Origin of the sequence: Roseburia sp. 499 (genome assembly GCF_001940225.2) — a bacterium.
Lineage (GTDB): Bacteria > Bacillota > Clostridia > Lachnospirales > Lachnospiraceae > Petralouisia.
On record NZ_CP135164.1, the window covers coordinates 1,787,816 to 1,845,486 of the forward strand.

Sequence of the window (57,671 nt, forward strand, 5' to 3'; positions counted from 1 at the left end):
AGGATGCAAAGAATTCTATCCTTTCTATGGAACAGACTGTAAATTCCGCAAGAGAGTCTACGGATTCTCTCTTAACTGAAATGGACAAAATCACCTCCATTCTTGGTGAAATCAATTCTATCGCTTCTCAAACCAACCTGCTTTCCTTAAATGCTTCTATCGAAGCAGCCAGAGCTGGGGAACACGGACGCGGATTTGCGGTAGTTGCTGACGAAATTCGTGGATTATCAGAAGAAAGTTCCAAAGCAGCCAATAATATTCAAAGAATTTTAACCTGGCTGGTAGATACCACCAATCAAGTTTCAAAAGAAATCACCGCTGGAGCAACAGAAGCCGCTGCCAGCGTTCAGATGGTTGATGGACTACTAAATGTATTCGCCAACATCAACACCACTACAGAAGAAGCAAATAAGATTGTAGAGGAAGAATATGAAATCATTGATCATGTAAAGGAGCATTTCACACATATTCAAAATGAAATTGAAACATTAGTTGCTACTTCAGAAGAAAATTCTGCTACGATACAGAATATTACAGAAACCATTTCTTCCCAAAATGATTCTATCAAAAATATTTCTTCTGAAATCGAACTTCTTTCCAATCTTTCTACTGATTTGGAATCTCATTTCACTCAAAACTAATACATATCATACTCATACCAAAAGGCTGTTGCATGAAAAATCATACAACAGCCTTTTGTATTTGTCTTATAGCTCAAATGCCTTTTTTAAATTGTCATATTCTCGGTTGATTTCCAGAAGCGTATCATTATCTCCATCAACATTATCCGGATGAAAAATCTTAATCAATTCTTTATAACGCTTTTTTAATGCACGCTCATTACCAACACCTGAAAAGAACAGTTCTCCTTTTATAATTCTCTGCCCATTTCCTTCCACATAACAGTTCTCATTCATATTACTATAATACTGCTCTTTCTCCAGTTCTATATCCTGTCTGTCTCTGGCAAGCTTCTGCAGTTCATCTTCCAGTATCTTCCACTTCATCTCAAATAATTTCTTTTCCTGTGCAAGACGCTTTTCCTCCAACTGCTTCTTACAGTGAAATTCTCTTTTTTCCTTTTCTAATAGTCTTTTCTCTTCTGCAAGTTTCTGCCTCTCTCTTCTTAAGTTCTGCCTCTGATATTCCCCTTCTGCAGTATCCTGGAACAGCCACTGGGCTGTTGCACCAGACTGGCTCATTACCCTGCCTCCTTTACCATATTACGGACAAAAAATCTTCTGTCCAAGCCTAACTATAAACTCCCGTATATAGTGTCTTTTCAACACCATTCGACGTCATTATACAATATATGGTAATAAATAGCAACAAAAAAAACTTAAATCATAAATTGAGAAATTGCAAATACTACACCACAAACAACTGCTAGTACTGCTAACATAATGCCTTTTTTTCTCATACTTGCTAAACTCTTTTCATTTTCCTTTTCTTCCGCTTTTACCGCTTTTTGAGGACAAACCGCCATAAAAAGCCCCATTACTGCAACTGCCCCTACCAAAATAAATTTTACCATTTCGTACATTTTTCTTTTCCTTTCTACTCTCTCATTTTTGTTATTAGTCTGAGATAAGGAATGGTTAACTCCTACGTCTTACAGAATAAATTCATTCTATTTCATTTTCTGTGTTTCGGATATTTTACTGAATTAGCAACTCATCGAATGACAAGTTATGATTATGAACTTCCCTAATTCCCCTTATCCTTACTCATCCCTCTAAACTCAAAATTAATTTTAATGTTTCTTACAAATATTGTCAACCCAAAATTTTCTTAACCAAATGATTAGAGGTCCAAGATAACGTCTCAGACCTCCATCATTTCTCTACTATATTTCTGCTAATTCTAGCATTCTCTCTAACGGTACATTGGCTTTTTCTATGGTCTCTTTCTCTAATACAATTTCATTTGTCGGATTCCTTAATACCTCTACCACCTTTTCCAAAGATATTTTCTTCATATTCGGGCAAAACTGACGATGTCCTACAGAATAAAATTTCTTGTCTGGATTTTTCTGTGATAATTCATAGAACACACCCATTTCCGTACAAATAATAAATTTCTCATTTGTACTTTCCGTTGCATAATCAATAATCTGTGATGTACTTCCTACGAAATCTGCCAACTCTAATACATCTCCGGTACATTCAGGATGTGCAAGAACTAACGCATCCGGATGAATTTTCTTCGCATTCTGCACCAGATTCGCTTCTATGCTTTTATGTACATGACAAAAACCATCATGAAAAATAAATTCTTTTTCCGGAATCTGCTGTGCTACATAATGTCCCAAATTATTATCCGGAATAAAGAAAATATATTTATTTTTCAGATTCCTAACCACCTTTACTGCATTGGAAGAAGTAACACAGACATCCGAATGGGTTTTTATCTCTGCAGTGGAATTCACATAACAGACCACTGCTACATCCTCATATTCTTTCCGCACCTGTTCTATTTTGTCTATGTCAATCATATGTGCCATAGGACAATCTGCTGTGGAATCTGCCATATATACGTTTTTCTCCGGATTCAATATCTTGGCACTTTCTCCCATAAAAGAAACCCCGGCAAATAAAATATTTTTATTTGGAATCTCAGTTGCGACTTTACTTAAATAATAGGAATCTCCTACATAATCTGCAATTTCCTGCACTTTTCCATCTACATAATAATGAGCCAGAATTACAAAATCCTTCTGCTGTTTTAACTGTGCTATTTCTTCTTTTATGTCCATTTTTCTACCCTTTCTCGCTATGTTTTCATATAAATTTTATTATATTTTTAATAACCTAGTTTGTCAATAGGATATTTTCTCGCATTTCGTCAAAAAAAACAGATAGCTACGAATCTGACCATAATTCACAGCTATCTGTCTCTGTTTATTAACTACAATTCTAATTATCCTCAAAAGACTCCTTTAATTTATCCATGAAACCTTTCTTTTTATGCTTCTCTGTGCCTGCCGCACCATCCTGCTTCTTTAATGACTGCCCGCTGACTTCATCAAACTTCCGAAGTGCTTCCTTTGCTTCTTCATTTAGGCTGGTTGGAACCTGAACCACCAAAGTAACATAATGGTCTCCTCTGACATTTGAATTGCGTAAGGATGGAATACCCTTTCCTTTTAAGCGAATCTTAGTATCTGTCTGAGTTCCCGGCTTTACATCATATAAGATGTCTCCATCAATGGTGCTAATACGTACCTCACCGCCCAAAGCTGCCTGTGCAAAGGAGATTGGTGCTGTAGAGTATATATTCATATCCTGACGCTGGAAAATCGGATGTCTGGATACATTTACTTCTACCAGTAAATCTCCTCTTGGTCCGCCGTTTGTTCCCGGCTCACCTTTATCACGGATTCTTACACTCTGACCATTGTCAATTCCTGCCGGAATCTTAACCTTGATTTTCTTACGGCTTGCAATATATCCTGTTCCATGACAATCCGGACATTTTTCCTTGATGATTTTTCCGCTTCCGCCACAATCCGGACAAGTCTGAACATTCTGTACCATTCCAAGGAAAGATTGCTGGGTATAAACCACTTTTCCTTTTCCACCACATTTTGTACAGGTCTCCGGCGAAGTTCCCGGTTTTGCTCCTGTGGTATGACAGGTAGTACAATCATCCTTTAATGTAATTTCGATTTCTTTTTCGCATCCAAAAGCTGCCTCTTCAAAGGAAATACGAACTACTGCACGTAAATTTGCTCCCTTTCTTGGACCATTGTCTGCAGAACGACGTCTGCCACCTCCGAAGAAATCTCCGAAAATATCTCCAAAAATGTCTCCCATATCCATACCGGAAAAATCGAAACCGCCGGCTCCACCGCCCATTCCGCCATCAAAGGCAGCATGACCGAACTGGTCATACTGACGTTTTTTCTCCGGGTCACTTAATACGGCATACGCTTCGGATGCTTCTTTAAACTTCTTCTCTGCTTCTGCATCGCCCGGGTTCATATCCGGATGGTATTTCTTTGCTAACTGACGATATGCTTTTTTGATTGCAGCATCATCTGCATTCTTATCCACACCCAGGACTTCATAATAATCTCTTTTTTGTTCTGCCATGATTAATTCCCTCTTACACTGTAAGGAGTCATATTAGAATTGAATTCTAATATGGCTCCTAAAGTTCTTAGTATCTCATTAAGTGCTCACAGTCAATGCCTATACTTCTTTATAATCTGCATCTACTACATCATCATCTGCACTGTTGTAAGAAGCATCTCCCATATCAGGACCTGCTCCTGCTGCTCCCTGAGCTGCCTGTGCATTTTCGTACATCTTTGCAAATACTTTCTGTGCACTTTCCATTAATTTTTCTTTTGCAGCTTTCATTTCGCCAACCTGATCATCTGTCATCTCTTCTGCATTTGGATGTGCTTCTACCATATCTTTTAATGCCTTTAAGTCTGCTTCTACTGCTGCCTTATCGTTTGCATCAATGTTAGCGCCTACTTCTTCTAATGCCTTTTCTGTCTGGAATACGAAGGAATCTGCATCATTTCTTGTATCAATTGCTTCTTTTCTCTTCTTATCCTGTGCTTCGTACTCAGCAGCTTCTTTTACTGCCTTATCGATATCTTCGTCAGACATATTAGAACCAGCTGTAATAGTAATGTGCTGTTCTTTTCCAGTTCCAAGGTCTTTTGCAGATACATTAACGATACCGTTTGCATCAATATCGAAGGTTACTTCAATCTGAGGTACACCACGTCTTGCTGGTGGAATTCCGTCTAATCTGAACTGTCCTAAGGACTTGTTATCTCTTGCAAACTGTCTTTCACCCTGTACTACGTTGATATCAACAGCTGTCTGATTATCTGCTGCAGTAGAGAAAATCTGACTCTTCTTTGTAGGAATTGTTGTATTTCTCTCAATCAATCTGGTTGCTACACCACCCATTGTTTCGATGGACAGAGACAATGGTGTTACGTCTAACAATAAGATTTCGCCTGCACCGGCATCTCCTGCTAATTTACCACCCTGGATAGATGCTCCTAAAGCAACACATTCGTCTGGGTTCAAAGATTTGCTTGGCTCTTTTCCTGTCAACTGTTTTACCTTATCCTGAACAGCTGGAATACGTGTAGAACCACCTACTAACAATACCTGACCTAAATCAGAAGCTGTAAGTCCTGCATCTTTCAATGCGTTCTGTACCGGTACAGCAGTTCTTTCTACTAAATCATGTGTTAATTCATCAAATTTTGCTCTTGTCAGGTTCATGTCAAAGTGCTTTGGACCTTCTGCTGTTGCTGTGATGAATGGTAAGTTGATGTTAGTTGTAGTTGCAGAAGACAATTCCTTCTTTGCTTTTTCTGCTGCTTCTTTTAATCTCTGAAGAGCCATCTTATCGTTAGAAAGGTCGATTCCTTCTGTTTTCTTGAATTCAGCTAACATGTAGTCTGTAATCTTCTGGTCGAAGTCATCTCCACCTAATCTGTTATCTCCGGAAGTAGATAATACTTCGATAACACCTTCACCGATTTCAATGATGGAAACGTCGAATGTACCACCACCTAAGTCGTAAACCATGATTTTCTGTTCTTTTTCATTATCAAGACCATATGCTAAAGCTGCTGCTGTAGGCTCGTTGATGATACGTTTTACATCAAGTCCTGCAATTTTACCTGCATCCTTGGTTGCCTGACGCTGAGCATCGTTGAAGTATGCCGGTACAGTAATAACTGCTTCGCTTACTTTTTCTCCTAAGTAGTTCTCTGCATCTGCTTTTAATTTCTGAAGAATCATAGCAGAAATTTCCTGTGGAGAATAACTCTTGTCATCAATCTTTCTCTTATGGTCTGTTCCCATTTCTCTCTTAATAGAAGAGATTGTCTTCTCTGCGTTTGTAACAGCCTGACGTTTTGCAGGTTCACCAACTAATCTTTCGCCTGTTTTTGTAAATGCTACAACAGATGGTGTTGTTCTTGCTCCTTCTGTATTGGCGATAACTACTGGTTTACCACCTTCCATAACTGCTACACAGCTGTTTGTTGTTCCTAAGTCAATACCAATAATCTTGCTCATAATAGAGACCTCCTATAAATATGATTATCTAAAATTAAATGTTTGCTATTTTATCAGTATGATTACTGTACTACGGCTACCATACTGTGTCTTACTACTGTGTCACGGTACATATAGCCCTTCTGTAACTCCTGAGCTACCATACCGGATTCTAATTCTTCATTTTCCAACTGCATTACTGCATTGTGGAATTCCGGATTAAATTCTGTTCCAACTGCTTCGATTGGCTTTACTTCCAAGCTTTCCAGTTCTGTCATCAACTGCTTATATACCTTTTCCATTCCCTGTACAAAAGCATCTTCCTTCTGTTCTTCCGGAACTGCTGACAGACCTCTTTCAAAATTGTCTACCACTGGCAAAATCTTTTCAATAACGCTTTTCGCGCCTACTTCAAACATCTGAGCCTTTTCTTTTTCCGTACGTTTACGGAAATTATCGAACTCTGCCATCTGGCGTTTCACGCGGTCTGTAAGCTCTTCAATCTTTTCATCCTGCTTACTTTTCTTTTCCTTTTTCTTGAAAAAACCTTTTTTCTCGTCACCTTCTTCTGGTGTTTCCTCTTCGGAAGCTTCTGTTTCTTCGGTTACTTCTTCGATTTCTTCGGATGTTTCTTCTACAGTTTCTTCCATTTCTTCTACAGTTTCATTTTCCATATCTATGTCCTTGTTTTGTTCTTCTGCCATTCCTTAACCACCTTTCTATTCTTTCTTCGGCTTTGTAAATACATTATCCAATTGAACCTTTAATGTCTTAAGATTGTCCACCACATTTTCATAATCCATACGCTTTGGACCGATAATTCCAATGGTTCCCTGCAATCCCTCGCCCAATTGGTATGTGGCTGTTACCACACTACAATCCTTCATATTCTTGACCGGTGATTCATCACCAATGTACACCTGAATACCTGTTTCTTCGGACGTTAATGTATCATTAACTAAATCAGCCAACTGTTTTTTCTCTTCAAACGCAGATAATAACTCGCTTGCCTTCTGGGAATCTCGTAATTCCGGATACTTTAAAATATTTGTAGTACCACTGGTGTAAATCTCCAAATCTTCATCTTCCTGTAGCGCACCTGCCAATGCATCCAATACATCGCTTACGATGTTGCTATGAATTCCTGCCTGTTCCTTTAATTTAGATATGGTTCCCAGATTAATCTGCTCTACTGACAATCCATTCAGACTTGTATTCAGTAGAATATTTAATTTCAGCATAGTCTCATTGTCCAAGGCTTCCCTTGTAGGAATCATTTTATTCCTTACGATGTTACCTTCCATAACAATAACCGCTAATATCTGATCATTATCCACCTGAGATAGTTGAAGGAACTTTACCTTGTTTCTCTGATAAGACGGAGCAGTTATCATCGCCGCATAGTTGGTATTTACTGCCAGCATCTTGGCCATCTGCTGTAACACTTGTTCCATCTTCTCAGTATGTTCAATCATGAACTCCTTCATTTCAGTAACTTCCTGTTCCTTTTCCTTCATCAGATTATCTACATAAAAGCGATAACCCTTATCTGAAGGAATTCTACCTGCAGAAGTATGAGGCTGGAGAATATATCCCATTTCCTCTAAATCAGACATCTCATTTCGGATGGTCGCAGAACTCAAATTCAAATCAGAATATTTTGAAATTGTTCGGGAACCTACCGGCTCACCTGTATCCAGATAATTACGAATAATCGCATCCAGAATCTTTACTTTTCTTTCATCTAACTCTGCCATCTGCACCCTCCTTCTTTTCCTTGTTAGCACTCATCTTATTGGAGTGCTAACATCTATGTACTTAACATATCACTATCATTTTGAGTTGTCAATAGTATTTCTTAGAATTTATATTTTTTTAAGATTTAGATAGCAACGAGCCGAGTAAATTAAAAAAGACAGATGTTTGGAAGCTTGCTTACAAAAACATCTGTCTTTTTTAATTTATGGGGCGACTGCCCCTAGCCTGGAAAGGCTTTAGACTTTTCAGGCGTTCTCGGCTCGTTTGTTCTTTTAGATTTATGGGGCGACTGCCCCTAACGAGAAAAGTGCCAACTTTTCGAGTGTACTCGGCTCGTTTCTCAACTTATATCATTTCATCGGGCGACTGCCCCTAACAAGAAATTTCTTTTTTAGACCACTATTTTTCTATTAGCCAAAATCAATATTTTTTCATTTTTGGCTAATAGAATCATCTCTAGCATCCATCCAGTCATCCTCTTTCACTTTGTATTTTGTTATTTGTTAATCACATGGCACTAAATATCCGCATAGCATTTCGAAACATCAAATCCTCATATGCATCACTACTGATTTTTTCGGGCAATACCTGGAAATAATCCTGATACACGGAACGTTCTCCCTTAGGATTACAAAGATAAGTGTCCACTCCATCGATTGGTGCATCACTTCCAAATAGCATTTTCTTACTTCCATATCGTCGTATTGCCTCAATCGTAGTGCTGATAGGAACCCATGTGGTATCTCCATATAGATTTTCTTGTTTTCCAAGCAAATCCAACGCCTCTTTATTATCTGTTCCAAGCCCCATATGTACCATTATAAATGGAATGGTTGGAAACATTTGCGCAGCTTCATATAAATATACCGGTTCTGCCGCCTCACATCCACCCGTGTGTGACACTACAGGCAATTGATACTTTTCCGCTAAACGAATATATGGTAACACCTTTTCATCAGTTGGTGACAGGTTCATATGATAGGGATGAAGTTTTATCGCCTGAATCACATCTCGATTTTCCCGAATAATCTCTTCTAACTCTTCCGTTACTCCTTGTAAAATTGGTTTTGCCCATACTGCAACACCAATCTTTCCCGGATTTTTTCTTGCAAAATCAATGTTTCTTCTTACGGCATCCTCTTGACTTATCTGGTGTTCCTTCGGAATCAACTTCTGTGAATGATCCAATTCTCCTGCATCAACATTCGAAACAATGGCATAATCAATCTGATATTTTTTCATCATTTCCAATACCATTTCCTCATTCATATGAAATCCCAAATATTCTCCGCCTATATGCACATGTGAATCAATCTTCATTTTCTCTCCTCCTAATTTATCACAATAAAAACTCACTCATTACATAATTACTTACAGATATTCCTTCTTCCGTAAGAAAAATCTGTCCTTCCTGCTGTTTCAACAATCCCTGTGCTGTCATCCTCTTTATGACTTCCCCATAAACCGCTTCTATCTCTACGTTAAAATTCTCTAGAAAGTCCTTTCTGCTAATTCCCTTTCTCATTCGAAGCCCCAGAAACATGAATTCCTCCATCTGTTCTTTTCGTTCCAACACATCTTTTCCCTGTGGTTCAAAATTTCCATTCAAATATTCTTGTAAATCTGAGGTATTGGAAAAACGCACATTTTCAATTAAGGAAGCACTTCCAAGTCCGAGACCCAGATAATTTTTTCTGGTCCAATAGCCAATATTGTGTCTGCACTCTTTTCCCTTTTTCGCATAATTGGAAATCTCATACTGCTCGTATCCCTTTTGTCCCAGTAATTCTCCTGTCATTTGATACATAGCACGTTCTGTCTCTTCACTTGGAAGAATCAGCGGTTCCTCGCCATCTTCCCTACGTTTCTCATCCTCTTCATATTCCTGATAGAATGGTGTTCCCTCTTCAATAATCAGACTATATGCTGAAATATGCTCCGGTCTTAATTTTAAAACTTCCCTTAACGTATACTCCCAATCAGCAGCTGTCTGTCCCGGCAATGCTGACATGATATCTACATTCACATTGTCAAATCCACATTTCCGTACCAAATCATAGTTATGCAAAAACTCTTCAAAACTGTGAATTCTCCCCAACTTTTTCAACTCATGATTACTTGCAGATTGCAAGCCCATACTCAACCGATTAATTCCTGCCTTCTTGTATGCGATAAGTTTCTGCTGTGTTAACGTTCCCGGATTACACTCTATGGTAATTTCTGCATCCGTTTCTATGCAAAAATTCTTCTGCAATCCTTCCATAATCTCTACTATCTGCGTACCGGAAAGTATGGATGGCGTACCACCTCCCAAAAAAATAGAAGTTACTCCATACACACTATAATTTCCTGCTTTTTGCTCTATTTCTTCTATTACTTTATTCACATAATGCCTGCGAACACTCTCATCCACAGGCATTGATAAGAAATCACAGTAACGACATTTCTGTACACAAAACGGAATATGAACATATAGTTCTAATTCTTTTTCTCTCACTGTCATATCCCTGCTCCCCTATTTATCATCCAGTTTCAACACGCTCATAAACGCCTTCTGTGGAATCTCTACATTTCCCACCTGACGCATTCGCTTCTTTCCTTCCTTCTGTTTCTCTAACAGTTTCTTCTTACGGCTGATATCACCACCGTAACACTTCGCCAATACATCTTTTCGCATTGCCTTTACGGTCTCTCTGGCAATTACTTTTCCACCAACTGCTGCCTGAATAGGAATTTCAAACAAATGTCTTGGAATCTCTTCCTTTAACTTCTCGCACATCTTTCTTCCACGCTCATAGGCACTATCACTGTGTACAATAAAGGAAAGTGCATCCACTTCTTCCTTGTTAATCAAAATATCAAGCTTCACTAATTCAGAACGTACATACCCCTTCATCTCATAATCAAAGGACGCATATCCTCTGGAACGGGATTTTAACGCATCAAAAAAGTCGTAGATAATCTCATTTAACGGCAAATCATACTTAATCAAAGCACGGGTTTCTTCCATATATTCCATACCAATATAAACACCACGTCGTTCCTGACACAAATCCATAATAGCTCCGATAAACTCACTGGTTACCATGATTTCTGCACTTACCATTGGTTCTTCCATGTATTCGATTTCTGATGGGTCCGGTAAGTTAGATGGATTCGTCAGTTCAATTACCTCACCATTTGTCTTATGAACTTTATAAATAACTCCAGGTGCTGTAGTAACAAGATCCAGATTATATTCACGTTCCAAACGTTCCTGAATAATTTCAAGATGCAAAAGACCTAAGAATCCACAACGGAAACCAAATCCCAGTGCAATGGATGTTTCCGGCTCAAATTGGAGAGCTGCATCATTTAACTGCAGTTTTTCCAATGCATCTCGTAAGTCTGGATATTTGGCTCCATCTGCAGGATACATTCCGCAATATACCATTGGATTTACTTTCTTATAACCCGGAAGTGGTTCACTGCAAGGGCGATTAGCATCTGTAATAGTATCACCCACACGAGTGTCCCTTACATTCTTAATGCTAGCTGTAATATAGCCAACCATTCCGGCACTTAACTCCTCACATGGAATAAACTGTCCGGCACCAAAATATCCTACTTCAACTACTTCCGCTGATGCTCCGGTTGCCATCATCTTAATAGTAGTTCCCGGCTTCACTCTTCCTTCTTTGATACGACAGAACACGATAACTCCCTTATATGAATCATATAAAGAATCAAAAATCAATGCCTGTAATGGATTATCAGGGTTTCCGCCAGGTGCAGGTATCTTGGACACAATCTGTTCTAAAACCTCTTCTACATTCAATCCCGTTTTAGCAGAAATTCTTGGTGCATCCTGAGCTTCAATTCCAATGACATCCTCAATTTCTTCTACCACACGTTCCGGGTCTGCACTTGGTAAGTCAATCTTATTGATTACCGGAACTACATCTAAGTCATGATCTAATGCAAGATATACATTTGCCAAGGTCTGTGCCTCAATCCCCTGTGCTGCATCTACCACAAGAATCGCTCCATCACAGGCAGCAAGACTTCTGGAAACCTCATAATTAAAGTCCACATGTCCCGGTGTATCAATCAAGTTAAAAATATACTCTTCGCCATCTTTCGCTTTATAAACAATACGTACCGTCTGAGCCTTAATAGTGATTCCACGTTCCCGCTCCAGTTCCATATTGTCCAAAATCTGCGCCTGCATTTCGCGGCTGGTAAGCAGACCTGTCATCTCTATGATACGATCTGCCAAAGTTGATTTTCCATGATCTATATGTGCAATAATGCAAAAATTTCTGATTTTATTCTGGTCAATTGTCATTTCCGTTCCTCCATCATCTTATCGTGCAACTAGTATAACACAATTCTTTGGAGCTTGACAATCTTTACAACAGTTTCTTTTTCTTAAAAAAAATGATACACACTACTACTACTGCAACACTCAAAACCGCAACAAACAAATATCCATACTTCCATTTTAGTTCCGGCATATTAGAAAAATTCATCCCGTACCAACCTGCCACCAATGTCAACGGCATAAACACGGTCGTTACTGTAGTAAACACTTTCATAATTCGGTTCTGCTCGTAGGCAATAGCTGCATCTAATGCCTCTCTTACATGAACTAATTCCTCATATAAAAATTGAATCTGCTCTGTCATTCTTCTGACCTTGTTTTCATAAATACCAAAATAGCAGGCGCATTCTTCTGCTATAACCTGTTCCATCCCATTGATTCCCTCTATCATATTTAAGAGCTGTACATAGTCATTTTTCCACAGAGTCAATATTCTCTTACATTCGAAAATTGCTTGATTGCGATTTCGTTCAATTTTCCCTGCTACAATTTCCCGTTCCATGTTAATCAAATAAGTTTCCATTTCTTCTGTTATCTGCTGTCCATTCTTCAAAATTGTATCAAAGATAATAGAAACTCCCTCTTGTAAATCCACCTCCGAAACCTTTTCCTTCACCTTGTTCAGCAAATCGGTTTCATCTTTTAAAATGGTCAGAACAAATTGTTCCTTATCCAGAAAAAAGGCAATCCACAATGGCTTTACCCTTTTCCCATTATGCATTTGAAAACTGCCGTAAATCCCATTTTCTACCGCTTTTACTCCATTCCAGTAATCTGCTTTTATTTTTTTCAAATTTTCTGCCAACACATCTTCCTGTATTTCTTTTAATGTTGCAATTCGAACCGCACACTTCTCTTCCATTTTTCTCTCCATTATTCTGTCAAAACTTTATGTAATAAATCAGCCAATGGTTCCATGGCATTCATAGCCTCCTGCAATGTATTCGTCTGAGCCCCCACCTCAACTAACAGGCTCTTAGGACAATAATGCATATTATAACGATATCCCTTCAAATAAATGGAACGAGTAAACCCCGGGTAATATTCCTCCGCTGCCAGCTTCATTTGAAAAGAAAACGCCAAATTATCTGCCTGATACTGATTCGGCAAATTCGTTAAATCTCCATTTTTTGTTGTCCGGCTAAGTCCATTAAAAAACATGACCTGAGCGGTCTGCTTTCCATTTACCTCCGACACCAGACGTGTAGTATCTGCCACTCCATCCCGGTGCAAATCAATTACAACCTCAATAGAAGGATTTTCTGCCAAAATCTGTTCTAATGCCGGACCTGCATAGGAATAAGCATTATCGCGGTCTTCTACATCATACTCTCCAGTATGATGCAGAACATTAAGCCCATATTTTTCCCGCAAAAGGGTAGCTAAATACTCTCCCACTCCAACTACTGTAGTATTGGTATCTCCCGGAGTGGAATCACTGTACCCTTCCTGAGAATGGGTATGGTAAATCAAAATCTGTGGTGCTTCATTTCCACCTTGAAGTTTCATACTTTTCCCTAATAATAAATCCGGATTTAGCTGTGTTCCATCTATCGTTGTGGTACGGTCTACCTGATAAAAATTGTGAATCAGATAATCAAAATCATAGAGTTTTTCTCTTGGAATCTCTACCACCTTTGCTATCACTCCTGCTGCTGAATCCATTTGCTGAACCAAAATATTTTCCTGTACCGGAATCACAGCAATTTCATTTTCTGTTGTCTGTGTTTTCCCTGCCCTTTGATTTTCTTCCAGCAATTTGCTTTCTTCTGCACCTTCTGCCGCAATCGCTGCCTCATAGCTCAGTTCACTTTCTATTTGAGTATCATATTCCTCTAAATTTTGTGTATATTCATAAACAGGAAATAAATGTTCTACTTTTTCCACCAAAATATTTCCCATACTTTTTTTATCCTCATTTACCTCTATCTGCTGCACCATAGAGGGGATACAATTTTTCCATGCACTGACTGCCACTTTTTTCTGCAAATAATCTCCGATTTGACCTAGGGCTGGTCCCTTGCCGATAGCCGCCATATTTTGATAACACACAAACACAAGCAGGACACTGATTGCACCGGCCACATATTGCAATCGTTTTCCTGTTCTTTTCTTTCCTCTTACCAAATTATTCCTCATTTCCTACAAATTCCACCTATATCACCAATAATTAAGTATATGCCTGTACCATTTCTTTTATGCAAGTGCAATGTTAAGACCTTCTGAAATGGTATTACTTAACTGCCTTACAGACTCATCTATGTCCTTTGGTGTCACAAACATTGTATTCAATTGAGGCGATAATAATTCCCGTATCAGTTCATATTTTTCCATGGCATTCAATGCATTTAATCCTATACTCAAGGATTGCAGGTGCGTATTTTGCTCCATTGCCTGTATCAAATTCTGCATAGTATCCCCTACAATAGTTGCAGCATCTACCACTGTTGGAACTCCTATGGCAATTACCGGAACTCCTAGCGTCTCTTTCGACAAACCATGACGATGATTCCCAACTCCTGACCCTGGATTAATTCCGGTATCTGTAATCTGTATGGTTCTGCTTAAACGTTTGGTACTGCGGGCAGCTAAAGCATCAATTGCAATCATCACATCCGGTTTTGTCTCTTCAATAATTCCTCGAATAATTTCCTGGCTTTCCATTCCGGTCTGCGCCATGACTCCCGGAACAATCCCACTAACCGAAGTCACTTCCTCTTCCCCAAAGGCATACTTGCCAAATTCTTTTAACACATGACGCGTAATCATCATATGATCCACCACCCTCGGTCCCAATGCATCCGGTGTCACTTCACGATTTCCAAGTCCTGCCACCAATACAGACAACTTTCCTTCGGTTTCCGGTAGCAGTTTTTGTATAATCTTCGCTAATTCTACCGAAATTCTTTCATGATATTCTTCATCCTGACCATCCATATTGGGCGCTTCTACCGTAATATAATTTCCCTTTGGTCTCCCCATTGCTTTGGCACCATTTTCTGTCTCAATTACCATAGTCGTAACTTTAATTTCCGTTCCTTCCAGATATTCTTCCTCTACCTTTACCCCTTTGATTTCTACATTATCCTCTTCAAATTTCTCCCGCGTTTCCAATGCCAAATCCGTCCGTACCTGAAACTGTTCCATTTCTTTCCCTCCATTTTCTATTTCTGTCCAAAAATATTTCTCCATTTGCTCCTTATTTTTTGCAAAAAATCCCAAAATATGTATTGACAGATAGAAATTTTCGGGCTAAACTATATGAGTATGTTTACATTAGAACGTCCGTGTCCGGCTTTAATGAAACAATATAATTAACAAAATCAATTTTTTAATATTGGAGGTGTACGGATTGGCTAACATTAAATCAGCAAAAAAGAGAATCTTAGTAACTGAGACTAGAGCAGCTCGCAATAAGTCTATCAGATCTGCTGTTAAGACTTCTATCAAGAAGGTAGAAGCTGCTGTTGCAGCAAATGATAAGGCAGCTGCACAGGCAGCATTAGTAGCTGCTACTTCTGAGATCAGCAAGGCTGCTTCTAAAGGTGTATATCACAAGAACAATGCAGCTAGAAAGGTTTCCCGTTTAACCAAAGCTGTTAACAAAATCGCTTAGTTATTAGTACAAATATACTATAAAAAAGAACGTCGATACCGTCATGTTGGCGTTCTTTTTTAGTCCCTTTTATTCTCGTTCTAATGCATGAATAAATAATCCACTCCTAAGCTTGGGTTCGAACCAGGTAGATTTCGGCGGCATCAAAAGTCCTGCATCCGCCACTGCAAACAACTCCTCTATGGATGTTGGATACATAGCAAATGCTACTTTACAATCCGTCTTACACCGCCTCTCTAACTCCTCCATTCCACGAATTCCCCCTACAAAATCGATTCGCTTATCCGTTTTGGGATCTGCAATATTTAACACAGGGGCAAGCAATTTTTCCTGCAAAACTGACACATCTAATGCATATACCGGGTTATCCGGTATATCCTCCGACTTCATGCGGCAGGCATACCACTTTTCTCCCAGATACATAGAAAAGCATCCTTTCTCCTCTGGCTTCTTTCTTTCCTTTCCCAATGGTAAAACCTCGAAAATTTCTGATACTTTTCTTAAGAATGCTTCTTCTGTCATTCCATTTAAATCCTTCACCACCCGGTTGTATGCCATAATACTCAACTGTTTATCTGGAAAAAGCACTGACAGAAAATAATTGAATTCCTCCGTTCCGTTATAAGACGAATGCTCTTGTCTGCGCTTACATCCTACCTTTACCGCAGAAGCTGCCCGGTGATGCCCGTCTGCTATATAAATTTCTCTAATTCCAGCAAATGCATTCTCTAACGTAGTAATCTGATGCTCTTCTGAAATCACCCATACTCTATGCCGCACATCATCTTCTGTCACAAAATCATACACAGATTTTTCCTGTTTTACTTCTTCGATTATCTGATTAATGACTAGGTTTGCACGATACGCTAAAAAAATCGGTCCTGTCTGGGCATTACAAATATCTACATGATTGATTCTATCTACTTCTTTCTCCGCTAAAGTGTTTTCATGTTTTTTTATAATTCCACTTTCGTAATCATCTATAGAGGCACAGGCTACAACCCCTGTCTGTACTTTTCCGTTCATACTAAGCTCGTATAAATAGTAGCAAGGCTTTTCTTCTCTTATAAAAGTCCCCTTCTCCACCATTTCCCACAAGGTATCATGAGCCTTCTGATATACTCTTTTATCATACATGTCTACGGAATCTTCTAACTGTATCTCTGCCCGGTCAATTTTCAGAAAAGATTCCGGATGCTTCGCCACAATCTCCTTCGCCTCAGTGCGACTATATACATCATATGGAAGTGCCGCTATCTTTGCTGCTTTTTCCTCGCCAGGTCTAATTGCTGCAAACGGTTTTATCACTGCCATTTTTCTGCCCCCTATTTTGCACTATATTTTACAATTAATAATTCTACTGACATTCTGTCATTCATATTCCCAGTCTTCACATCCTCTTCCGCCTGTACACAATCTGCCACGGCTTGCCTCAACTGCTCCTTAGAGAAACTTCTTGCCTGTGCCTGATTTCTTCGTACTGTGAATTCCGGTATTCCCGCCTTGGATGCGATAAACTTATTGTCATACCCATGACCGCTTAATTCCTTTACTTGAAGCAATATCTGAAACTGTCTGGCAATAAGAAACAAAATCCTCATAGGAGGCTCTTTTAATGCCAGTAAGTCGTAGTATAATTCCAGTGCCTGTTTCTGTTTCTTTTCCGCTATGGCATTTACCATATCAAATATCTTTCCCGTCGTTTGAGTAACACAAACTGCCTCCACGTCTTCTGCAGTAATAACTTCCCGCTCCATAGCGTAACAAAAGAGTTTTTCTAACTCTTTATCAATATTTTCCATATCATTTCCGGTCTTTGTCAAAAACAATTGCAATACCGACTGGGTAATCTTTTTATTTTCCCGTTTCAGTCGAGCTAATATCCACTGCGTCAATATAGCATCTGTCTGCCGTGGAAATTCCACAATTCTTCCTGCATCCTTTACTGCCTTGTACATCTTATTTCTCTTGTCTACCTCTTCCTCCACAAAAACAAAACAGGTAGTCTCTGCGATTTCCTTCATATAGGCAGCAAGTTCGTCACTGGCACTCTTAAAAGCTCCACTGTTTTCTAACATAATCAATCTGCGGTCAGCAAAAAACGGCATTGTCTCTGCCAAATCGATAATCTCTCCCGGATTGATATCCTTTCCTTCAAAAAAGGCTGCATTCATAGTATCATCCGGCTTAGACAATGCCTGCTTTAATTTATTCTTATATTGCTTTTTCAGATAGGTTTCTTCCCCATATAACAAATACACCTTCTGAAATGTTCCATTTTTGATATCTTCATCTATACTTTTCATGAAAGTTCCTCCATGTCTTGTAACCAATCTTTAGTATAATATTATTCTGCCTCTACTGTCAATTTTAAACATTTCAGAACCAGCATTGAAAGGTAAATTTGTTTTATAGCCTACCATTTCCGTAAAATGCTTATCTTCGACATTTCGTGTGAAAATGTCTTAAGTTATCCACATTGCATACTTACACAAATTCCTGTCAAAAAAAATTGTGAATAAATTTTGCATTTTCCTCTTGGCAGGCATCACCTTCTTTGCTACAATTAATTCAGTTTTGAACTGAGTTATTCAGTTGAACTGGTATATCTTCTGTTTCTGTTAGTTGCCGTCCAAAGCTGGCTAACAATTCAGGAGATATATTTTTTTGCAGCTTTTTTATTCCATTTTTTTCAAGATAGAAATACTCATATAGCTGCTTCACAAAATCCGCTATCTGTTCCATCAGATAGTGATTCTTCTGTGCCCGCTCATTCCAACTACATGCGTGCTCTATATCTCCCTGCCAATGCTTCTGGCGGTTAAATCCCTGATTTTCTATTTTCCATCTGTTACGTCCGGCACGTACGATTTTTTTTGCATTACTTTTCGTAATCTCGATGCTTGTAATCCAGGCAAACTCTCTTTCTTTCTCTTCACCTTTTACAATCCACCTTTCCCGATAATAGATTAGATTCACGTCAAAGTCATTGAACATGATTTTATTCTGATACTCTATATCAGTTCCAATTGTTTCTTTTTCCGGAAGTGCACGGTATTCTTTAGCTATTGATGAAGCGCAGCCTTCTTTATATCGGATAATGTAATCCCAATGATAATCTTTACATATCTGTAAAACTGTTTTTGTAACATACAGTCCATCTGCCGTAATGATAATTGGCAGCCTCGGGAATTTCTGTTTGATTTTGGCAGCAAGTCTTACAAAAGCTTTACTTTCGCAATCCTGTTTTACTGCTTCATCACTTTGATTTATATATTTCTCCGAATTTTCTATTGTTTCTGATGCAATACTGCATACAAGATTTTCTCCAAAGTATATTTTTGCCTCAAGTATGCTTCTGTGATACTTAATGTACTCTTTATCTGAGCCTCTGTTGTAACACCGGCTCAGATAATGCTCATTCTTCTTTTGGTATCCTTCGTCCAATTCGGTTGCATCTACAATAATCTGCCATTTCTTTAACACCTTGGCATTATCAAAGGTCTTTCGACGAATCATGGAATATACGATATTCTGCTGAACATTCTCTAACTCCCTTGGATCTAATCTTTCCAGAAATTCATTTTCTGTCACACCATGGGGCATATAATCTTTTACTTCTTCTCCCATGAATCTGTATAAATTTCTGCAGATTTTCTCATCATTAAAGGTTCTTGTCATTTCCTGCATGCTCGAAATCCCTGCAATACTTTTATAGTACATAGTTCCAAGCATGACTCTTGAAGAATAATCAATGTAACTCTGATTACGGGGATCTTTTACTCTGCCGAACATCGAAAATAGTTCCGGACAAAATCTGTTCTGAATCTTATTACATTCAGCAATGGGATTGTTTTCAAGTTTCTTTCTGATTCTTTCCTGCTCTCGGCTCATTTTGCACCTCTGCGATAAAGTTTTTCTTCTATTTTACCTTATTACAGAGAAAACCACAGTAATTTCATATGATTTAGTGCGAATTATTTTTACCTTTCAATGCTGTTTCAGAACCTATATTTAAAAATTATACTATCCTTTGATTGCGAATAAAAATCTCGTCACTTTAAATCTTCTGCATATCTGATACAAAAGATAAGTAACAATAAATGATAAAACAACAATCAAAAAATATTGCATATAAACAGATGCCACTCTTGGTATCAACCAATATCCCATCAAAACTACCACTGTCTGATGAAAAAGATAAATGGAAAACTCCGCCTTTACAAAATGCCTTGTAAACTTCCAGTCATGGTTAAGAAATCGTTTTCCCACTCCCAGCATAGCCAGAATTCCTATCCAGGTTAAACACCGATATAATAGTTCATCCACCCACTCCGGTGAACCTCCAATTGCATGATTGGCGCAACGCACAATAATCAAGACAAGCCATGCAATTCCCAATGGTGTACTCCGTTTTTCCAGTCGTTCCAACACTTCCTCGTTGCTTAAGAAAAAATATCCAATCAGAAAACATGCTCCAAACTGTGCAAAACTCTTACCGCCAACATTTAATATATCATCCGATAACACAACCGGAAGACCGAGCAACAATAAAATTGGCATCGTTAAGCGACTCCCATCAATTTTCTTCTCTCTCTTTTTATACCAGATTAAAATTGGCAGTGTAACCATCGATATGATGAATAGATACAGTATAAACCAGGCATGTCCCGGTGTAAAATGACCATCATACCCACCAAAATCCGTAACCGTCAAATAGATTTTAAGATGTTCAAAATAATTTCCCTGGTATCCATTATGAAAACGATCTGCTATGTAAGTTTGCATCGGTACCACAAACACAAGGCAGGAAATGAGTGGTATGAATAGTTTGAAAACCCGTTCTTTGACATATTGCCTGCCTGTTCGATAAGAAAACGCATACATCGTTGACATTCCTGCTAATACGAAAAGTCCGGTCATCCACCATGCATAAACTCCGATATTCACAAATGTCAGGCTTTCCGTCGGGGTTCCATTCACATAAAACACCTCGCCAAATGTATTGTACATCATCGTTGTATGAAATGGTATCAGTAAAAAAATACATAAAATTCTCAAGTTATCAATATAATGTTTCCTCATAATTCCTCCTACGACAGTTCATCAATAAGTTGTCTCACGTACATCTCCATAAAAGAATCCACATCACCAACCAATGGCATCGCTACTTCATTCCAATATGCCGGCAAGCACAAAGCGGAAAGTAACGCAATCTCTTTTGCCAGAATGGCGGATTCATCCTCTAATTTATGACAGAATGTAATTACAATTTTATGAAATGCTTCAAACTGAACCTTCAGACGATTTCCTGTATCGACATCAATTTCGTAGTTCTGATACATAATCTGTTCGGAGCGTATGATGCCTGTTGAGTTCATCTGCTTTTTCATAAATCGCAGGCAGAATTGATAACTGTCTTCTTTCGTAATTTCCTGTTTCGCTAATAATTCGTTACAAAGCTCAATTAAATCTGCCCAATGCAATTCCATAAGGTATGAAAATAATTGCACCTTTCCACCAAAGTAATAACTGATGGTAGCTACATTTACATCTGCTTTCGCTGCAATCTCACGAATGGAAATCGAATTCATATCTTTGTGTTTTAATAATTCAAATGTTGCTTTTATAATTGCCTCTTTTGTCTTTTCCTCCATAATTGTTCTATTCCCTCTTTTCACATATGTGTTTTAAACGCTTGTTTTAAACGTCTGTTTAAAACATTATCACATATTATCAACTTTTTCAAGTAACAAGTAGAAAAATAGCAATTCCTTTTCAATACCCCCTTTTTCCTCTTCTAACCTCACAGTAATCTGTCCGTTCTCCATCGTACATAGGACCCTGCTTCCCACTTCCTCCAGCCGTTCCAAAGTCTCCTTATGCGGATGTCCGTAAGAATTATTTTCTCCACAAGAAACCACTGCAAGTTCCGGTGAAATAGTTTCTAAAAATTCCAGACTGTTAGATTCCTTAGAACCATGGTGCGCTACTTTATAAAAATCAATTGGCTTTTTCATCCATTTTTGAAATTCCTTGTTATTTACCAATTCCAATTCCTGGTCTTCTCCTATATCACCAGAAAACAGTCCCGTCATTCCTTCCAGTTCTGCTAGTAATACCATTGAACATTCATTTCGGTCTATCCCTTCTTTCCATGGATACAAAACAGTAAAGTGCATTTCATCCAGTGTAATACTCTCAGCTGCCTTTAAATAGTAAATCTTACTGCCGTTTTTTTCTGCCAGTTCCACTAAATTACTCCATGCCTCATCTTTTACGATTCCCTCCGCAAGCACAATATTTCTTACCGGATATCCTTCCTCCAGTATTTCTTTTAATCCACTAATGTGATCCTCGTCTGTATGAGACACAAACCACAATGAAATTTCTTTCATTCCACGACATTTTAAAAAAGGTAAAATCCGATAAGTACCTACCTTTCCCACATCTGTACTTCCTCCATCAATAAATACTCCATTTCCCTGTTCTGACTGCAAGAAGATACCATCTCCCTGTCCCACATCCAGAAAATCCACTTCTGTTCCCTTCGTGCCATTCCCACAGCACAATATCGCCATTAAAACAATACTTCCCAGAAAACATCTTCTCTTTTCAGTACTACGAATAATATTTAATATGATGAGCAACAAAATGTAATACAGTATGATTTTTTCCATAGATGGCTTCCCTGTAATAATACTGTTTCCGGGTAATCCGGAAAAAAACGCACAAATCCATTGACCCCCTACTAATATCCATTCCGGCACCTTTAGTACAACTGCTGCCATTCCGCCATGAAATAAACCGATGACGCCTCCAGCCGCTCCGAAAAATAATAAGATTCCCATAAAAGGAAGTACACAGGCATTCACCAGAATACTATACCCTGACACTTCATAATAAAAAAATAATAAAACCGGGAGTGTTGCCATCTGAATACATAGACTGCTTTCTATTGTTTCCAGAAGTCTTCCTGCTCTTTTCTTCCAAACGTTCTTCACAACTCCCGTAATCACTACAGCTCCTAACACAGCCGTATAAGAAAGTAAAAATCCTGCATACCACAGGACAAACGGATTCTCCCATAATTGCAGCATACCACTAACACTTAATGCTGTCACTGTATCATAGGTATATCCCAGACTCCCTGCCAACATCATCATAAAAAACATAATAACTGCACGTGTGGTTGATAATTCCATTCCCGTCAACACACCGAAGCTATAGACCACTCCTGCTGTCAATGCAGATGCCACCGGAATCGGACAATAGATACGCCGCAATAGTCGATATAAGCCCATGCCAAAAATTGAGATATGAAGCCCTGAAACCGCTAACACATGAGAGATTCCTGCTTTCTGGTACAAAGCTTTTACTTCCTTATCTGCTAGATTCTTACTACCTAGTGTCATATTCGCCATAATTCCAGCCGCCTGCTCTGACATATATTTCAAAAAGACTTGTTCCATGTCCTGCCGCAGTTCCAGTAGCCACACTTTGTACTTCTCTATATCATTCTCCAGAAGTTTTTCCTGATAGGCTGTCATGCGCAATCCGATGTTTTTACTATAATAATATTGTTCTTCATTGAAATTTCCCTCGTTCCGAGGAAGTTGAAATGCTTCATATCTTCCAACTACCTGAATGTAGTTTCCTATCTGATATGAATCTGTTGAACTGTATACTTGAATCTTTTCCGAAGGTTCATATTTTCCTTCTACCAAAATCCAAGCATCTTTCAGATAATAAATGAATTGATCCTGTTTCTGTTCCTTCCAGTATATTCTACCCTGAACCTGTATATTTCCCTGTTGCTCTGCATACTGCCGCGTTCTTTGAAACTTCTCCTGCTGTTCCTCATAATGAAACATCCCTATAAAAAAGAGCACCATGCATAGTAACATATGAAATACTGTTATCGGAACCGTCTGCCTTCCCTGCTGTTTCCACAAATAAAAAACTCGAAACAACAAAAAACCGGTCAGCCCCAGACAAATGCAGATACTACGCTCTCTGCCATACAAAAGCCCGGCAGCAAAAGAAACTGCCAGGCAGCATACCATTCTGTTAGTCACCCGTATCCTCCTTATTTTCTTCCTTCTGCTCCGCCTCTGTTTTTGCGTTACTATCCAAATAATCTAAATTTCGGTCATACATGACACTTAAATCATATTTATCACGATATACCATGTCACTATCTCCATTCACCGAAATCTGCACCTTATTGATACTTGGAAGTTCCACCAGTGAATCCACAATAGAATAAATTACAATTGATTCTGCCACTTCATAATTCTGATTTAAGAATCCTTCATCCAGATTAACAAAACATACACCATCCAATACAGAAACACTTACCAGCTTTGTTCCCTGTGGAACAGCCGAGCGAAGTCCTTTCCCCTCTGGTCCTTTTAGCAATTGTTCCACAATCAATTTTTCCATAGAAACATTGCTACTATAGTGTACTTCCTGTACTTCCGGTACCAGTTTCGTTCCATCTTTATTCGAAAAGTACAACGTAATCTCTGAACTTAAAATAGCATTAATCTGCTCTCCCGGATTCTCCACAAAGCTCTCTGACGTCATAAGCCCTACCGGAGTACCATTTAAATCCGTCAATGGTGAATCTCCTACATAAAAGGAAATACAATCCACGCCATCTATTTGCGTCAAAGTCCTTACTATAGCTGCCCGACACAATATTTCTGTAATATTATCCATTTCACTATAATCGTTGTTAAAATACAGATAAAGCTGTGCATTTTCCAGTTTCCAATTACTGATACGCACTTTATCCGGCGTTACCTTCTGATAGTCCGGACTATCCGTATCCTTAGAAAGGACCTTTAACATCTCTTTTATCATACCCTCTGTATCAGACGCTTCCGGTTCATACCCTATTGCAACTGTTTTCGTCTTATCTTTATTTAAATAGTAAATATAGTAATCCGATACTTCTTCCTTCTTCTTTCCGCACCCTGCCAATGTTCCAAGCAGGAGCAAAAAAATCAAAAACATCAGACCAATTGCTCTTTTCTTCATGCTATCCTCCTATGCAATATAAGTCAGTGGAATACGAACGGTAAAAATCGTTCCTTCCCCCTCCTTACTATGTGCCTTAATTGCTCCCCGGTGCATCAGCACTGCGTTTCTTGTAATAGCAAGCCCTAATCCGGTTCCTCCGATTTCTCTGGAATGAGACTTATCTACACGGTAAAAACGTTCATAAATATGCTCTAAAGCTTCCTCCGGTATTCCAATACCGGAATCCTCCACACGAATAAAGAAATACTTATGATCTGCATTCAACGATACATGTACCCATCCTTCCGGCTTGTTGTACTTAATCGCATTTTCCACCAGATTCGTCAACGCTAATGAAATCTTCACTTCATCAATTTCTGCACTTACCGGACGAAAGCTCTCCAATACCAGTTCAATATTCTGTTTTTCCGCAATGGGACGTAAACGTTTCATAATGGTTTCCAACAACTCATTTACATTTACCACAGAAATATTTAGGTTTCCGGCAGACTTGTCCATCTTAACCAATGACAATAGGTCATTAATAATCTTATTTTCTCTTTCAATTTCCTCTGCAATATCGCCCATGAATTCCTTATAAAGTTCTGCCGGTACATCCTCCTGATCCAGTAAAGAATCCGCCAATACTTTCATCGAAGTCAATGGTGTCTTTAATTCATGAGACACATTGGACACAAATTCCTGTCTGGATTCATCAATCACACGCATTCTTCCCAACATCTGATTAAATGCATCGGAAATTGCCTCTGTCTCTGCATAATCCGAAATCATAAGCTGTTCTTCCCCATATCCGGTCTGAATCTCTTCCAACGAATGAGTCATTCTTCCAAATGGCTTCAATAGATGATTTGCACAGAACAAAGCCGCTGCAAGAATAACAATTGCATTGGCAATCTCAATCACCAGCGCATTGTTCTTCAAATAATCATAATTAGAAAGAATGCTGTCCGTAGATACACTTACCAGCATAATTCCCTGTACTTCCTTCGTATTGGAATCCTTAAGAGGAATCGTCATTTCAATATAACGATACTCTGCATCATACTTAGAGATTTCCTCTCCACGAAAACTCTTTACTACTTCCTCTGAAATAATGGTTTTTCCCGTATCCAATCCATAGGTATCCTTTACCACTTGAAATCCACTATTAATAATCAGTACTCTTCCATCATAAATATTCGAAAGCAATTCCAACTGTGTATTGATTACCTCAGATGATGTATCTTGGATATAATTGTATGTAATAATCTGGTTACCAATCATTTTCGCCTGACTTAAAATATCAATGCTTCGATTAGATACCGCACGGCTTTCATACGTCTTTAATATTCCCGCACGCAAAATAATATTAGGTAGTATTCCTACTACTACAAGAATTAGAAACAGCCTGAACTTCAGGCTGTGTAAAAATTTCATTTTTTTCATTTAATTACCCCTTATCTACTACCCTTGATAATAGTATCCTACACCCCATTTAGTATGGACATATCGCGGTTCACTTGGGTTCTTTTCGATTTTTTCACGCAAACGTCTTACATGTACATCTACCGTTCTTACATCTCCCGGATATTCATATCCCCAGACCATATTTAACAAATTTTCTCTACTGTATACCTTGTTCGGGTTCAATACCAGAAGTTCCAATAAATCAAATTCCTTGGCTGTCAGATTGATTTCCTTTCCCAGAATAAACAATCGGCGGCTCTCGCAGTCCAGCTTCAAATCTCCGTTTTCAATCACTTTCTGCTCTTCTTCCTTCGGATGATTCTGTGATGTTCTTCGCATAATTGCTTTAATTCTTGCCTTTACTTCAAGAATGTTAAAAGGTTTCGTTATGTAATCATCTGCACCATATTCCAACCCTAGAATCTTATCCATATCATCTCCCTTTGCTGTCAGCATAACAATGGGAACCTGAGAAAACTCACGAATCTGCTGGCACACTTGAAAACCATCCATCTTCGGCAACATGATATCCAGTAAAATCATATCATACTTATTATCTGTAGCCATCTTCAATGCTTCTTCTCCATCATAAGCACAATCTACTTCCATTCCGTCTTGTTCCAGACTAAAACGAATTCCCTTTACAATCAATTTTTCATCATCTACTACAAGAACCTTCTTCGCCATTTCTTCACCTCAATTAACTTTAATGTTATCCTTTATCTTGGAAAACACACCCTCCTTGATTCCTTCTATCTTCATCAAATCTTCAACTTGGGTAAAATTACCGTTTTCCTCTCGCCAGGCAATAATACTCTTCGCCTTTGCCTGACCAATTCCCGGCAATGTCATTAGTTGTTCTTCTGTGGCAGTATTCAGATTCACTTTTCCATCCTCCTGCTGCTCTTTGGACACTTCTTCAGCTTCTATCTCACCCTGATACCTTATGTAAATCATGTCACCATCTGCAACCTTCTGTGCTTGATTTACCTGGCTGGCATCTGCTTCCTCCGTTACTCCGCCTGCTAGTTCAATTGCCTCAAAAATGCGGCTTCCCTCAGCCAACTCATACACCCCTGGAGAAGCCACTGCTCCAGATACCTGAACATAAATCTTCTCTCCGGATGCAACGGTCTTTGCTTCTTCCGCTTCCTGTGTCTCTTCCGATACCTCTGCCTGCTGTGTCTCTATCTTTGGCTCTTGTCTACAGCCTACCAAAACACTCATGCAGAAAGATAACATTATAATATATATTCTATTCCTTTTCATGCCTTTCCCACCTTTCTGTCATGGGAAAAGTCTTATTCACGAATCTTCTCTATTGTAACGAAATTTTTCATTTATTACAAGGGGATTTCAAAAATATTTTATTCCCATTTAAACAGGATAATTCCCCCTATACAAACCGCCATTCCCAAAAGTCTTCTCCATTCAAAAGGCTGTTTGTCCACTCCAAAAATTCCAAATACTTCTATAATATATGCTACAATCAACTGCGATACCACAATCAGCATTACAGCCTGTGCCGGCCCAAGAGCAGCCATACTCTTTACCACAGTATAAGTAATAAACGCTCCAATGACACCTCCAAAAAGCATGTACTTTGGCTCCATCTCCAATATTCCGGCAAAACTCTTACGATCTGTAAATAACCATGTCACCAGACAAACCACTAACGCTGAAAACTGCACCCAACTGTTACTTACCCATATACTTGTGCTTTTACTTACCTCTGTATTAAATACTCCTTGTACACTCATCAGTGCCCCAGATAAAAGAGCAATAAAAATTCCAATCATACCTGTACCCCGCTTTCTTTTTTAGTAGGATAACCCATGATTGGAATTTTTATACATCTTACTTGAATTCGCAAAATACTTTTTTCAATTTTTCTATCATCTCATCTACATGTTCTTTTTCAATGACAAGTGGTGGAACAAAACGAAGTACATTGCTTCCGGCCGTAATGACAATCAGACCATATTCTAAAGCCTTAGCACTAACCTCTCCCACCGGAATAGTAAGCTCCAATCCCTGCATCAGCCCCATACCTCTACGGGCAGTTACAAAGTTGTATTCTTCTACTAATTTATCCAGTTGTTCTTCCAGATAAACAGAGATTTCTTTTACATGTTCTACCAGATTCTTTTCTTCAAAAATATCAAATACCTTGCTGACCGCTGCCCCTACAAAAGGATTACCACCATAAGTAGTTCCATGATCTCCCGGCTTTAACGAACCATCTGCCACCTTCTGTGTCATAACAAAGGCTCCAACAGGAACTCCACAGCCCAATGCTTTCGCACAGGTCATAATATCCGGCTGAATACCATAATTTTGCCATGCAAACATTGCTCCCGTTCTTCCCATACCACACTGAATTTCATCCAGAATCAGTAAAATATCGTTTTCCTCACAGATTTTCTTCACTCCTGCCAAAAACTCTTTTTCTGCCGGATAAATACCGCCTTCTCCCTGTACGGTTTCCATAATAATTGCACAGGTCTTTTTATTAACCAAGGCTTTTACACTCTCTAAATTATTAAATTCAGCGAATTTTACAATTCCAGGTAATGGTTCAAAAGGTTCTCTATAATGAGCATTTCCTGTAACAGAAAGTGCTCCCAATGTTCTTCCATGGAAAGAATGCTCCATAGCAATAATTTCATGGTCCGTACATCCATCCTTTTCATAAGCATATTTCTTCGCTGATTTTAATGCTCCTTCGATGGCTTCTGCACCACTATTGGTAAAAAATGCACGTTCAAGTCCTGAAACCGCACAAAGCTTTTCTGCCGCTTCTGCAATAGGCTGATTATAATACAAATTAGAAGTATGTAATAACTTATCAATCTGATTTTTTAATGCATTATTATATTCTTCGTTTCCATATCCTAATGCCTGAACAGCTATTCCAGCTGCAAAGTCCAGATACTTTTTTCCTTCTATATCATAAAGATATACGCCTTCGCCATGGTCTAAAACCACCTTGTAACGATTATATGTATGTAAAATACGGCTTTCTGACCGTTCCATCAATATATTCGATTCCATTTTCACTTCTCCTTATTTTTCAATATTTGTGGAAAAAAAGCGCTCTTCTCCATCTCCTAAAATCGCAGTTCCAATTCCTCTGTTTGTAAAGATTTCCAATAACAGACAGTGTGGAATTCTTCCATCTAAAATATGTACTCTGGATACCCCATTATCAATGGCATCTATACAGTTATTCAGCTTCGGTAACATACCTCCGCCGATATTTCCTCCCTCAATTAACTTATGTGCCTCTGAAACAGTCAGTTCAGAAATCAATGTAGACTTATCTGCCGGATCTTTATAAACTCCTTCAATATCTGTTAAAAATGCCAGTTTTTCTGCATTAACCGCTCTTGCAATAGCACATGCCGCATCATCTGCATTGATATTATAAGTATCAAAATTATCGTCTAAACCTACCGGACAAATAATTGGTAAAAAGTCCTTTTCTAATAAGTCAAATAAAATCTTTGGATTTACTTCTTTTACTTCGCCTACATATCCGATGTCCTGTCCATTGGAATACTTTTTATCTACCTTTAAAAGACCACCATCTTTTCCACTAATACCAATTGCATTAACTCCAAGTTCTTCTACCATCTGTACCAGTGATTTATTCACCTTTCCAAGTACCATTTCAGCAATTTCCATGGTCGCCTCATCAGTCTTACGAAGACCATTGATGAACTCCGGCTCCATACCAACTTTTCCGACCCATTTGCTGATTTCTTTCCCACCACCATGTACAATAATCGGCTTGAAACCAACCAATTTCAATAAGGTTACGTCCTGAATCACGCTCTTTTTCAATTCCTCATCTACCATGGCACTTCCGCCGTATTTCACCACAATAATTTTTCGGTTAAAACGCTGTATGTATGGAAGTGCTTCAATGAGCACCTCTGCTTTTTGTAAGATTTCCTGCATATTTTTTTCTTCCATTTTTCTTATCCTCTTTTCCTATCTCTATCTTAAGAACGGTAATCTGCATTGATTTTTACATAATCATAGGTCAAATCACAGCCCCATGCAGTAGCCTGTGCATCTCCCATTTTCATATCTACAAGTACGGTTACTTCTTCATCAGACAATATTTTCGTAGCTTCTTCTTCGCTATAATCCGTTGCAACTCCATCCTTATAAATCTGAATCTTTCCGGATTTGCTCTGGAAAAACAATTCAATAGCTTCCGGGTCAAACTGTACTCCGGAATATCCTAAAGCACAAAGAATTCTTCCCCAATTAGCGTCATGTCCATAAATAGCTGCCTTAGTCAAAGAGGAACAAATCACAGACTTTGCAAGTACCTTAGCATTTTCCTTTGTATCTGCATTGATAACCTGGGTTTCAAATAGCGCCGTTGCACCTTCTCCATCCCCTGCCATCTTCTTTGCCAGTGTAGTATTTACATAATTCAATGCTTCTACAAACTTTTGATATGCCTCATTTTTTTCTGTTACCTTTGTATTTCCTGCCATTCCGTTTGCAAGCAGTAATACGGTATCGTTGGTAGATGTATCACCATCTACGGAAATCATATTATATGTATCTTTTATATCCTCACGCAATGCCTCTTGAAGCAGTTCTTTGGAAATTGCAAAATCGGTTGTTACAAAGCCTAACATAGTGCACATATTCGGATGTATCATTCCCGAACCTTTACACATACCGCCTACGGTTACGGTCTTTCCATCCACTTCGAAGGTTACTGCTACTTCCTTAGACTTTGTATCTGTTGTCATAATAGCACATGCTGCTTCATGACCACTCTCTTTTGTATCAGAAAGTTTTGGTACCATTGTCTTCACACCATTTTGTATTCTATCGATTGGAAGTTGCATTCCAATAACTCCGGTAGATGCTACCAATACCTGTTCTGCCGGTATATTTAATACTTCCTGAACAGCATCTGCTGTTTTCTTACAATAGGACATTCCTTCTTCTCCGGTACATGCGTTAGCAATTCCTGCATTTACTACGATTGCCTGAGCGCATTCCTGACTTTCTACTACTTGTCTATCCCATTTTACCGGAGCTGCTTTTACTACATTGGTGGTAAATGTGCCTGCTGATACTGCCGGTGTTTCACTTACAATCATTGCCATATCGGTACGGTCTTTATATTTAATTCCTGCTGCTGTGGCTGCTGCCTTGAATCCTTTTGCTGCGGTAACTCCGCCCGTGATTATTTCCATCCTTCCCATTTCCTTTCCTATGTATCATTCATTCCGACTCTTTTTTACTGGAACGTAGTAATATTTTCATCATTTAGGGTAAAATCATAGTAATTCAAATCTTCTCGAAAGGTCCATCCGACACTTTTCCAGAAAGCATTTCCCACTTCATTACTCTTAAATGCTATGAGACAGACCTTATTAATATGCTCTTTCTGTAATGCCCGCATAGCCTCTACTGCCATTTGTTTTCCAATCCCATGCTTGCGATATTCTTCCTGCACACACACATGATAGAAACAACCTCTTCTGCCGTCGTGCCCACACAAAATTGCACCTACGATTTTCCCATCTGCTTCTGCTACAATACTGGTGGTAGGATTTCTCTTGATAAAACGTTCTACTCCTTCTCTGGAATCATCCATACTTCGTATTCCAAAGCCTTTAATTGTTTTCCAAAGAGCATATACGCCTTCGTAATCCTCTAGTCTCATTTCCCGTATCACAATATCCATTTTATTTTCCATCTTCCTTCATCCTATATTAAGGGAACATTGGAACTAACTGTAAACCTTCGTTTTCAGGAAATCCAAATAGCAGATTCATGTTCTGAACTGCCTGTCCTGCCGCTCCTTTTACCAGATTATCAATAGCTCCCATCATAATAATTCGTCCGGTACGTTCATCTATTTTAAATCCAATATCTACAAAGTTACTTCCTTCTACCCATTTTGTCTCAGGACACTGGTCCTTGTCTAACACACGTACAAAATATTCATCCTTATAATATTTATCATAAACTGCCTTCACCTGCTCATAGGTTGGATATGTAACACTTCCATCCGGCTGCTGTACCTTTTTCAAGGAAGCATACTCTGTTGCCAAAATCCCTCTGTTCATCGGTACAAGGTGTGGTGTAAAGTTAATAACAACCTGTTCTCCTGCCGCATATCCAAGCTGTTCTTCAATCTCAGGAGTATGTCTGTGCGTTGCCACGCCATAAGCTTTCATATTCTCATTTACTTCACAGAAAAGATTTGGTACCTTGGCCCCTCTTCCGGCTCCTGAGGTTCCTGACTTAGCATCTACAATCAACGTATTCGGATCAATCAATCCTTCCTTTACTAATGGATATGCTGTAAGTATGGAACATGTAGTGTAACATCCCGGATTAGCCACCAGTCTTGCCTTTTTCACTTTTTCTCTATTCACTTCGCACAATCCATAGACAGCTTCTTCAATAAACTGCGGACTCTTATGTTCTATCTTATACCACTCTTCATAAGTCTTTACGTCCTTTAAACGATAGTCTGCACTTAAATCTATTACCTTGGTATGCTGCAAAATATCCTCTGTCAGCACTCCTGCTAAGAATCCCTGAGGTGTTGCAGTAAAAATAACATCTACCTGCTTTGCCAGTTCTTCTATATTATCATCCAGACAGGTATCTTCCACCAACTGAAACATATTGCGGTATACATTGGCATACTTTTCATCAATATAACTTCTAGAGCCATACCACTTAATCTCCACTTCCTTATGTCCCAGCAGAATACGCACCAACTCTCCGCCTGCGTATCCGGTTGCTCCGATTATTCCTGCTTTTATCATTTCAATACACCTTCCTATTTCTTCATAACGTTAGTTCTTTACCATAGTAATATATATTTTGTCATTCGTAAAGGACTTTTTTCTTTTGATATTGCATAATTATACATTCTTTTATTTATTTATGCAAGTATATCATGCATATTTTTTCACATTTCATTAAAACAATCTATTTTTCTTCCTTAATTATACCTATCAGCACTTTCCTCCACGTTCCCTTTCGTCGTTTTGTCTTTTTATATGCATTTTTATTATTTATTTATGTATATTTTTTCACTTGCCTTTTTTAGAATCCTATTGTATAGTTAGATATAAGATTTATGATAAATTTCAACGGAGGGATTTTAAGATGAAAGAAAAAGTAATTTTAGCGTATTCCGGCGGACTGGATACCACTGCCATTATTCCATGGTTAAAGGAAAATTATGACTATGAAGTTATCTGCTGCTGTATTGATTGTGGTCAGGAAGAGGAACTGGATGGCTTAGAAGAACGTGCCAAATTATCCGGTGCTTCTAAATTATACATAGAAGATATTATTGATGAATTTGCAGAAGATTACATCATTCCATGTGTTCAGGCTGGTGCCGTTTATGAAAACAAATACCTTTTAGGTACTTCCATGGCTCGTCCGGGAATTGCAAAAAAATTAGTAGAAATTGCAAGAAAAGAAGGTGCTACTGCTATCTGTCACGGTGCTACCGGTAAGGGAAATGACCAGATTCGTTTTGAACTTGGTATTAAAGCTCTGGCTCCTGACTTAAAGATTATTGCTCCATGGCGAGATGATAAATGGGGTATGCAGTCCCGTGAAGATGAAATTGAATATTGCAAAGCTCACGGAATCGATCTTCCATTTTCTGCGGACAACAGCTATAGCCGTGACCGTAACTTATGGCATATCAGCCATGAAGGTCTGGAACTTGAAAATCCGGCAAATGAGCCGAACTACGACCATTTATTAGTACTTGGCGTTTCTCCAGAAAAGGCTCCTGACGAACCGGAATATGTTACTATGACTTTCGAATCAGGTGTTCCTAAAACTCTGAACGGAAAATCCATGAAGGTTGCAGAAATCATTCGCGAATTAAACAAATTAGGCGGAAAACATGGTATTGGTATCGTTGATATTGTAGAAAACCGTGTAGTTGGTATGAAATCTCGTGGTGTTTATGAAACTCCTGGCGGAACCATTCTTATGGAGGCTCAGAAACAGTTAGAGGAACTTGTATTAGACCGTGACACCATGAATACCAAAAAAGATATGGGCAACAAAATGGCTCAGATTGTATACGAAGGAAAATGGTTCACACCGCTTCGTGAAGCAGTACAGGCATTCGTAACCTCTACTCAGAAATATGTAACCGGTGAAGTAAAATTCAAGCTGTACAAAGGAAACATCATCAAAGCAGGAACTACTTCTCCATATTCTCTGTATAGCGAATCTCTGGCAAGCTTTACCACCGGTGATTTATATGACCACCATGATGCAGAAGGCTTCATCACTCTGTTTGGTCTTCCATTAAAAGTGAGAGCTATGAAGATGGCAGAGGCAGAAAAAAACAATAAATAGTTAATTTTACATTTAAAAAGCAGTACACTATGAATTCTTTCACAGTGTACTGCTTTTTTATATATCTTTTACAAATGTATTATTCTATCTAAAACCTACCACACCTTCGGTTGTATCTACTACATTTTTTATCATCCTACAACTTTTAATTACGCCAGATGCATCGAACAAAAAAGCAATAGAGAGATGTGGCTCTGTCGGAACTGCAAAACTATTTGCCAGAAGTTCTTCGTCTGAAATGGTTTGATACTTCCCATCTACCAACGTATAACTTCCCGTAACGGGTGTTCCATCCTCTAAAGTATCATTAATCTGATACGTTCCATAAAACAGCCCATCCTTTACTGTATAATCCTGATCCTTATATACGATATCCCCTCTTACAACAAGCTGACGTCCTGTTCCATTCGGTTTATCTTCTCTCCACTCTCCTGTATATACTTCTTTATAAAGTCCTTCACCTTCCATATTAGGACTCACATAATAGCAAATACCATTTCCATCTCTGATACCGGTTGCATAATCTCCATAATACCATACGCGTTCATCTCCTTTTAAGGCATAGACCCCAATACCCTTGCCTGTTGTGCCACCTTCCGCTATATAAATATAGCTTCCTTCATCCCCTATCATTTCTGCCAATGCTTTTCCTGCATCGCTTTCTTGCAATTCATTTAATGCTTGTGCATCATCTGCTTCGATTGCTGCAATAGCCGCTTCCAAAGTCTTAGTATAAGCATTCATTTCTTCTGCCTTTTTATCCAGTTCTTCGGATGCTTTTAATAATTCTTCATCCTTAGGTGTCTGCTCCAAAGCCTTTTTCATAGACTTTTGCGCAGCTTCATAATTATTACCTTCTACATATTTTTCTGCCTCTGCCTTATATTTTGCAGCTGCTTCTCTCTCCTCTTCTGATGTACAACCAGTAAGGGTCGCACATGCCAGCATGACCGCTACACCTGTTATCAGGAATTTTATATGTTTTTTCATAGATACCTCCAAACTTGCCATTTACAAACCTTTGCTCATTATATGCCTAAAAAACAAGCCATATGTCTATAAAGCGCTTCTTATCGAAGCGCTTTTCTCTTATTTCTTTCTCAGTTGTGCAATAATATCTTCCTTTAAATCCAGTGCCATATCCTTCATTCTTCGGCTTGCCGCTGCTGATGATAGTACACTTGCAAGGAACTTGGATGCTATCTCATACTTTCCAAAATGATATGCCATATAAGATATCAAATAATCTACGGTACTCTGTTCCATACCACACATTGGATACATTTCTTTCGCCGTTGCTTTCATAAAGCCTTCAAATGCCTGCTGGTAAAATGCTTCTTCTTCCTTCTTGCATTCTTCCTTTGCTTGTTTTTCTTCCGGTGTATTTTCCGGCATAGTCTCGCCTTTTCCTCTTAATAACCATGCAATTTTAAGACAAGTGTATGCTTTTTCGCTGTCTTTTCCCTTTTTCACCATTGTATTTACAAGAGACAACTTGTAACGATCCACTGCCACATCATAAGAATACACTGGTGTATCCGGTTCCTCACTCTTATGGAACTGAGAACTAATCCCTTCACGAATCAGTTTTGCCTGTGCAGAAGTCAACTGGTCAAAATAACGATTCATTGCAGTATAACCACATACCGGACAAGAAGTAATATCGTACTTTAACGTATCAATATACTGGAATCTTGGACGTAAATCCTTATCAGGCTCCAATCTCTTTACTCTTCCGTTCTTAATCATTTTTGTCTTAAATACATTATCACATGCTTTACAACGCACGCTTTTTTCCAATATAAATTCTTCCTCTGACGGAATCTTCTCTTCTGCCTTTTCTCCATCTGCCTTCTTAGTAGCTTCTTTCGTCTCTTCTTCAAACAAATTCATCGATTCTGTTGGATTTAATCCAAATTTTTCTAATCCAGAAAATAAATTCATGATATTTCCTCCTTCGATATTCCTATTTCTGAGTTGGAAGCTTATATGAGCTCTTTAATGATACAATACGGTTAAATACCAGTGCATCCGGCTTAGAATCCTTCGCATCGGTGCAGAAAAATCCCTGACGCACAAATTGATAACTATCATATGCTTTCGTCTCTGCTAATGCCGGCTCTACATAACAATTCTTTAATATTTTTAAAGAATCCGGATTCAGATTCAAGCTACCGTCCTCTTTATTATATACTCCTTTTTCTTCATCCACCAGATTCTCATACAAACGTACTTCACACTGTTTTGCAAATGGTGCCGGTACCCAGTGAATCGTTCCCTTTACCTTACGTCCGGTAAATCCACTTCCTGCCTTTGTTTCAGGATCATAAGTACAATGTACTTCTGTAATATTTCCATTCTCATCCTTCACAAAACTCTCGCATTTTACAAAATAAGCATGCATCAAACGTACTTCATTTCCCGGGAACAAACGGAAATACTTCTTTGGCGGTTCTTCCATAAAGTCATCACGTTCAATATAAAGTTCTCGGCAGAATGGAATCTGACGTGTTCCCAATTCTTCATTCTCCAGATTATTGGCAGCGTCCAGATACTCTACCTGTCCCTCCGGATAATTGTCAATTACCAATTTAATCGGATCTAACACAGCCATCATACGAGAACGTTTCAGTTTTAAGTCCTCACGAATACAATACTCAAGCATTGCATAATCTACAGAACTGTTTGCCTTAGATACACCACATAACTCAACAAATTTACGAATAGATTCCGGTGTGAATCCACGTCTTCGCAATGCTGCGATGGAAACAAGTCTCGGATCATCCCATCCATCTACGACTCCATCTTCTACTAATTTCTTAATATAACGCTTTCCTGTTACCACATTTGTCAGATATAACTTTGCAAACTCAATCTGTTTTGGTGGATTCGGATATTCCAACTCACGCACTACCCAATCATACAAAGGTCTATGGTCTTCAAACTCCAGTGTACAAATGGAATGACTGATTCCCTCAATAGCATCTTCGATTGGATGTGCAAAATCATACATCGGATAAATGCACCACTTATCTCCTGTTCTATGATGGGTCATATGTGCTACACGATAGATAACCGGGTCTCTCATATTAATATTTGGAGATTTCATATCGATTCTTGCTCTTAATACCTTTTCACCATCTGCATACTTGCCTTCCTTCATTTCAGTAAAAAGCTGCAGATTCTCTTCTACACTTCGTCCGGCACTTGGATCTTCCTTTCCCGGCTCTGTCAATGTTCCTCGATATTCTCTGATTTCTTCTGCTGTTAAGTCAGAAACATACGCTTTTCCCTTTTTAATCAACTTTACTGCCGCTTCGTACATTTGTTCAAAATAATCAGATGCAAAGAACAGTCTGTCCTCCCAGTCTGCTCCCAACCATTTAATATCTTCCTTAATAGACTCTACAAACTCCACTTTTTCTTTTGTTGGATTCGTATCATCAAATCGCATGTTAAACTTTCCATTATATTTTTGCGCCAGTCCATAATTCAATATAATAGACTTAGCATGTCCAATATGAAGATAGCCGTTTGGTTCCGGTGGGAAACGTGTCTTTACCGTCTCACAATGTCCCTCCTTAATATCTTCATCAATAATCTGTTCAATAAAGTTCTTGGAAACTACTTCGTTTTCCATTTCCATCTGTGTTCCTCCTGGTCCTGCACATTTTAAAAACTAGTAAAAAGACTGTTGGAAAACAGTCTTTTACCAATTATGTCCATTATAAAATTTTATATTAGGTTTGTCAATGGATGACCCATTTTAACTACGCTTTATATGTTGATGGGTAAAAAGATGTTCCTGACAGTATTCATAATTCCCCTCACACTTAGAGCAGAAGCGGAATTCCAAATCTTCCCCATCCTTTTCTGTCCTACCACAAATAGCACATTTATGCCTTGTCACTCCTTGCGGTTGGCGCATCTGTTGCCGATATACCTGCTTTCTATGAATCTCCTTCGGCGATACTCTGTGATAATTTCTGGTACACAGATAGAAAATCAGGAAATTTGCCAATGAAGCTATAATTGCTGTTCTCTGTGCTAAATTTCCGTTTACAAATGAAAACGCTGCCCATACAAACTCAATGATTCCCATCCATTTTGCTTTAATCGGTATCAAAAAATACAACTGAAACTGAACATTCGGGAATAATGCCGCAAATGTCAAGAATAATGACATATTAACGTAATTAGTACTGTAATAGAGACCAATCCCTATCAATGGTACTCCGGCTACAAGATAATAAATTCCATATAACGCCATAGCGGAAATCATTGAAATTATCATTCCACCCAGCAGATATACATTATATCGGAAGGTACCCAGAACATGTTCAATTGATATCCCTATAAAATAATAGCACATTAGCATAAAAATCATAAATATGAGATTCGTATTTGGTGGAATCAATATCCAGGAAATCAATCTCCAGACCTGCCCCTGCATAATCAGATATGGTTCCAATGTCAGCATACCCAGGACATTCGGCATCGTATATTCTATAATGTAGCCCAAAACATAAAATCCAATCAGCCAGAAAGTCAGATTGTGAATTGCGTACTTTCCAAGCTTACGTTCCATCTTATTCAAAAAATTCATAATGCACCTCATTTGTCTTTTCCATATTGGTATCATTATAAATTTTCCCAAAAGCTTTGTCAACGAAACCACTCACGGTTTCATAAAAAGTTTATAAATTCCCTTCTTCCCTCTCATCTTCCATTTCCTCTCCTCGTTGTCTCAATCGTGTGGGAATACAAAGTTCATCCCCAACCTGCAGATTATATACATTTACATAAGGATTGGCAAACATCAACTGCGTCACACTTACATGATACTTTTTCCCCAGATTATAAAGTGTATCTCCATTTTCAATCACATGTACCATTCCCCTACAAGGTCCTCCGGTATAAATAGGACCAATTGGAATATTTTCTACTTCTCTTGCCATTACTTGCTCCATTATTTCTTTTTACCATATTATATTCCCCTTTTCAAAAACCGTTCTAACTTCCTACCGACAACATATATTGGACAAGGGAATATCTAAATATTCTATAAAATAATAAGAAATAAATTGTTTTTTGTAAATTACTGTCGTATAATAAACTTTGTCTGGTTTCTACTATATATATAATAAGTAGAAACATCACAGTTTTTACTGTACATCTTTGTAAATAGTAAATACGGCTCAATTAGTATGTTTTCCATGCTTTTGGGCATTGGAGGTTAGATTATGAAAAATGAAACTTTACACAAGTTAGGCATTGATATTGGTTCTACTACTGTAAAAGTTGCTGTCTTAAATGAACAGAATGAAATGCTTTTCGCAGATTATGAGCGTCATTTTGCCAATATCCGTGAAACCCTTTCTGATTTACTTTCGAAGGCAAAGGATGCACTCGGAAACATAGTTCTTGCACCTATGATTACAGGTTCCGGCGGATTGACCCTTGCAAAACACCTTAACATTCCATTTGTACAGGAGGTTATTTCTGTTTCCACCGCATTACAGGACTATGCTCCGCAAACAGATGTTGCCATTGAACTTGGTGGAGAAGATGCCAAAATTATTTATTTTGAAGGTGGTAACGTTGAACAACGTATGAATGGTATCTGTGCCGGTGGAACCGGTTCTTTTATTGACCAGATGGCTTCCTTATTACAGACCGATGCTACCGGATTAAATACATATGCCAAGGATTACAAAGCACTTTATCCAATTGCGGCACGTTGCGGTGTATTTGCAAAGACAGATATTCAACCATTAATTAATGAAGGTGCTTCTAAAGAAGACCTGTCCGCTTCTATTTTTCAGGCGGTAGTAAACCAGACCATTTCCGGTCTTGCTTGCGGAAAACCTATTCGCGGACATGTTGCGTTTTTAGGTGGACCACTTCACTTCCTTTCTGAATTAAAGGAAGCTTTTATTCGTACATTAAAATTAGATGATGAACACATTATCGCTCCGGAACATTCTCATCTGTTTGCAGCCATTGGTTCTGCCTTAAACTGCCAGCCTGAGGTTACCATGGAGCTTGATGACATTTTAGATAAACTTTCATCCGATATTCATATGGAATTTGAAGTAGAACGTATGGAACCTTTATTTGCTTCACAAGAGGAATATGATACCTTTTCCAATCGTCACGGTAAGCATCATGTAGTAACCGGTGACTTATCTACATACGAAGGAAACTGTTATCTTGGAATTGATGCCGGTTCTACTACTACCAAAGTTGCATTAGTTGGCGAAGACGGTTCTCTGCTCTACTCTTTTTACAGCAGTAACAATGGTAATCCACTTGCTACCGCTACTACTGCAATTCGTGAAATTTATGACTTACTACCTGAAAAAGCACATATTGTTCATTCCTGCTCCACCGGCTACGGTGAGGCTTTATTAAAGGCAGCCTTTATGCTGGATGACGGAGAAGTAGAAACTGTTGCCCACTACTATGCGGCAGCTTTCTTTAATCCGGATGTAGATTGTATCCTGGATATCGGCGGTCAGGACATGAAGTGTATCAAGATTAAGAATCAGACTGTAGACAGTGTTCAGTTAAATGAAGCATGCTCTTCCGGTTGTGGTTCCTTTATCGAAACCTTTGCAAAATCCTTAAATTACTCTGTGGAAGATTTTGCACAGGCTGCACTATTTGCTAAGAACCCAATTGACCTTGGAACACGTTGTACCGTATTTATGAATTCCAAAGTAAAACAGGCACAAAAAGAAGGGGCTGAGGTTTCTGACATTTCTGCCGGACTTGCCTACTCTGTTATTAAAAATGCGTTATTTAAAGTTATTAAGGTAGCTGACGCCAGTGATCTTGGAAAACACATTGTTGTACAAGGCGGTACCTTCTATAATGATGCTGTTTTACGAAGTTTTGAAAAAATATCCGGCTGTGAAGCAGTACGTCCTGACATTGCAGGAATCATGGGCGCATTCGGTGCTGCCTTAATCGCAAGGGAACGTTATGAAGACAATCATTCTACTACTATGTTATCCATTGAAGAAATTGAAAATCTGGAAGTAGACACAAAGCTGATTCGCTGTCAGGGATGTACAAACCATTGTCTTCTGACCATTAACCGTTTCTCCGGAAACCGCCAGTTCATTACCGGAAACCGCTGTGAGCGTGGTCTCGGAAAAGAAAAAAATAAAGAACAGATTCCGAACCTGTTTGAATATAAGAATAAACGTATTTTTGATTATGAGCCACTGTCTGAAACAGAGGCTGTTCGTGGAACTGTGGGAATTCCAAGGGTTTTAAATATGTACGAAAACTACCCTTTCTGGGCCGTTTTCTTCAAAACCTTAAAATTCCGTACTGTACTGTCTCCACAATCTACCAGAAAAATTTATGAACTTGGTATTGAATCCATTCCAAGTGAATCCGAATGTTATCCGGCAAAACTTGCTCATGGACATGTATCTTGGCTCATACAGAATCATGTGGACTTTATCTTCTACCCATGTATTCCTTATGAGAGAAATGAATTTCCGGATTCAAATAATCACTACAACTGCCCGATTGTAACCTCTTATGCGGAAAATATTAAAAACAACGTAGATGAGATTACTTCCGGTAAAATGCGTTTCTTAAACCCTTTTATGTCTTTTACAGATAAAGATGCACTATTAAAGCAGTTACAGATTGTATTTGAAAAGGAATTCTCTATTTCTGCCACAGAAATAAAAGCTGCTGTAGATGCCGGATGGGAAGAACTTGCAGCAATGCGTGAAGACATTCGACGCAAAGGTGAAGAAACATTGAAATATATGAAAGAAACCGGTCGCCGTGGAATTGTTCTGGCGGGACGTCCTTATCATGTTGACCCTGAAATCAACCATGGTATTCCGGAATTAATTAATTCCTATGGTATTGCTGTCCTGACCGAAGATTCTGTTTCCCATCTCCAGGAAGTAGAGCGTCCTCTATTAGTTATGGACCAGTGGATGTACCACTCCAGACTTTATGCTGCCGCAAATTTTGTAAAAACAAGGGATGACTTAGACTTAATTCAGTTGAATTCTTTTGGTTGCGGTTTAGATGCTGTTACTACTGATCAGGTCAATGACATTTTAACGAAATCCGATAAGATTTACACTTGTCTTAAAATTGACGAAGTAAATAACTTAGGAGCTGCACGTATCCGTATCCGCTCTCTTCTTTCCGCTATCCGTGTGAAAGAAAAACAGCATACCAAACGTACTATTGTTCCTTCCAGTTATAACCGTGTTGTTTTCACAGAAGAGATGCGCAAGGATTACACTATTCTCTGCCCACAGATGTCACCAATTCACTTTGATTTGATTGAACCGGCCTTCCGTGCTGCCGGCTATAACCTGGTAGTTCTTGACAATGACGGAAGAGATGCTGTCAATGTAGGATTAAAGTATGTTAATAATGATGCCTGCTATCCATCTTTAATGGTAGTCGGACAGATTATGGAAGCTGTGTTGTCCGGAAAGTATGACATGAATAAAACAGCCGTTATTATCTCCCAAACAGGTGGAGGATGTCGTGCTTCCAATTATATTGGTTTTATCCGTCGTGCTTTAGAAAAAGCCGGTTACCCCAATGTTCCGGTTATCTCCATTAACTTAAGCGGCTTAGAGGGTAATCCCGGATTCAAACTTACACTACCATTGATTCAACACGGACTGTACGCTCTGATTTTCGGTGATATATTCATGCGTTGTCTGTATCGTACCCGTCCATACGAAGCTGTTCCGGGAACTGCCAATGCACTCCATGAAAAATGGAAGAAAAAATGTATTGATTTTGTATCTACTACCAAACCATTATCCCATCGGAAGTTTAAACGCTACTGTCGTGAAATTATTCGTGACTTTGATAACTTACCAATGTTGGATATTAAGAAACCAAAAGTTGGGGTGGTAGGCGAAATTCTGGTTAAATTCCTGCCGGCTGCCAATAATTATCTGGTAGAACTATTAGAATCCGAAGGAGCTGAAGCTGTTGTTCCAGATTTAACAGACTTCTTCCTCTACTGCTTCTACAATACGAATTTCAAGGCCGAAAACCTTGGCATGAAGAAATCTTCTGCCCGTAATGCAAACCTTGGAATCAAAGCATTAGAATGGCTTAGAAGTGCTGCAAGAGATGAATTTGAAAAGAGTAAACACTTTGATCCGCCTGCACGTATTGAAACGCTGGCAAAATATGCTGCTCCAATTGTTTCCGAAGGAAATCAGACCGGTGAAGGCTGGTTCTTAACCGGAGAAATGATGGAACTGATTCATACAGGAACAAACAATATTGTATGTACGCAGCCATTTGCCTGCCTACCAAACCATATTGTAGGAAAAGGTGTTATTAAAGAACTTCGCCATCAATATCCATTGTCTAATATTGTGGCAATTGACTATGATCCAGGTGCTTCTGAAGTAAACCAGTTGAACAGAATCAAACTGATGCTGTCTACTGCACAGAAGAATTTGGCAAAAATGCAAGAAGAAGCGGATATTTAGTCCGCTTCTTTTTCTTATGGGCATTTCAACTTTCTTTTTGGCATTTCACATCTTTTGCATTGATTTTCTCTTCTTTTTCCCCTATCATCATCTTGTAAGCTTACTAAGAATCGCATTTATAAGGAGGTGTACTTTTGAAATTAACTATAAATCAAAGCAATAATTTCACAGAAACTGAAATCATTATCAACTGTACCCATATGGATGAACGCTTAAATTCACTTATTAATTACATCCGCCACTTTACTTTTTCATTAGAAGGAGAATTAGATAAACAACTATATCAAGTTCCTATTGAAAAAATACTATATTTTGATTCGGTAGACGGAAAAACTTTTTTCTATGATACCAATCATACTTATTACCATAAATCCAGCCTCGGGGAATTAGAAGAAAGACTCCACCATACTTCTTTTGCACGCATTAGTAAAAATTGCATTTTAAATACTTCTTATCTAAAATGTGTAAAACCTTGTGGTAATCATCGTATGGAAGCAACCCTGCAAAATGGAGAAAAACTAATTATTTCCAGAAACTACATTTCTACCCTAAAAGAAAAACTATATTGTCAGTAAGTACATTTTAAATACGTTTCTTTATAGAAACAGAAAAGAGGTTACTATGAAAAAAATTCACAAAATTTATATTCCGTCTATTGCGATTACTTTCACACTCACTGTTCTGTACTCTTGTATTTGGAATCTAATATCCGGTTCTTCCATGTCTGACTACTTCTACTTTTTATTAGAATTTTTAGTATATCTGGTAGGAACCGTGATAATCGATGCCATACTAAACCGAATCGATTTTAAAAACAACTTCAGCTATTTTTTTACAGAGCTTATTGTTTTATATCTATTTATGCTCCTATTCGCATATTGTGGAAATTGGTTTACCTTTACCTTTTCAACCTTATTTCCTCTCACCCTCTTCTTTGTAGCAACTGTTGGATACATTCACTATTACTTTTATAAAAGTTGGAAAATAGAAGCAGATGAAATTAATCAACTTTTAAACGAACGCCAACAAAATAATACAACAAATATTTAGCCTTTTTGAAGATATTCTTCCTCGTAGCTCGTTATTATATTTAGAACGAACTACAAGGGAGGATTTTTTTATGAATTCAAAAAAAATATTAACTATTTTGGTGGGCATCGCTGTTGGTGCAAGTGTTGTTTTAGGTGGAATCATTGTTGGCACTGGTATAAAAAATGGAAAAAATGCTTTTGCTTCTTCTGAAGTTGAAAAAGTAGCCCCCCATGTACTTGAGAAGACAAGTCTGGATGATTTTTCCGAAATCTCCATTTCCATTAGCTATGCTGACATTTCTATTATTCCTTCTGATGGATATTATCTGGAATATCGTCTTGATGGCACTTGCAAGGAACCTACCTATAGCGTATCCGATGGAAAATTTCACTTTGAAGAAGGGAATGTGCAGGAAAAGTATCAGGTTCACTTTGGACTTTTTCCCGAAGGACCATTCTATTTGAAGCTTTACGTTCCTGAAGATAAATATTTTGACCTGTTATCTATCTACAATGACAGCGGAAATGTGGATTTTAAACAGATTCAGGCAAAAGAAGCTGAACTTACACTGGATTATGGCAATCTGAATTTTGAGAATTTCACAGGAGATACTTTCCATCTAACCATGGATTCCGGAAACTTGGACTTCGGAACTATTTCTTGTAATGATTTAACAATTAAAAATGAATATGGAAACGTCACCGGAGATAGCTTAACGGCTTCCACATCAGGATCTATAAAACTGGATAGTGGCAATTTGGAAACACAACAGCTTACTTCCAGTACATTTTCTCTAACTAATGATTACGGGAACACTGATATTTACAGTTTCACCTCTTCTAACAGCACATTTTCTATTAATTCCGGTAATCTTTGTTTGGAGGATGCCGACTTTGAAACTGTGGATATCCGTAATGAATATGGAAACGTAGATTTAGAACTTCGTCAAGATCTAGCAGATTTCAACTACGACCTTTCTACCGAATATGGCGATATTCATGTGAATAACAAGAGAATGCAACCAAACGATGATGAAGAATGTACTTATAAAAAAGATAACGGAAAAGACCGGAATATTGAGATTTTCTGTGACAGCGGTAATATCAACGTTACTAGAAAATAGGTCATTTTCTACACAAAAAGGAGACGGAAACGTCTCCTTTTGTTCATTCGTCTCATTCTCCTGTTTCTTCCCAAGCATAATAAAATTGTAGCAATCCAATCCTAGACTTTGTCGCTGTCTTTTCATTCAAAGATGCAATATGTCTATACAATGCTGCTCTTGATATGAAAAGCTGGTCTGCTATCTCCTGCACACTATCATCCGAATTCAATAACATTTTAAGCACATCTTCTTCTCTCGTGGTAAGTGAGAATGCTTTCGAAAATCTTGAAAATTTTTCAATGTTTTCTTCCGTTTTTTCGTTTTCACTCCCTTCTTTCCTCTCTGTATTACTTCTAAATTGGTTTGAATATAAGAAAATTGCTACACTTATTAATGCAAATAAAACAAGTGCTATAATACTTATTAACACACTATTTCCAGACTCTATTAATGAGAGCGACCATGTTCCTATAATTCCTGCACATATATTATTCACGGCACGACCAAGCCCTGCCCAAAGTTCAGGAACCTTCATACGGTATGATAACTCCATAAATCCTGTAGTAAAAAACACAACGAAAAATCCCGCTGAAAGATAAAATACGATAAGCCCTATTAAAAAAGGTCCTCCTGATACAATAACAAGTACACAAATTGTTGACAGAAGCGTCACACAGTACATAATAATATTCATATAGTGACGTTCTTTCAAATCAAACAAAACTCCTGCTATTAGTCCACTTAATGCAAGGAGTAGCCGTGGCCACTGCCCTATATCCATACTACCGGCTGCATGAAAAAGTGTTACCACATTATCCAAGGTTGCAAAAATACAAGTCATTAGAATAACAATACTTATCAAAATGCCACCTGTAATAACTGGATGATGAAGCATGTTTTTCTTTTCTTCTAACACTGCATCATGATTTAATCTCACTAACAAAATAATGAAAATTGTCAAAAAAACAGAAAGAACAATGGACTCAATTGTGTCATTATTTACCAGATTGTTGTTTATAAACTGAAACAATAATCCAATGGCATAAGCTAACCCAACCGTCCTTGCCAAATTTTTGTCATTCTCCAGCACACAAGCTGCCATATAGTGTACTGCACTTCCTGCAATTCCCAATAATACGAAAACAACCAAACCAGATAATAATATTGCTTCATATGACACATGCTGCTGTATAATAAAAATACAAATAATACTAACAATAGATGCCACAAAAACTAAAATCTGCTTCACATTCTCTCCGGCAATTCGATTAAAAATCGAAAACAGAAGAAAACCAATCACACTTGCCCCCAGAACATAACTTTGTGCAATCACTACCTCTTTTGAGTCAGTTACATATGCCATCATATTATCAAACAAATATTCTGTTCCCAGAAATATAAAGTTAAAAAAAGCCAATGCAATAATTACTCTTATTCTTTGTAAATTAAAAAAACATCCTTTCATTTATCCACCCAGCTTACGCACTCACTGCCGCTTTTCCTATTTCCTCCGGATAATACATCTCCCACTCTTTTCTTAAATCCGTCATAATCTGCATAACATCTCTCGTATAATCCAGCAAAATATCATCATCATTTCCGAGAATCGCCTTCTCCATATCCTCCAGCTCATACTGAAGAGCAAGGCTCATTTCGCCTTCCTTAACAATTTCCGTCTTGGCACTCTCTGTATATACAATCTTAGCCTCCTCTGCTCTCGGATAATCCACAATTTCAATATATCCGTTCTCACCGCAGATATTACAGCGCTTCGGCTGTTTTGTATGAAGAGAAAGAGAAATAACCACCATCTGTCCTTCTGCATTCTGCATGACAATACCCGATATCTCGTCCACTCCGCTTGGCGCCTTCTTCATAATAGAAACTACCTGATTGGGCTGAGACTTCAAATAGTATCTTGCCAAAGATATAGCATAAACACCAATGTCTAAAAGTGCTCCTCCTGCCATTTTAGGATTAAAGAAACGATTGTCCATATTATATTCCTTGAAACTTCCAAAATTAATCTGGATCATTCCAATGTCTCCGATGCCGCCCTCTTCAACCATTTTACGTAGTTTTTTATGAAGTGGCATATGATAAATCGTCATTGCCTCTGCCAAAACTACATTCTTCTCTTTCGCAAGATTGATTGCCTTTTCCAACTCCTTACTATTTAAAGTAATCGCTTTCTCACATAAAACATGCTTTCCATTAGAAACTGCTTCCATTATAAATTCGCTATGTGTATTGTGCGGTGTTGCAATATAGATTACATCCACTGCATCATCCTGAAACATCTCGTGAAAGTTGTCATACACCTTTTCTATCTCATACTCCTTTGCAAAGTCTACTGCCTTTTCATGGGTACGATTTCCTACTGCATACACCTTTCTTCCTGTATTCTTTAAGGCCTGTGCCATTTCATTCGCAATATCTCCTGTACCTAAAATTGCCCAATTCATCATTCTGTCCATACTGCTCTCCTTACTGTCGTTGCTTTTTCTATCTTATCATAACACTGACCTTTTATCTAGTTTATTATACATTTTCGTAGATTTTCGTGCTTTTTTCTTATATAAGCACTCTTTTTTTCCATCCTCCCTGGAAATAACGGAATACTGCAATCACAAGTCCTACTAGCCATCCGATAGGATTTGCCCACATAATAATTTTTCCTGCTGTTACACCTGCCAGTGCATAAGTAAGAATTACACGAGTTGCCAGATTACATAAACTACATGCCAGAAACCACTTCATATCAGCTGCTCCTCGCAAGATCCCATTGCTGACATTCATAAGTCCCATTACAAAATAAAACATTGACACAATACTTAAATACTCCGCTCCAATGGAAATAGCTTCTGCACTGGTAGAAGAGTTCATAAACGTTCCGACAACCTCTTCTCCTGCAAAATGAAGGAATATAGCAATTAAAAGGCCAATTCCGGCTGCCATCGTAAGACAGATTCGATATCCTTCTCCAATCCGCTCCGGCTTTTTTGCCCCCATGTTCTGCGCTACATATGTGGATGCTGCGTTTCCTACTGCAACCATTGGTGTAATAGCAATTCCTTCAATCTTAATTGCTGCCGTATAACCGGCCATAAAAGTAGAACCAAAACGATTTACTACAGATTGTATCAACAGCATCCCCACTGACACAATCGACTGTTGCACGATAGTAGGAATAGCTACTGTTACCATACGCTTCAACATATCTATATCATATCTTTTAAAACTCTCTGTCTCAATTTTTCGAAGCTTTTTCATTAAGAAGCTAAAAGATAATACCGCAGAAATTGCCTGTGATATCAGCGTTGCCCAGGCTGCTCCCTGAACTCCCATTTGAAGCTTTGCAACAAAAAGCAAGTCTAATCCGATATTCAATATAGAAGAAAACATCAAAAACAACAATGGCTTTGTGGAATCCCCCAATGCATTAAAGATAGCCGAAAAAGCATTGTATAAAAACAAAAATACAAATCCATAGAAATATATTTGCAAATAATCCGACGCTTCTGCAAAAATATTATCCGGCGTTCCCATAAGTCGCAAAATTCCTTTATTAATAACCATTCCAAGAACACTTAAAAAGACACTAAAGCCAAGAATTGATAATAATGCCGTAGAAATTGCTGTCTTCATCTTTGCCAACTGATTTGCCCCAAAAAGCTGAGAAATTACCACCGAACAACCAATTCCAGTCCCTATTGCTACCATAACAAATAACATAGTAATTGCTGTAGATGCTCCTACCGCTGCCAAAGCATCTTCGCCTACCACATTTCCTACAATAATAGAATCTACAATATTATAAAACTGCTGAAACAGATTTCCTCCTACCATAGGAAGCGTAAATGCAATCAACGCCTTGGTCGGATTCCCTGTTATCATACTTCCTTTTAACTCATTTTCCATTTTTCTCCGTATGCCTCTCTTTCTAACGTTAACCAACTGTTTCCTATTCTACTATCCTCTTCATTTTCGGTCAACTATTTTCATTTTTCTACCAGTTTATAAACTTTTAATAATTTCTCAATCCCTCTATTTTCCTTACGTTGCACGTTTTTGTTAGCACTCATTTGAAAAGAGTGCTAATTTTCTATTGACTTTTAAAAATTGCAGTATTACAATCTCTTTCAGAGAGAAAAAAAGAAAAAAGGAGTGTTGACAAATGAGTAACAAACATGGAAGTCTTTCTATCAACAGTGACAATATTTTTCCTATTATAAAAAAATGGTTGTATTCCGACCACGATATTTTTTACCGTGAGTTAATCTCCAATGGTTGTGATGCTATCACCAAGTTAAAAAAATTAGATGTGATGGGTGAATATCAGCTCCCTGAGGATTATGAACCGAAGATTCAGGTTCTGGTAAATCCGGAAGAAAAGACCTTAAAATTCATCGATAACGGTATTGGTATGACCGCAGATGAAGTAGAAGAATATATCAATCAGATTGCATTTTCCGGCGCAACTGATTTCCTAGAAAAATACAAAGATAAAGCAAGTGATGAACAAATTATCGGTCATTTCGGTCTTGGCTTCTATTCTGCTTTTATGGTAGCTGACGAAGTACATATTGATACTCTTTCTTATAAAGATGGTGCTACACCGGTTCACTGGGAATGCGATGGCGGTACAGAATTCGATATGAAAGACGGCGACAAAGATGTTGTTGGTACTACTATTACTCTTTTCTTAAATGAAGACTGTCTGGAATTTGCCAATGAGTATCGCGCAAGAGAAGTTATTGAAAAATACTGCTCTTTCATGCCTACTCCAATCTTCTTAAAGAAGGAAAATGCAGAACCGGAATATGAAACCATTCCTGCTGATGAAGTAACAGAAAAAGATACTGTTATTGAAAATATTGTAGAAGAAGCAAAATACGAAGAAAAAGAGAACGAAGACGGAACCAAAGAACAGGTTGAAGTTTCTCCTCGTCAGGAAAAAGCAAAGATTGTGAAACGTCCGGTTGCTTTAAATGATACCAACCCACTTTGGACCAAACATCCAAACGAATGTACCGATGAGGATTACAAAACATTCTACCGCAAGGTATTCCAGGACTATAAAGAGCCACTGTTCTGGATTCACTTAAATATGGATTATCCGTTCAACCTGAAAGGTATTCTGTATTTCCCAAAAATCAATACAGAATATGATTCCATTGAAGGAACTATCAAGTTATACAACAATCAGGTATTCATTGCTGACAATATCAAAGAAGTCATTCCTGAATTCCTGATGCTGTTAAAGGGTGTTATTGACTGTCCTGATTTACCACTGAATGTATCCAGAAGTGCTCTACAGAACGATGGATTTGTAAAGAAGATTTCTGATTACATCACCAAGAAAGTAGCTGACAAGCTGAGCGGTATGTGTAAGACCGAAAAAGAAACTTACGAAAAATACTGGGATGACATCAGTCCATTTATCAAATTTGGTTGCTTAAAGGATGAGAAATTCTGTGACAAGATGAATGACTATATCCTCTTTAAGAATCTGGACAATAAGTACCTCACTCTTCCGGAATGCCTGAAGGTGGATGATGAAGAAACTGCAGATTCCGAAAACAAGGACGCAGAAAATACTGAAGAAAAAGATACCAGAAAGCCAATTTACTATGTAACAGATGTAAAACAGCAAGGTCAGTACATCAACATGTTCAAGGAACAAGGTATGGATGCCGTTATCTTAGAGCATAATATTGATACCTCTTTCATTACACAGTTAGAGCGTAGAAATGAAAAGATTAAATTCGTCCGTATCGACGCAGACGTAACTGACTCCATGAAGGAAGAAACTTCCGAAGAGGAATTAAAAGAAGCAAATGAAACCTTAACAGAGACCTTCCGCAAAGCATTAAATAACGAGGGCCTGAAGGTTTCCGTAGAAAAACTGAAAAATGCTTCTATCTCTTCTGTCATCACTCTTTCTGAAGAAGGACGCCGTATGCAGGATATGATGAAAATGTACGGTATGGCAGGCATGGACTTTGGTGCAAATGATGTTACCTTAACTTTGAATGCAAACAATGATTTAGTAAAATACATTCTGGAAAACAAGGATTCCGAACATGTTCCAATGTTCTGTGAACAGTTATATGACCTGGCTATGTTAAGTAACCAGCCATTATCTCCAGATGCTATGACTAAGTTCATTGCACGAAGCAACGACATTATGATGCTTCTGGCAAAATAATAATCAAAAAAGTTCGTAGACGCAAACTTGTCTACGAACTTTTTTCTTTCTTAAGCTTCTTCCAGCTTATAATTTTCTGCCTGTGAACGAAACAGTTTATAATACAGACTATCTGTTTTTTTCATAAGATTCTCATGAGTATCATAATCTGCCACTGTTCCACCATCGATAATCAATATCTTATCACAAAATACCGATGATGACATACGATGAGATATGTATATTGCTGTCTTATCTTCTACCAGATTGTTGAATTTCTCGTAAATCTCTGCCTCCGCAATAGGATCTAAGGCACTTGCCGGCTCATCCAGAATTACAAGCGAAGACTCTTTATACAATGCTCTTGCAATAGCAATCTTCTGTCCTTCTCCTCCGGACATTTCAATTCCGTTTTCGTCATATTCCTTTCCAAAACGGCTTTCTACCCCATCCTTTAAATTATTTATCTTATCTCGTAATCCTACTTCATCAATCAAATGTTCAATCTTTTCCCTATTCGCATTCTTCTCCTGGCAGGAAATATTTTCTGCAATGGTAAAATTAAACAAACGATAGTCTTGAAATACTGCAGCAATACATTTCATATAGGACATATAATCATAATCATAAATATTTTTTCCATTAATACGAATTGTGCCGCTATCCGCCTGATACATACGGCAGATTAACTTTACTAAGGTAGACTTTCCTGCACCATTTAATCCAACAATAGAAATCTTCTCTCCTCTTTTTTCGGAAAAAGAAACATCCTGAAGCACTGCCTTTTCTGCCTTAGGATAAGTGAAGGTCACATGGTCAAATTCAATGGTTTCTACCGGACCTTCAAACTTCTCTTTTCCACTTTCCATGGTTTCTTCTTCCAATGACATAAACTCCATATACGGATCCAAAAAGGCCAGACTCTGCATAATATTAATTACACTCTGCCCAAAATCCATTACAGAAGCTGAAAAATTAATTGCCGCCGATACATACATAGTAAGAGAACCTATGGAAATTTTCGGTCCAAACACCGTAGAAATGGTGCGCATTCCCACATATCCATAGGAAATAGCTGCAATTCCATCGTTAATAACACTTAATCCCCCTGATGTACTACCCATTTTTGTAAATATTTTTTCAAACAAATCACAAGTCTCATCTGTATATGTTCTTAATCGATTTTCAATCATTTCCTCCATATCATAAAGACGAATATCTTTCTGGCACTGCTTGTCCCATCCCAGATTCAGATAATACCCAAACCTACGATTGATAGGAATCAATTCCTGATTCATCTTGACAAAATATTTAGAAAGACCGGAGGAAATCAAAAGCATTGCCACGATTCCTACAGCAAGAATAATCAATAACACAGGACCAAGTGTTGCCATTATGGTAATCAATCCTGCCAACGTTACAAATCCACTGCATGCTTTTGAAACACCGGTAATCATATTTGCAACAGCATCCTGATTATTAATGGAGAATACAGCACGTTCTTTTAAATCCAGATAATAAGGATCTTCCAGATAGGAATACTCCAGATTCATAATCTTTTCTGCCATAATCTTATTCATGGTATATTTCACATATGTTTCCTTTTTCGTCATAATACATTTCCATGTATTAGAAAGTAATGTCATTCCCACATTATTTATTACAATAAGTGTTCCAAAGAAAATCAGAGTTTCGACTTCTTTTTCTCCCAATAATTCATCAATCAAATATTTTGGCAGAATTACATTTAAAAATAACTTTGCTCCATCGGTCAATGCAGATGCCAATAACAGAAAAATATATCCGGGAGACACCTTCCATACAAGTGTAAAAAAGTGCATTAATTTCTTCATACTGCTTCTGCCTCCTCCTGATAATATTTTCCCTGTACCGTAAACATCTCATAATAACTTCCATGACGTTCCATCAGTTCCTCATGGGTTCCATATTCTTTCAATCCATCACGGTCAAATAATGCAATTTTATCACAGAATCTGGTGCTTGCCAGACGATGTGAAATATATACCGCTGTTTTTCCTTCCACCAGACTACTAAAACTTTCGTATATCTCTGCTTCTGCCAACGCATCCAGCGCAGCCGTAGGTTCATCCATAATTACCATAGCTGCATTTTTATAAAGTCCTCTGGCAATGGACAGTTTCTGACGTTCTCCTCCGGAAAAATCCGTTCCATTTTCATCAATGACCTTAAGCATCATTTGATCCATACCTTTTTCAAATCCCTGTACTTTTTCCCAAAGGCCAACTTTATCTAACGCCTCTTTTACCCGTTCTTCATCGACACCTTCTGACTTACATGCTACATTTTCCCGAATGGTAAATGCCAGAATATTAACATCCTGAAATACTGCTGAATACAAGTCATACAAATCTCTTTTTCCATATTCCTTTATATCTATACCATTAATATAAATATGACCTTCTGTCGGTTCAAACAAGCCTGTCATCAGTTTTACTAAAGTTGACTTACCTGCACCATTGATTCCTACAATTGCAAGACGTTCTCCCTTATGTATTGTAAAATTCAAATCCGTAAATATATTATTTTCTGTATTTGGGTAACGGAAACTTACGTGTTCAAATACGATTTCCAACGTTCCTTCCGGCTTTGGCGCGCTTCCTCCGTTTTCTGTTAATGGTTCATCCATAAGTCGGAAAAAGTCTCCTACATATTGTCCCTGATTGATGATAAAAGTAATATCTTCTCCAAAATCAAGCATAGATGCCATTAAACTGGTAATTGCAGAAATATACATGGTAAACGAACTAATTGGCATTCCTTGATACGCCTGCTGAATTAATATTCCATACATCACCACATTGGTAAGCAGCAACGTAACTATTCCTGCTATTCCAAGCAAATATTCTCTTCCGGCAATTTTTCCTTTTAATACTGTCAATGCCTTAATTTCATCCTGATAATTCTTTAAAATACGATCCCGAAAATTGTAAATACGTATATCCTTTCCAAAAGAAAAGTCATGCGTAGTTTTATAGTAATAATTAATTTTTCTAGATGCCTTTGCTTCTTCTTCTTTTTTAGAATAACTGTAATTGTGACTCATGCGAGACACCCACATGGTTACAAATACATGAATCACCAATACCAGTAAAATCCATGGATTTAAAGTTCCTGCCAATAGAAACATTCCAATAATCGTAATCAGCTTCGCCGGCAATTGAAATAACCGGTTGGACATTCCTTCAATTCCCTCGTTATTATTATTTCCCGCATTTAATGCTTTTTCATTTTTTTCAAAAAACTTAGAGTCCTCTGCATACTTATAATCCATGGTTGTCAGCTTACGAAAAGTATCTCCCAAATAATGTATACGAATTCTCATATTATGCACGGAAATAACTTGTCTAAAATAACTGACTAAAAATCCTAAGATACCGGCTACTACAAAATACCCAGCCATCGCTAACAACAAATTTTTTCCTGCAGCATCCTTTTCCTTCTCTAAGATTCCAATCGCTATTTTCGGTAAAAATACCGCCAAAAACGGATAAATTGCCGCTGCAATGGTAAACACAGCAATCCTTCCAAACTGCTTTTTATCTCTTTTCCCCATATTTACAAGCAAACGCTTTATCACGGGAAAAGTCTTGTACTTCTTTTCTTCTTTCATAAATTCCTCCTGATTTTTTATTTGCAATCTATTCTTCTATGATAAGAATGGTTCCTTCATTCCCATTTGGTACCGGCTCACTTAAAACACCGGATTTCATTCCTTCTTCGATTAACATTCCAATCATCTGCGCGCCAACCATAGCTACCATCATTTTATAATCAGAAAGCAAATGTTTTGGCACAATTTTCTTTATCTTTTTTGCAAGATTTCTGTGTGCTTCTTCCAAGATTGCCTCATTCTTTCCTATAAATTTCTCGGCAATCTTCTTCATTTGTTCATGGGTCTTCTTTGGCACCGTTACAATGCCGGGATATAATATATCATCCTTTCTCACCAAATACCCATCGGCAATTGCCTTCGCCGCATGCTCTTTTTCTTTTTCTGTAAGACTTTTCACCGGAAGACCTTTTGCTGCCCGTATGGTCAGAAGTAACTTTTGATTCATTGCAATATTTTCTCCACAATGAAACTTTGCTTTCACACGTTTCCCATAAATATTTAGAAAATTTACTTTCTGATAACCACAAACATTTCGCGCCTCAATTTCATCTGATCCATAAAGCAATCCTTGCATCTCTTCTTCCTCTCGTTTTCGTTTCGATGCAATTCCCATAGCAATATACGATTTGTTTTCAACGATAACATCCTGAAAAAATTCTTTTTCCATTATATCAATATACTTCTGTTGCATGATTTGCACTACAAACCAGGTAATCATCGTCCAAAAAATATACGGCAGTTCAAATTTTTGTCCCCAATATTCTAGTTTTAAAATCTCTTCTCCATGTACCTTTAAAAAATCTTTTAGCTGCCCTGCCATCTTGTTAATTTCGTGTTCCACACTATTTAATATTTCCTGTGCTTCTTCTTCCTTCAAAACTATAATGTTTGATATGTATTGGTCTTTTCCAACTTTTTTCACCAACCCATATGTACCATTTTCCCCTTTACAAAGAATTTCCAGTTCATCCTCTATATAGACCAAAGGCACTCCTAATTTTTTTGCAAAATCCATCGGACGGCATTCCTTTTTCCTGCACAAATACAGCACCATCTGGGATAACACGCGTTCTGCCTTTGAAGAAGGATCATTTCCTACAGGGTTCCCGGTTCCCTCAAAATTAATATAAACAGGTTTTAATAATACCGGCATTTCGTTTTCCTCTCTTTGTTCTATTTCACTCTTTATGGTATTTCTGGCTGCAAACAATCTTTGTTTTACGGTAGTCTCTGAAATTCCAAGGTTTTCTGCAATCTCAGAAATCTTCTTTTCCTCCAGATAATACTGAACCATTACCTCCCGGTATATCTTTCCCAGAAAGGCAATCCGGCGTATAATATCTTCCATCTGTTCCTTTTCCTGATTATCTGTCAGATACTCTTCCACCGGATTCACCTGAATCAGCGGAAGTTGTTCAAATTCCTCCTGAGTTACAACCAGCGTCTGCTGCTTTCTTCTTTTCTCACAGAAATCCGCATAAACATTGTGAGCCACCCTCCAACAAAAAGGCTCAAACTTT

The 57,671-nt window shown here is 38.1% G+C and carries 48 protein-coding genes (2 of these 48 running past the window's edge); 8 read left to right on the forward strand and 40 right to left on the reverse strand.

Translation table 11 applies throughout. The features are described 5' to 3' along the window. Positions 1-641: the end of a methyl-accepting chemotaxis protein gene (locus BIV20_RS08925; protein WP_075720205.1), read on the forward strand. The gene continues 802 nt to the left of window position 1, outside the view; 641 of the gene's 1,443 nt are visible here — the last part of the coding sequence; the start codon falls outside the window, past its left edge; it ends in the stop codon at positions 639-641. Between the two features lie 66 nt (positions 642-707). Here BIV20_RS08925 and BIV20_RS08930 read toward each other — a convergent pair whose 3' ends face one another. The 13 genes from BIV20_RS08930 to gpr all read right to left on the reverse strand — a co-directional run bounded on the left by BIV20_RS08930 (position 708) and on the right by gpr (position 15,306). Next, on the reverse strand, positions 708-1,202 hold the full coding sequence (locus BIV20_RS08930; protein ID WP_075720207.1) for a hypothetical protein: 495 nt from the start codon (positions 1,200-1,202) through the stop codon (positions 708-710). A gap of 137 nt (positions 1,203-1,339) precedes the next feature. Further along, on the reverse strand, positions 1,340-1,543 hold the full coding sequence (locus BIV20_RS08935; RefSeq protein WP_075720209.1) for a hypothetical protein: 204 nt from the start codon (positions 1,541-1,543) through the stop codon (positions 1,340-1,342). A gap of 303 nt (positions 1,544-1,846) precedes the next feature. After that, a complete protein-coding gene (gene nadA / locus BIV20_RS08940; RefSeq protein WP_075720211.1) occupies positions 1,847-2,755 on the reverse strand; it encodes a quinolinate synthase NadA in 909 nt (302 codons plus the stop codon). 160 nt (positions 2,756-2,915) lie between these two features. Beyond that, on the reverse strand, positions 2,916-4,094 hold the full coding sequence (gene dnaJ / locus BIV20_RS08945) for a molecular chaperone DnaJ (protein WP_075720213.1): 1,179 nt from the start codon (positions 4,092-4,094) through the stop codon (positions 2,916-2,918). Positions 4,095-4,193: 99 nt separating this feature from the next. Further along, positions 4,194-6,059, reverse strand: a complete 1,866-nt coding sequence (gene dnaK, locus BIV20_RS08950; RefSeq protein ID WP_075720215.1) for a molecular chaperone DnaK — start codon at positions 6,057-6,059, stop codon at positions 4,194-4,196. A 62-nt stretch (positions 6,060-6,121) separates the two neighbouring features. Beyond that, positions 6,122-6,742 carry a nucleotide exchange factor GrpE gene (gene grpE, locus BIV20_RS08955; protein ID WP_075720217.1) on the reverse strand — a complete coding sequence of 207 codons (621 nt, stop codon included), beginning with the start codon at positions 6,740-6,742 and terminating at the stop codon, positions 6,122-6,124. 15 nt (positions 6,743-6,757) lie between these two features. Continuing rightward, positions 6,758-7,795, reverse strand: coding sequence for a heat-inducible transcriptional repressor HrcA (hrcA, locus tag BIV20_RS08960; protein ID WP_075720219.1), 1,038 nt, complete (start codon positions 7,793-7,795; stop codon positions 6,758-6,760). A 508-nt stretch (positions 7,796-8,303) separates the two neighbouring features. Beyond that, positions 8,304-9,116: an amidohydrolase family protein gene (locus tag BIV20_RS08965; protein WP_075720221.1), complete on the reverse strand. Its 813-nt coding sequence runs from the start codon at positions 9,114-9,116 to the stop codon at positions 8,304-8,306. A gap of 19 nt (positions 9,117-9,135) precedes the next feature. After that, entirely contained in the window at positions 9,136-10,299 is a 1,164-nt protein-coding gene (gene hemW, locus BIV20_RS08970; protein WP_075720223.1) for a radical SAM family heme chaperone HemW, read from the reverse strand. 12 nt (positions 10,300-10,311) lie between these two features. After that, positions 10,312-12,123 (reverse strand): translation elongation factor 4, encoded by a 1,812-nt coding sequence (lepA, locus tag BIV20_RS08975; protein WP_075720225.1) that lies wholly within the window; start codon positions 12,121-12,123, stop codon positions 10,312-10,314. A gap of 64 nt (positions 12,124-12,187) precedes the next feature. Further along, positions 12,188-13,021: a CorA family divalent cation transporter gene (locus BIV20_RS08980; protein WP_075720227.1), complete on the reverse strand. Its 834-nt coding sequence runs from the start codon at positions 13,019-13,021 to the stop codon at positions 12,188-12,190. An 11-nt stretch (positions 13,022-13,032) separates the two neighbouring features. Beyond that, positions 13,033-14,298: a stage II sporulation protein P gene (gene spoIIP / locus BIV20_RS08985; RefSeq protein WP_242939809.1), complete on the reverse strand. Its 1,266-nt coding sequence runs from the start codon at positions 14,296-14,298 to the stop codon at positions 13,033-13,035. Positions 14,299-14,355: 57 nt separating this feature from the next. Further along, entirely contained in the window at positions 14,356-15,306 is a 951-nt protein-coding gene (gene gpr / locus BIV20_RS08990) for a GPR endopeptidase (RefSeq protein ID WP_075720568.1), read from the reverse strand. A 205-nt stretch (positions 15,307-15,511) separates the two neighbouring features. On the opposite strand from gpr, the gene rpsT reads away from it, so the two are divergent. Further along, positions 15,512-15,775 (forward strand): 30S ribosomal protein S20, encoded by a 264-nt coding sequence (gene rpsT, locus BIV20_RS08995; protein WP_075720229.1) that lies wholly within the window; start codon positions 15,512-15,514, stop codon positions 15,773-15,775. A gap of 69 nt (positions 15,776-15,844) precedes the next feature. Here rpsT and BIV20_RS09000 read toward each other — a convergent pair whose 3' ends face one another. The 16 genes from BIV20_RS09000 to argC all read right to left on the reverse strand — a co-directional run bounded on the left by BIV20_RS09000 (position 15,845) and on the right by argC (position 33,090). Beyond that, positions 15,845-17,089, reverse strand: coding sequence for a DUF1015 domain-containing protein (locus BIV20_RS09000; RefSeq protein WP_075720231.1), 1,245 nt, complete (start codon positions 17,087-17,089; stop codon positions 15,845-15,847). An 11-nt stretch (positions 17,090-17,100) separates the two neighbouring features. Beyond that, a complete protein-coding gene (gene holA, locus BIV20_RS09005) occupies positions 17,101-18,081 on the reverse strand; it encodes a DNA polymerase III subunit delta (protein ID WP_075720233.1) in 981 nt (326 codons plus the stop codon). 265 nt (positions 18,082-18,346) lie between these two features. Further along, positions 18,347-19,669, reverse strand: a complete 1,323-nt coding sequence (locus BIV20_RS09010) for a transposase family protein (RefSeq protein WP_075719895.1) — start codon at positions 19,667-19,669, stop codon at positions 18,347-18,349. A gap of 132 nt (positions 19,670-19,801) precedes the next feature. After that, positions 19,802-20,860 (reverse strand): acyltransferase family protein, encoded by a 1,059-nt coding sequence (locus BIV20_RS09015; protein WP_075720235.1) that lies wholly within the window; start codon positions 20,858-20,860, stop codon positions 19,802-19,804. An 8-nt stretch (positions 20,861-20,868) separates the two neighbouring features. Next, a complete protein-coding gene (locus BIV20_RS09020; RefSeq protein WP_075720237.1) occupies positions 20,869-21,432 on the reverse strand; it encodes a TetR/AcrR family transcriptional regulator in 564 nt (187 codons plus the stop codon). Positions 21,433-21,501: 69 nt separating this feature from the next. Then, positions 21,502-23,853: a DNA internalization-related competence protein ComEC/Rec2 gene (locus tag BIV20_RS09025; RefSeq protein ID WP_075720239.1), complete on the reverse strand. Its 2,352-nt coding sequence runs from the start codon at positions 23,851-23,853 to the stop codon at positions 21,502-21,504. Continuing rightward, positions 23,846-24,820: a GerMN domain-containing protein gene (locus BIV20_RS09030; protein ID WP_075720241.1), complete on the reverse strand. Its 975-nt coding sequence runs from the start codon at positions 24,818-24,820 to the stop codon at positions 23,846-23,848. Before BIV20_RS09030 ends, BIV20_RS09025 begins: the two co-directional genes overlap by 8 nt. Before the next feature lie 9 nt (positions 24,821-24,829). Beyond that, positions 24,830-26,248, reverse strand: coding sequence for a sensor histidine kinase (locus BIV20_RS09035; protein ID WP_075720243.1), 1,419 nt, complete (start codon positions 26,246-26,248; stop codon positions 24,830-24,832). Positions 26,249-26,266: 18 nt separating this feature from the next. Next, on the reverse strand, positions 26,267-26,956 hold the full coding sequence (locus tag BIV20_RS09040) for a response regulator transcription factor (RefSeq protein WP_075720245.1): 690 nt from the start codon (positions 26,954-26,956) through the stop codon (positions 26,267-26,269). Positions 26,957-26,965: 9 nt separating this feature from the next. Beyond that, positions 26,966-27,538, reverse strand: coding sequence for a helix-hairpin-helix domain-containing protein (locus BIV20_RS09045; protein ID WP_075720247.1), 573 nt, complete (start codon positions 27,536-27,538; stop codon positions 26,966-26,968). Positions 27,539-27,636: 98 nt separating this feature from the next. Continuing rightward, entirely contained in the window at positions 27,637-28,068 is a 432-nt protein-coding gene (locus BIV20_RS09050; RefSeq protein WP_075720249.1) for a DMT family transporter, read from the reverse strand. Between the two features lie 58 nt (positions 28,069-28,126). After that, positions 28,127-29,323 (reverse strand): aspartate aminotransferase family protein, encoded by a 1,197-nt coding sequence (locus BIV20_RS09055; protein WP_075720251.1) that lies wholly within the window; start codon positions 29,321-29,323, stop codon positions 28,127-28,129. Positions 29,324-29,335: 12 nt separating this feature from the next. Continuing rightward, entirely contained in the window at positions 29,336-30,247 is a 912-nt protein-coding gene (gene argB / locus BIV20_RS09060; protein WP_075720253.1) for an acetylglutamate kinase, read from the reverse strand. A gap of 29 nt (positions 30,248-30,276) precedes the next feature. Beyond that, the gene (argJ, locus tag BIV20_RS09065; protein WP_075720570.1) at positions 30,277-31,500 is read right to left on the reverse strand and encodes a bifunctional ornithine acetyltransferase/N-acetylglutamate synthase; all 1,224 of its coding nucleotides are present in this window, start codon (positions 31,498-31,500) and stop codon (positions 30,277-30,279) included. Between the two features lie 44 nt (positions 31,501-31,544). Continuing rightward, the gene (locus BIV20_RS09070) at positions 31,545-32,006 is read right to left on the reverse strand and encodes a GNAT family N-acetyltransferase (protein WP_075720255.1); all 462 of its coding nucleotides are present in this window, start codon (positions 32,004-32,006) and stop codon (positions 31,545-31,547) included. 16 nt (positions 32,007-32,022) lie between these two features. Next, positions 32,023-33,090, reverse strand: coding sequence for an N-acetyl-gamma-glutamyl-phosphate reductase (argC, locus tag BIV20_RS09075; RefSeq protein WP_075720257.1), 1,068 nt, complete (start codon positions 33,088-33,090; stop codon positions 32,023-32,025). A gap of 346 nt (positions 33,091-33,436) precedes the next feature. Here argC and BIV20_RS09080 point away from each other — a divergent pair, with 346 nt between their 5' ends. Further along, positions 33,437-34,660: an argininosuccinate synthase gene (locus tag BIV20_RS09080; protein WP_075720259.1), complete on the forward strand. Its 1,224-nt coding sequence runs from the start codon at positions 33,437-33,439 to the stop codon at positions 34,658-34,660. 84 nt (positions 34,661-34,744) lie between these two features. Here BIV20_RS09080 and BIV20_RS09085 read toward each other — a convergent pair whose 3' ends face one another. The 5 genes from BIV20_RS09085 to BIV20_RS09105 form a co-directional block, all read right to left on the reverse strand. Then, a complete protein-coding gene (locus tag BIV20_RS09085) occupies positions 34,745-35,650 on the reverse strand; it encodes a hypothetical protein (RefSeq protein ID WP_075720261.1) in 906 nt (301 codons plus the stop codon). A 99-nt stretch (positions 35,651-35,749) separates the two neighbouring features. Then, complete coding sequence (locus BIV20_RS09090) at positions 35,750-36,604, reverse strand: DUF2225 domain-containing protein (protein WP_075720263.1); 855 nt, start codon at positions 36,602-36,604, stop codon at positions 35,750-35,752. Between the two features lie 22 nt (positions 36,605-36,626). After that, a complete protein-coding gene (locus tag BIV20_RS09095) occupies positions 36,627-38,300 on the reverse strand; it encodes a glutamine--tRNA ligase/YqeY domain fusion protein (protein WP_075720572.1) in 1,674 nt (557 codons plus the stop codon). Positions 38,301-38,426: 126 nt separating this feature from the next. Then, complete coding sequence (locus BIV20_RS09100; RefSeq protein ID WP_075720265.1) at positions 38,427-39,266, reverse strand: hypothetical protein; 840 nt, start codon at positions 39,264-39,266, stop codon at positions 38,427-38,429. 91 nt (positions 39,267-39,357) lie between these two features. After that, the gene (locus BIV20_RS09105) at positions 39,358-39,618 is read right to left on the reverse strand and encodes a LysM peptidoglycan-binding domain-containing protein (protein ID WP_075720267.1); all 261 of its coding nucleotides are present in this window, start codon (positions 39,616-39,618) and stop codon (positions 39,358-39,360) included. 285 nt (positions 39,619-39,903) lie between these two features. Here BIV20_RS09105 and BIV20_RS09110 point away from each other — a divergent pair, with 285 nt between their 5' ends. From BIV20_RS09110 to BIV20_RS09125, 4 genes are all read left to right on the forward strand, one after another. Next, a complete protein-coding gene (locus tag BIV20_RS09110; RefSeq protein WP_075720269.1) occupies positions 39,904-44,169 on the forward strand; it encodes a 2-hydroxyacyl-CoA dehydratase in 4,266 nt (1,421 codons plus the stop codon). Positions 44,170-44,303: 134 nt separating this feature from the next. Further along, a complete protein-coding gene (locus tag BIV20_RS09115; RefSeq protein ID WP_075720271.1) occupies positions 44,304-44,744 on the forward strand; it encodes a LytTR family DNA-binding domain-containing protein in 441 nt (146 codons plus the stop codon). A gap of 46 nt (positions 44,745-44,790) precedes the next feature. Next, complete coding sequence (locus BIV20_RS09120) at positions 44,791-45,219, forward strand: DUF3021 family protein (RefSeq protein WP_075720273.1); 429 nt, start codon at positions 44,791-44,793, stop codon at positions 45,217-45,219. Between the two features lie 70 nt (positions 45,220-45,289). Beyond that, positions 45,290-46,324, forward strand: a complete 1,035-nt coding sequence (locus tag BIV20_RS09125) for a DUF4097 family beta strand repeat-containing protein (protein ID WP_075720275.1) — start codon at positions 45,290-45,292, stop codon at positions 46,322-46,324. A 52-nt stretch (positions 46,325-46,376) separates the two neighbouring features. On the opposite strand, the gene BIV20_RS09130 is transcribed toward BIV20_RS09125, so the two are convergent. The 3 genes from BIV20_RS09130 to BIV20_RS09140 form a co-directional block, all read right to left on the reverse strand. Then, a complete protein-coding gene (locus BIV20_RS09130) occupies positions 46,377-47,771 on the reverse strand; it encodes an HTH domain-containing protein (protein WP_075720277.1) in 1,395 nt (464 codons plus the stop codon). A gap of 13 nt (positions 47,772-47,784) precedes the next feature. Further along, the gene (locus tag BIV20_RS09135) at positions 47,785-48,783 is read right to left on the reverse strand and encodes a Gfo/Idh/MocA family protein (protein ID WP_075720279.1); all 999 of its coding nucleotides are present in this window, start codon (positions 48,781-48,783) and stop codon (positions 47,785-47,787) included. 97 nt (positions 48,784-48,880) lie between these two features. Continuing rightward, positions 48,881-50,263 carry an MATE family efflux transporter gene (locus tag BIV20_RS09140; RefSeq protein ID WP_278335665.1) on the reverse strand — a complete coding sequence of 461 codons (1,383 nt, stop codon included), beginning with the start codon at positions 50,261-50,263 and terminating at the stop codon, positions 48,881-48,883. A 220-nt stretch (positions 50,264-50,483) separates the two neighbouring features. Between BIV20_RS09140 and htpG the strand changes: the two genes are divergently transcribed. Then, positions 50,484-52,517: a molecular chaperone HtpG gene (gene htpG / locus BIV20_RS09145; protein WP_075720283.1), complete on the forward strand. Its 2,034-nt coding sequence runs from the start codon at positions 50,484-50,486 to the stop codon at positions 52,515-52,517. Between the two features lie 50 nt (positions 52,518-52,567). Here the strand turns inward: htpG and BIV20_RS09150 are convergent, their stop codons facing one another. The 3 genes in view from BIV20_RS09150 to BIV20_RS09160 are tightly spaced (at most 28 nt apart) and all read right to left on the reverse strand, a layout consistent with a single transcriptional unit that may run on beyond the window. Next, complete coding sequence (locus BIV20_RS09150; RefSeq protein WP_075720285.1) at positions 52,568-54,349, reverse strand: ABC transporter ATP-binding protein; 1,782 nt, start codon at positions 54,347-54,349, stop codon at positions 52,568-52,570. Continuing rightward, positions 54,346-56,148: an ABC transporter ATP-binding protein gene (locus BIV20_RS09155; protein ID WP_083655157.1), complete on the reverse strand. Its 1,803-nt coding sequence runs from the start codon at positions 56,146-56,148 to the stop codon at positions 54,346-54,348. Before BIV20_RS09155 ends, BIV20_RS09150 begins: the two co-directional genes overlap by 4 nt. A gap of 28 nt (positions 56,149-56,176) precedes the next feature. Beyond that, positions 56,177-57,671, reverse strand: partial view of an RNA polymerase sigma factor gene (locus BIV20_RS09160; protein ID WP_075720287.1) — the 3' portion only. The gene runs 161 nt beyond the window's last position; 1,495 of the gene's 1,656 nt are visible here — the last part of the coding sequence; its start codon lies beyond the right edge, outside the window; it ends in the stop codon at positions 56,177-56,179.

Coding starts and splice junctions, on each gene's coding strand:
- BIV20_RS08930 (WP_075720207.1), bottom strand. CDS start 1,202: ATGAGCCAGTCTGGTGCAACAGCCCAGTGGCTGTTCCAGGATACTGCA.
- BIV20_RS08935 (WP_075720209.1), bottom strand. CDS start 1,543: ATGTACGAAATGGTAAAATTTATTTTGGTAGGGGCAGTTGCAGTAATG.
- nadA (WP_075720211.1), bottom strand. CDS start 2,755: ATGGACATAAAAGAAGAAATAGCACAGTTAAAACAGCAGAAGGATTTT.
- dnaJ (WP_075720213.1), bottom strand. CDS start 4,094: ATGGCAGAACAAAAAAGAGATTATTATGAAGTCCTGGGTGTGGATAAG.
- dnaK (WP_075720215.1), bottom strand. CDS start 6,059: ATGAGCAAGATTATTGGTATTGACTTAGGAACAACAAACAGCTGTGTA.
- grpE (WP_075720217.1), bottom strand. CDS start 6,742: ATGGCAGAAGAACAAAACAAGGACATAGATATGGAAAATGAAACTGTA.
- hrcA (WP_075720219.1), bottom strand. CDS start 7,795: ATGGCAGAGTTAGATGAAAGAAAAGTAAAGATTCTGGATGCGATTATT.
- BIV20_RS08965 (WP_075720221.1), bottom strand. CDS start 9,116: ATGAAGATTGATTCACATGTGCATATAGGCGGAGAATATTTGGGATTT.
- hemW (WP_075720223.1), bottom strand. CDS start 10,299: ATGACAGTGAGAGAAAAAGAATTAGAACTATATGTTCATATTCCGTTT.
- lepA (WP_075720225.1), bottom strand. CDS start 12,123: ATGACAATTGACCAGAATAAAATCAGAAATTTTTGCATTATTGCACAT.
- BIV20_RS08980 (WP_075720227.1), bottom strand. CDS start 13,021: ATGGAAGAGAAGTGTGCGGTTCGAATTGCAACATTAAAAGAAATACAG.
- spoIIP (WP_242939809.1), bottom strand. CDS start 14,298: ATGAGGAATAATTTGGTAAGAGGAAAGAAAAGAACAGGAAAACGATTG.
- gpr (WP_075720568.1), bottom strand. CDS start 15,306: ATGGAACAGTTTCAGGTACGGACGGATTTGGCATTGGAAACGCGGGAG.
- BIV20_RS09000 (WP_075720231.1), bottom strand. CDS start 17,089: ATGGCAGTGATAAAACCGTTTGCAGCAATTAGACCTGGCGAGGAAAAA.
- holA (WP_075720233.1), bottom strand. CDS start 18,081: ATGAAAAGTATAGATGAAGATATCAAAAATGGAACATTTCAGAAGGTG.
- BIV20_RS09010 (WP_075719895.1), bottom strand. CDS start 19,669: ATGAGCCGAGAGCAGGAAAGAATCAGAAAGAAACTTGAAAACAATCCC.
- BIV20_RS09015 (WP_075720235.1), bottom strand. CDS start 20,860: ATGAGGAAACATTATATTGATAACTTGAGAATTTTATGTATTTTTTTA.
- BIV20_RS09020 (WP_075720237.1), bottom strand. CDS start 21,432: ATGGAGGAAAAGACAAAAGAGGCAATTATAAAAGCAACATTTGAATTA.
- BIV20_RS09030 (WP_075720241.1), bottom strand. CDS start 24,820: ATGAAGAAAAGAGCAATTGGTCTGATGTTTTTGATTTTTTTGCTCCTG.
- BIV20_RS09035 (WP_075720243.1), bottom strand. CDS start 26,248: ATGAAAAAAATGAAATTTTTACACAGCCTGAAGTTCAGGCTGTTTCTA.
- BIV20_RS09040 (WP_075720245.1), bottom strand. CDS start 26,956: ATGGCGAAGAAGGTTCTTGTAGTAGATGATGAAAAATTGATTGTAAAG.
- BIV20_RS09045 (WP_075720247.1), bottom strand. CDS start 27,538: ATGAAAAGGAATAGAATATATATTATAATGTTATCTTTCTGCATGAGT.
- BIV20_RS09050 (WP_075720249.1), bottom strand. CDS start 28,068: ATGATTGGAATTTTTATTGCTCTTTTATCTGGGGCACTGATGAGTGTA.
- BIV20_RS09055 (WP_075720251.1), bottom strand. CDS start 29,323: ATGGAATCGAATATATTGATGGAACGGTCAGAAAGCCGTATTTTACAT.
- argB (WP_075720253.1), bottom strand. CDS start 30,247: ATGGAAGAAAAAAATATGCAGGAAATCTTACAAAAAGCAGAGGTGCTC.
- argJ (WP_075720570.1), bottom strand. CDS start 31,500: ATGGAAATAATCACGGGCGGAGTTACCGCAGCAAAAGGATTCAAGGCA.
- BIV20_RS09070 (WP_075720255.1), bottom strand. CDS start 32,006: ATGGAAAATAAAATGGATATTGTGATACGGGAAATGAGACTAGAGGAT.
- argC (WP_075720257.1), bottom strand. CDS start 33,090: ATGATAAAAGCAGGAATAATCGGAGCAACCGGATACGCAGGCGGAGAG.
- BIV20_RS09080 (WP_075720259.1), top strand. CDS start 33,437: ATGAAAGAAAAAGTAATTTTAGCGTATTCCGGCGGACTGGATACCACT.
- BIV20_RS09085 (WP_075720261.1), bottom strand. CDS start 35,650: ATGAAAAAACATATAAAATTCCTGATAACAGGTGTAGCGGTCATGCTG.
- BIV20_RS09090 (WP_075720263.1), bottom strand. CDS start 36,604: ATGAATTTATTTTCTGGATTAGAAAAATTTGGATTAAATCCAACAGAA.
- BIV20_RS09095 (WP_075720572.1), bottom strand. CDS start 38,300: ATGGAAAACGAAGTAGTTTCCAAGAACTTTATTGAACAGATTATTGAT.
- BIV20_RS09100 (WP_075720265.1), bottom strand. CDS start 39,266: ATGAATTTTTTGAATAAGATGGAACGTAAGCTTGGAAAGTACGCAATT.
- BIV20_RS09105 (WP_075720267.1), bottom strand. CDS start 39,618: ATGGCAAGAGAAGTAGAAAATATTCCAATTGGTCCTATTTATACCGGA.
- BIV20_RS09110 (WP_075720269.1), top strand. CDS start 39,904: ATGAAAAATGAAACTTTACACAAGTTAGGCATTGATATTGGTTCTACT.
- BIV20_RS09120 (WP_075720273.1), top strand. CDS start 44,791: ATGAAAAAAATTCACAAAATTTATATTCCGTCTATTGCGATTACTTTC.
- BIV20_RS09125 (WP_075720275.1), top strand. CDS start 45,290: ATGAATTCAAAAAAAATATTAACTATTTTGGTGGGCATCGCTGTTGGT.
- BIV20_RS09130 (WP_075720277.1), bottom strand. CDS start 47,771: ATGAAAGGATGTTTTTTTAATTTACAAAGAATAAGAGTAATTATTGCA.
- BIV20_RS09135 (WP_075720279.1), bottom strand. CDS start 48,783: ATGGACAGAATGATGAATTGGGCAATTTTAGGTACAGGAGATATTGCG.
- htpG (WP_075720283.1), top strand. CDS start 50,484: ATGAGTAACAAACATGGAAGTCTTTCTATCAACAGTGACAATATTTTT.
- BIV20_RS09150 (WP_075720285.1), bottom strand. CDS start 54,349: ATGAAGAAATTAATGCACTTTTTTACACTTGTATGGAAGGTGTCTCCC.
- BIV20_RS09155 (WP_083655157.1), bottom strand. CDS start 56,148: ATGAAAGAAGAAAAGAAGTACAAGACTTTTCCCGTGATAAAGCGTTTG.